The sequence below is a fragment of the Streptomyces sp. NPDC002669 genome, from assembly GCF_042889165.1.
Taxonomy (GTDB): Bacteria; Actinomycetota; Actinomycetes; order Streptomycetales; family Streptomycetaceae; genus Streptomyces.
Window position 1 is genome coordinate 1 of sequence record NZ_JBIAQQ010000010.1, and the last position, 54353, is coordinate 54353.

The window sequence follows — 54353 nt, forward strand, 5'->3', positions numbered from 1 at the left end:
GGGGGGGGCGCGCCGCCCCGCCCCGCCCCCCCCGCGGGGGGCGGGCGCCCGGGGGGGGGCGCCCCCCCCCCCCCCCCCCCCCCCCCCCCCCCCCCCCCCCGGGCGGGCCGTGTGGGCTCGTCGATCACGGCCGGGAGACCAGCAGGTGGACGGCGAGCCCGACGATCACCGCGCTGGACACCAGCGCGGTGGACAAACGGCCGCGAGGCCCCGTCAGCACGCGGCCGAGCAGGGCCCCGCCACCGGCGAGCAGCAGTTGCCAACTGACGGAGGCCGCGAAGGCCGCCAGGACGAACACGGCCTCGCCCCAGTGATCCGGTGCGGTGGCGCCCCGGTCGGCGAGCACCAGGGCCGCGAAGTAGATCACGGTGATCGGGTTCATCAGGGTGATGCCCAGAAATCCGAGATACGCCCGCACCGGACTCATCGGTTCGCGGTCCACCCCGTCCACGTCCTGCCGCCTGCGGTACATGGCGACGGCCGTCACCGCGCTCCGGCACGCCAGCGCGAGGAGCACCACGGCCGAGGCCCGGCGCAGGGGCAGCGCGATCGGCTCGATGACGGGCGCGAGTGCCGAGCCCCCGACCATCGAGATCAGCGCGTACAGGCCGTCGGCGGTCGCGACGCCCAGAGCGGCACAGGCACCGACCCGCAACGACGTCCGCGCGGTGAGGGCCACGAGATACGTCGCGACCGCTCCCACCGGCATGGCGATGCCATAACCGGCCAGGAGCCCGGCGACCAGGGCCGCGCTCATGTGCGGTGCGGAGCCGGCCTTCCCGGACGGCCGGACTGCTGTCGGCCCGGTCCCGCAACGGCGGCGGAGGGCATCGGCAGCAGGCAAGCAGTCGTCGTGGTCATGGGCGGATTCTCGGGAGCGTCCGGTCGGCAGGGCAACCCGATAAACGGCTGTCCCGGCCGGGAAGGAGGCTCTCGCGCCGCTCACCGCCCACTACCCTCGACCGGGGGAAGCCACAACAGGGGCGGGCGATGGACAACAAGATTCAGCTGATCAGCGACGGCGACGGACTCGCGGTCATCGGGAGCCCGACGGACGTCGAGCACTTCCTCGCCTCGGAGCGACTGCTGTCGCTGTCGAAGAACCTCGGACTGCGCCGCCTCGGATCCTTCCTGCGCGCCGGGGCCGGAGCGGCGCAGGCCGCCTCCGGGATCGCCGCCCATTCGGGCCGCTGGGTGAAACTGACCGAGGAGTCCGCTCGACTCGTCGAGAAGTTCGGGCTGATGGAGAGCAGGACGCCGGGCATCAGCCACGCGATGGTGGGAAGACCGGGGGCGATCGATTCGTGGCTCCAGATCGTGCAGGGGCCCGGCTCGTTCCTGACCAGCCCGGCGGTGCTCACCGGTGCCGCGGGAATCATGGCGCAGCTCGCGCGGCAGCACGAGATGGGCGAGATCAGGAACTGTCTCGCGGCGATCGACAAGAAGGTCGACGACGTGATCCGCGCCCAGAAGGACGCCGAGTTGGGGAAGGTGTCCGGAGCGGGCCTCGACATCGAGTCCGCCATGACCGTCCTGGAGGTGGAGGGCCGGGTCGACGACGACACCTGGTCGACCGTCCAGGCCAGGACCCACACGATCACGGACGCCCTGGGGTGGGCGCTGCGCCGGTTCGACGCGCTCGCGGAGAGGGTGGAGGGCACGACCGGGAGCGGTGATCTCGTCCGGACGGTCAGGAAGGCGGAGTCCGAGGTCCAGGAACTGCTCGTCGTCGTGGCACGCTGCTTCGAACTGCAATCCGCGCTCGACGCGTTGCGACTGGCGAGGGCGATGGAAGAGTCTCCGAAGGTGCTGGAGGGACGTCGGCGCGCGCTGAACGTCGACCGGCGCAGGAGGCGGGAACTCGTCGCGGGGAGGACCGAGCACCTGATGGCGCGCATGGACGCAGCGGCCGGCAGGGCCAACTCGAATGTGCTGCTGCATCTGTCCGCGCACCGGGCGGTGGTGGGCTCGGTCAACCAGGTCGGCATCACCGTCGATGAATTCCACCGACCGCTCGGGATCGAGTCCGCCCGGCCCGTCCTGGAGACGACACGCTGGTGGGACGCGGCCCGGGACCCGGCGCAATTGAGGAACGCGACCGCGGAGGTGGGACGCAAAGCGGTCGTGGGAGTGGTGGTCGTGGGAGCCGCGGGGGCCCTGGCGAAGGGGGCGCACAGCGGCCGGGACCTGATCGGCAGAGGGAAGTGGGGGTGACGGACACCGGGTGCGGGAACGCCGTCGGGCGAGGCATGAAACCCTCGGCCGGGAGCGCCGGACCCCAGGGTTTCGGCCGTTGTTACGGTGGGCGGATGCCGATGCGAGAACTTGAGGACGAAGCCCTTGCCGAGGCATGGGAGGCCCTCACCCGGTGGCTGGCGGAACACGCTCCCACGTCGTACGCCTCCCTGCTGCCGCCGGTGCCGGAGGGGGACCTCGCCGCGGCGGACGACTGGCTGGGGCGACACCTGGGGTACGGGCTGCCCACCGAGCTGAAGGCGTTGTGGCGGCTCTGCGGCGGGGTGGAGCACCAGGAGATCGAGGGCGATGAGGAGGGAGAGGTCGGCTCGGGGGCCTTCCTGCCCGGCGGGATCATCCTCACCCCGGAGCAGGCCATGTCCGCGGTGCTCCTCGGCGGCAGCAGGGGGTGGGGCGCGCCGGTCGTTCCCTGGCTCACGCGGGACGAGGCCGGTCCTGAGAGCGGCCGCTACGTGGGCCCCGACGGCGTCGGCTCCTGGGAGCTCCCCGAGGGGATCGAAGCTCCGAGGTACCCGTCGATCGCCGCGTACCTGGAGGCCGTTCACCGCACCCTGACGGAGGGGCCCGCGGACCTGATGGGCTCGTCCGGTGTGCCCGGCGTCATCCATCACTGCCTGATCTGGGACGACCCGCAGGACTCGTGGCTGATGGACGCCGCCGAGCACTGGGTACCGGTTCACTGAACGCGGCCGCTCGGAAGCGAGGCATGGGGGACGAACAGCGCGGTCGGCCTGCGGAGTTGCGGCGAGCCGTGCGGCGGCACGGTCCTGTTGCGGCCGGCCGCTGCCGGGCTACTTGGCGCAGGTGCGGTCACGGGCGGGCAGGCGGCCGGTGGCGAGGTAGGAGTTGACGGCGGAGTCGACGCAGGCGCTGCCGTGGACGCCGTAGTTGGCGTGCTGGTTGGCTCCGGCGAGGGTGAGGAGCCGGGAGCCGGGCAGACGGTCGTGCAGGGCGACGCTGTCGGTGTAGGGGACGCGGGGGTCACCGGTGGAGGCGACGATCAGGGCCCGGGTGTCGTGGCGGACCCGGACGGGTGCCTCGCGCGGGCGGTCCCAGAAGGCGCACGGGGTGATGCTCTCGGTCAGCGGGGCGAACAACGGGTGGGCGGCGCGGCCCTGTTCGATGTCGCGCCAGTACGTCTCGGGGTCGCGCGGGGCGGCGACGTCGCCGCACAGGATCGCGGTCTGGGCGCTGGCGACGGAGGAACCGGCGGGGGTGAACACGCTGCGCAGCAGGTCGGCGAAGGCGGGCGGCAGGGTGGTGGGGCGGCCTTCGGCGGCCCGGGCGAGCAGGGTCATGTGTTCGGCCAGGGCGGCCCGCGCCGGGTCGGTGTCGTCGGCGAGTTCGGTGAACAGCAGGGCGGGGACCTGGCTGCCGTCGAGGCGGAAGGCGTCGGGGGCGGTGCCGACGGTGAGCGGTTCGCGGGCGGAGGCGGTGATCACGTCGTCGAGGGTGGCGCGTACCTGTTCGGGGGTGCGGCCGAGGCCGTAGGCGCCGTGGCGGGCGGCCGTCCAGGCGGCCCAGTCGTCGTACGCCTTCTCGTTCTCGGCGTCGGCGCCCTTCAGGAGGCGGGGGTTGTAGCGGTCGGGGTCCAGGGCGCTGTCGAGGACCACCCGGTCGTGGCGGGTGGGGAACATCTGGGTGTAGGCGGTGCCGAGGTACGTGCCGTAGGAGTAGCCCAGGTAGGAGATCTTCCGCTCGCCGAGGACGCTGCGGACGACGTCGATGTCGCGGGCGGTGTTGCGTGTCGTGACGTACGGCAGGAGCGGGCCGTTGGTGGCCCGGCACCGCTCCGCGATGCTTCTGGCGTGGGCCGTTCGGCGGTCGAAGCCGGCCCGGTCGGGGCCGGCCGAGAGCAGGCCGGGGCCGGAGGGCAGGCCGCAGTCCAGGGGGGTGCTGCGGCCGGTGAAGCGCGGGTCCATGCCGATCAGGTCGTAGCGGGCACCGGTCTCCCTCATCACGGGGCGCACGGCGAGCCCCGTGCCGAGGCCCGGACCGCCCGGGCCTCCGGGGTTGATCAGGAGGGAGCCGATCCGGTGGCGGGTGTCGGTGGCCTTCAGGCGGGATATGGCGACGGTGATGGTCCGGCCGCGGGGCCTGCCGTAGTCGAGCGGCACGGTCACGTCCGCGCAGCGCGCGCCCGCGGTGTCGAGGGCGAGGCCCGTCCCGTCGTCCGCACCCCGGGCGCAGCGGTGCCAGTGGGGGCGCTGCTGGTAGTAGCGGCCGAGCCCGGCCGCAGGGGCCGCGTCGGCGGCCGCGGGCGTCGTGGCGGCGGTGGCGGCGGGCGGGATGGCCAGGCCGGTGGTGAGGGCGGCGGCGAGGACGAGTCCTGCGGCCGAGGCGCGCCGTGCGGCGGTGCCGGGGGTGATCATGGTGCTTCTCCTGACGGTGACGGACACGGCCGGTCCGGGGAGCGTCCGGGCCGGGCAGGCCGAGCCTTCCAGCGCACCCCGCCCGCGCACATCGCCGTACGACACGAACCGCCGGTACGTCAGGCACAGTAGGCCGGGCCGCCGACCTGCACCCTGCGCACTACCTCCGCCACCGGCCCGCGAGACGACGAGGGCACCGGCCCGGACCGCCGGGAGTCGGGTGAGCCCTGTACGTTCGCTCCGTACACCCCCTCGTCCGGAAGGAACTGCTCGTGTCCAGTCCCACGCGCATGCTCGCGGGCACCACCCCGGCGGTCGGTGCTGCCGGATGCGCCGCCACCGAGTACCCCGATGCCACCACGGCCGGGCCCGCCGGTCCGGCCGCGTCACCGCGCCCCTGCGCGGCTCCGGCGGGAGGCGATCCGACTGCCAGGCTCGTACGCCGCTCCCGCGCCACCATCGCGGAGGTACAGCGGTGAGCGAGCAGGACGCGATCGCCGCGACGTGGAACCGTATCGAGACGTGGCTCCGGGAGCATGCGCCGCGGACGCTGGGGACGCTGAACGGCCCGGTCGACGAGCACGAGATCCATGAGGCGGAGCAGGCGCTCGGAGTACGCCTTCCGCCCGGTCTGGTGACGTCGTTGCGACGACATGACGGAGCGTGCGGACAGTCGGCGGACGAGGAAGTGGACCCGGCCGCGTTCTGTCTCCCTTCCGAACACCGTCTGCTGCCGCTGTCGGAGATCGTGGCCCGGACGCTCCTGCTGCGCTCCGTGGAGGGCGATGGCGGGGACGGGGAGTGGTGGCACGCGGGTTATCTCCAGGTCGCCTCGTACGACGTCACGACCGACGGCACGGTCCTCGACTGCCGGGAAGGAGCGACGTACGGCCGGGTGGGGGACTTCTCCCGTACGAGCGGCACGTCCTTCACCGGCCCCGCGGATTTCGGCGCTCTCCTGGAGGCCACCGCAGTGGCGCTGGAGGAGGGCCGCGGCGTGCTGATCGACCTGGACGAGGAAGAGGTCGACGAGGACGACCCGAATGCCGCGCCGCTCCGGGAGCGGGCGGTGATCTGGGACTGATCCCCGGGACACGGACGACGGGGAAGGGGCGGCACGGAGTGATTCCGGGCCGCCCCTCCTCATGCCGTCGGGTTTCTAGGGCTTGAGGGTGCACTTGACGGTGGCGCCGGAGGCGTCACAGTCGTCCAGGCCCTTGATGTCGACCCAGTAGTAGTCCTTGTCGAGCATCCGGAATTCCGGCACGAACGTCGAGCCGAACCGGTTCATCGCACCGGAGTTGACCCAACCGGACATCGAGGACCGGCCGCACACCTCCGACCACGTCGGGTCCGCGTAGCGGAGGTCGTTGAGGAGTTGGGTCCTGGTGGCGTAGGTCTGCACGCACTCGGCGCCGCGCAGCTCCCCGACGGGGTTGGTGCCGCCCAGGTTCGCCGGCATGCCGCCGGACTGGTAGGTGGCGTTGAACGCGTACTCGTCGCAGGACTTCGTGTCGTTGCCGCCGGTGCTGATCAGCTCGGGGAACTCTCCGGTCTGCGGGTGCTTGACGAACTTGCCCTTGCCGGTGCGCGGGCAGATCACCTTGCGGTTGGACTTGTCCGGAATGATGTTCGGTGCGTTGCGGGCCTGGTTGGGCAGATAGCGCAGCGGGGAGAGCGGGTCACGGCCGTAGTGGCCGGGCATCTTCTGCTGCATCAGCCAGGCGTGCGCGGCCGCGGCCGGGGCCTTGGCGCTGTTGATGGCGTATCCGGGGACGTAGTACGGGAACACGCAGCCCGGAGCCTTCGTCGCGGACAGCTTCGCCTTGTCGCAGCGGGCGGTGAACGCCGGAGTCGACAGGTGCGGTTGCGTCGGCACCGAGATGCCGGGCAGCTGCGAGCTGAAGTAGCCGTACACGCTCAGCGGCAGCTCCTTGGACAGGTCCGCGTCCTTGGTGGACGCGGCGTCGGGCACGCTGCCGTTCCACTTCACCGTGGCGTTGCCCTGCGCGAGGTCGCTGTCGAGGGACCCGGCCCATGACGGGTTGCGGCCGGACTCCCAGTCGAAGCCGGTGTCGCCGTCGGCCTCCGTGCACGCGGTGCCGGGGCACTTGGTGCTCATGGCGATGTTGATCGCGCCGGGCTGCGCCGGGAACGGAAGGTAGGGGGCGGACGATCCGAAGATCGGCGTCATCTGCACCCACTGCTTGATCTCGTCCCCCTCGCGGTCGAGCTTGATCTGCCACATCAGCTCGTACTCCTGGTGGTAGATCTTCGGGGGGCTGGTCGCGTTGTCGAGGACCTCGACCTCCCACTTGTACAGCAGGCATGCCTCGTCGCGGGTGACGAACGACTTCTGTGCCGTCAGGGTCGGGTCGCACCACGAGCCGGTGATGACGGGCCCGGTGTAGCCCGCCGCAGCGGTCGCGGCAAGGCTGCTCCGGCCCTTGCGCAGAACGCCGTCCTCGGCGTCGATCCTCTTCAGCGAATCGGCCGCGGCCTTCGTGCGCTGTCTCAGCGGCGTCACCTTCAGCGTGGTGCCGTCCTTGGAATACGTCCGCGGCTCGGTGAGTCCGGTGTCGCGGGCTGCGGCGGCGAGGGGGGAGTTCTCCCAGCCGCCCCATCCGAACGCGGGCATGGGGTCGTTGCTGTACGTCGGCTCGGGGGCGTTCGCGATCGGGGTCGGGAGGTTGATCTCGACCTTGTGCGGGCGGGTCACATCCGCACCACCGGCGATGAACCCGTACGGCAGCACCGGCCCGACGTTGGCCGCGCGGTCGACCGCCTGCACCTCCAGCTCGTGGGCGCCGTCCTCCGCGGGCGTCACGGCGACGGCCGCGGTCGTTCCCGTCCCGGCCGGGGTCGTGTTGACCGTGGTGTACGCGCCGGAGTCCGGTACGTCGTCGTCGTCGGTGTCGGTCCCGTCGAGACGGACCCGGACGGTGTTCGCGTCATTGGAGGCCGTCACATCGAACGTACCGGCGATTCCCGCACCGCCGCCGACCCAGTCCTCCGCGTAGGTCGACGACGTCACCGACGACGGCACGGCCGGCGCGGTGGTGTCGACGACGAACTGGGTCCAGGGGGACCAGCTGAGGTTGTAGTGGGTTCCGTCGTAGGCGTTCGTACGGAACTTGTACGTCTTGCCGTCCTTCAACTGTCCGGCCGGAACAGTGACGGAGGCCGGCTTGCCCGAGTCGACGAAGTCGGACACGATCAGGCCCTCGCCCGCGGGTGTGGTGATCGGGGTGTTGGTGGCGGCGTCGTAGACCTGGAAGGTGCCGTTGACCTTGTCCCCGTCGGGGTCGGTGAACGTGTCCCGCAGGGTCGGGGTGGTGGTGTTGACCGCCCACACTCCCGCGTACGACTTGAACGGCGCGCCGGCCTGCCGGTTCGTGCCGTCCGAGGGACGGTAGTTGTAGGTGACCGACAGCTTGGGCTGGTTGGCCGTGTTGTTCGCGGAGTTGACCCGCTTCCAGGCCTTGATGTCGTCGGTCGCCGCGCGCAGACCCATGTGGCCGCGGGTGGCCTTGGCCGAGGCCCAGGACTGGACGAGGGTGTCGACGTCGGCGTTGATCCATCCGTCGGGCTGGGTGGCGGCGCAGTCCGGGTTGCCCTTGGTCTGGGTGGAGGAGTGGTACTCCTGCTTCCAGTCGGGCTGCGAGGCCCAGCGCGAGGACGTGGAGGGGGCACCGGTGTCCCAGACGGTCCACTTCTGCGCGACGCAGTCGGTGTTGCCGGAGTGGAAGTTCCACAGTGCCAGGTTGGTGTCGACGATCAGCGCGTCCTGGATCGGCGTGGTGTTCCAGGTGATGAACGAGCGTGCGGTGCGCGGGGTGCCGTCGGGGTTCTTCGTTCCCGGGTTGCCGAAGTCGAGTTCGGTGTCGTTGGACCAGTCGACGGTCTCGCCCTGCTGCACGTAGGTGTCGAAGGTGTTCGACAGCGCGGAGGTGGAGGGGTCGACGGTGACCGGGTACTTCGTCCTCGGGTCGGCGAGGAACTCCGCCGAGGGGGTGACGACCAGGTCGACCTCGCCGGCACCCCTGTCGACGACCTCCATGTCGACGCGCACCCTGTTGGTGTGTTCGCCGGAGCGCTCGTCGACGGAGGCGTCCCACATGACCGGGGCGGGCATGGTGGCGCGCCGGGCACCGGTTCCGGCATCGGTGAAGGTGACCGAACCGTCCTTGTTCGCCTTCGCCTTCAGGCCCTTCGCCCTGACCGGCAGGGTGTAGGAGTAGGCGCCGGTGGGCCGTTCGCCGATCTCGACGAACTGCTCGAAGCCGGTGCGGGTGGCCTCGACGACGACGTCGGCGCCGGGCACGGCGTTCCTGTACCGGGCGCGGGTGCCGTCCAGTTCGGGCTTCGGCAGACCGCCCTTCCAGCGGAGGGTCACCTCGCTGTCGCCGCTGCCCAGGGTGACCAGGTCACGGGCGGGGGCGTCCTGGGCGGCGCGCAGCGACTTCGGAGGAGTGCCGCTCCCGCCGCCCAGTCGCAGACCGCCCGGGTGGGCCTTGGGGACGACGCTGCCGTCGGCGGCCTCGGTGAGAGTGGCGTCGGCCTTCCGCCACGCGCCGTTCTTCCAGACCCGTTCGGGGCCGGCGGTCAGCTCGGTGGTGAGGGTGCCGTCCGGGTTGGCGACGGTGTAGGTGGTGGGGGTCGTCTCGTCGGTGGCGACGACCTTCTTCCCGGTCTTCTTCGCCCGGGCGACGGCCCAGGCCGTCGAGCCCTTCGCATGCTCGGCCGCCCACGCCAGATCCGACTCCCATATCTCCTTCTGGGAGGGGGACTTGGCGGAGACGGCGGCGGTCGGTGCGCTCGGTTCGTCCGGCGCGGCCACGGCCGTCTGGCCGGATATGAAGGCGGCCTCGGCCGCCAGCACCAGGGCGGAGGCCAGGGCGAGGCGCGCTCTTCGGCGCCGTGGGCCGGGACGTCCGGCCGTATGTCTGGACATGGGTGAGTCGTCCTTTCCGGACCCTGCCGCTCGGCAAGATCACAGAGGGACGCTAACGGCGGTCCAGACAAATCCTGTGGGCGGAATGAAACATTCCGCGTGACCACCGACATGGTTGCCCGACGGAAGTGCGAATTCCATGGAGGTTTTCTGACGGCCGTGCAGGTCCTGTGGCAACCGGTGGGCAGTGGGTTTGCCCCCGGGAGAAAGGGAGTGGGGGCCGGGGGCCTGTCGCGCCCTCCCCGGCAGGGTCCGCAGTGCGCCCCCGGCGGGGCCGTTCCCGCCGGGGGCAGCGGCTACCTCGGCGGGGGCAGGGCCTCGAAGGCGCCCATCAGGACCGGGTCCAGGGTGCCGGAGCGGCGGATCGAGCGGGGCGGGCGGGCCTGGAGGGTGGGGCCGACGGCCCGTAACAGGTTCAGGTACGCCGCCTGGGTCTCGGCCGCCGGGTCGATGCCGAGCTCCTCGGCCAGCACCTCGCGCAACTGCTGGTACGCGCGCAGGGCGTCCGCCCGGTTGCCGGCCGAGGCGTACGCCGCCATTTGGCAGCGGTAGGCGCTCTCCCGGAACGGCGCACGGCGCACCGCCTCGTCCGCGTACCGCACCCCGTGGTGCTCGTCGCCCAGGGCCGAGGCGGAGAGACTCGCCAACTCCAGTGCGTTCAGGCGTAGTTCCTCCACCCGTTCCCGGATGCTGCTGACCCACTCGCCGTCGTGCGCCGGCAGGAACGAGCCGCGCAGATTGGACACCGCCCCGGCGGCGAGCTGTTGTGCCACGGGATAGGCGCGCTCCGCGAACGCCTCCTGCGCCTCGGTGACCGCCGCGTCGGCCGCCTCCAGGTCGACCGCCGCGTCGCCGGGCAGCCGCAGCAGGTAGCGCCCGCTGTGGGCGACCAGAGGGGTCTCACCCGGCTTCTGGGACGGATCGCTGACATAGGCGCGCACCCGGCTGACGACGCTGCGCAGGGCCGATGCCCAGGTGTCGGGCAGTCCGTCCGGCCATACGGTGTCGGCGAGCTGGTCGCGGCCGGTCCCCGAGAAACGTTCCAGGACCAGCCGGGCGAAGGCCACCTGGGCCTGGGCGCTCGACAGGTGCTGGGGCGGGGTTCCGTCGTGTTCGATGGTGACGAGTCCTACGAGTCTGATCAGCAAATCTGGCTCCCCAAGACATCGGCGGCTCCCCTGGCCGAAAGCGCGTGGGTGCGGCACGGAATGGATCGTGGACCATTTCGGGGACGACCACAGGATCGTCACCCCTTTTACATTCTCTTTCCCGTGAGTTCGACCGTACCGGCGGTCAGTCGGCCTGTTCAACCGTGGCCGTAAACATACCCGGGCGAATAGTCGGAACCGTCCCTTCCGGTATTTGGCGGATTTCCGCTCGACCTTTTCACGAATGAAATTCGAGCCACCCGTGCCCGTATTGCGCGCGTCTTGCGGCCACCCCATAGAAATGACGTCGCGTTGGGACAAGGGCAGAAGCCGAACGAAGTCGTGGAAGAGGAGACGCACGTGAACGCACCCGGAGCATGGGAACGCCTCGAACCGAAACTGGCGGCCACCCGGCGGCGGGTGCGGGCGCTCGAATCGGAGCCCGAACGCCGCAACAGTTTCGTCGCCTACACCGTCGAACGCGACAGCGCCTACGCCGATCTCGACGGACGCCGACTGCTGATGATGTCCGGATACAGCTATCTCGGACTCGCCGGTGACGAACGCGTCGTCGCCGCCGCCAAGGCCGCCGTCGATCTCTACGGGACCGGCAACCACGGCGTGCGCGCGCTGGCCGGATCCATTCCGCTGCACGAGGAACTGGAGGCCGAGGTCGCCCGGTTCGCCGGACGCGAGACGGCCATGGTCTTCGGCTCCGGCTACGCGGCCAACGTCGGCACCGTGGGTGGCCTCGTCGGCGCGGGCGACACCGTCTTCATCGACAAGTACGACCACGCCTCGATCGTCGACGGCTGCCGCCTCTCCGGCGCCACCGTCACCCGCTTCCGCCACAACGACGTCGACCACCTCGACCGCAGGCTGCGGGCCGCCGGACCCGACGGCGTACGCCTCGTCGTCGTCGACAGCGTCTACTCCATGGACGGCGACATCGCCCCCCTGCCCGAACTGCGCAAGGTGTGCGACGAACACAACGCCCTCCTGATGGTCGACGAGGCACACGCGCTCGGCGTCATCGGCGCCACCGGCCGCGGCATCGAGGAACACTTCGACCACGCCGTCGAGGTCGACATCAAACTCGGCACGCTCTCCAAGGCCATCCCCTCCATGGGCGGCTGGGTCGCGGGACCCGAGCGGCTGATCGGCCATCTGCGGTACGCGGCACGGCCGTTCCTGTTCTCCGCCGCCCTCGGTCCCGCCCAGGCCGCCGCCGCCCTGGAATCGCTGCGCATCCTGCAACGCGAACCCGAACGGGTCGCGCACATCCAGCACCAGTCCGAACGGCTGCGCGCCCTCATCAACGCCGAGGGACTGCGCACCCAGGACAGCGAGACCGCGGTCCTGCCGCTGATCGCCGGCTCGGACGAGGCGGCGTACGACCTCGCCACCGCCTGCCGCCGCAACGGCGTCATCGGACTGCCCGTGGTCACCCCGGCCGTCCCCAACGACCTCGCCCGGCTCCGGATCGCCGTCACGGCCCGCCACACGGAGGCCGACATCGACTTCGCCGCCGAGGTCTTCCTCAAGTCCGCCCGAGAGTGCGGCATCCTCCCCGCCCGATAGGACGTGCCCCCATGGCGACCTCCACCGCACCAGCGGTCGTGATCACCGGCATCGGCGTGGTCACCCCCGCGGGCTGCACCCCCGACGAGCTGTGGGCCGGACTGCGCGCCGGCCGGTCCACCGCGGCCGAACTCACCCACCTCGACCTGACCCGCCACCGGGTGCGCATCGGCTGCCGGGTCCGCGGCCTCGACACCATGAACCTGGTGCCCGCGAAGGACGCCCGCCGGATGGACCCGTTCGCGCTGTACGGGACGACCGCCGCACTGGCGGCCCACCGGGACGCCGGCTCCCCGGCCCCGGACCCGGGCCGCACCGCGGTCGTCGTCGGCAACGCGGTCGGCGGACGGGCCACCAGCGACCGGGAGTCCGCGCTGTTCACCGCGGACGGCCCGCACCGGGTCAACCCGCTGATGCCGCTGATGACCATGCCCAACGCGGCCGCCGCGCAGATCGCCATGCGACTGGGCTGGACGGGACCCGCCACCACCATCGCCACCACCTGCGCCAGCGGCGCCGACGCCATCGGCCAGGCGGCGCTGCTGCTGCGGACCCACCGGGCCGACGTGGTCGTCGCGGGCGGCTGCGAATCCACCCTGACCCCGGTCACCCTGGCCGGCTTCGGCAATCTGAACGCCGTCTCGCTGCGCAACGACGAGCCGGACCGGGCCTCGCGGCCGTTCGACGCCGACCGCGACGGGTTCGTCATGGGGGAGGGGGCCGGCTTCGTCGTCCTGGAACGGGCCGACGACGCCCGGGCGCGCGGCGCGCACGCCTACGCCGAGGTCGCCGGGTACGGCGCCACCTCCGACGCCCACCACCTGTCGATGCCGCTGCCGGACGGCGCGGGCGCGGCGGGTGCGATGGCCGCCGCCCTCGCCGAAGCGGGCCTCGCCCCGTCCGACATCGCCCATGTCAACGCCCACGGCACGTCGACCCCGCACAACGACCGGGCCGAGGCCACCGCCCTGACGAAGGTGTTCGGCACCACCGGCCCACCGGTCACCGCCCCCAAGGGCGTCATCGGACATCTGATCGGCGCCGCGGGCGCCGTCGAAACGATCGCGGCCGTGCTGGCGATGCGGGCCCGCGAGGTGCCGCCCACCGCCAACCACGAACGCCTCGAACCAGGAATGGACATCGACGTGGTCCACGGAGAACCCCGCCCCATCGCCTCGGGTCCCGCCCTGTCGAACTCCTTCGGCTTCGGCGGACACAACGCCTCGCTGGTGGTGGTGCCGGCATGACGACGACGGCCGAGACCCCGCGCACCACCGAACACACCGTCACCACCGAGGAGATCGCCGCCTACCGGGCCGCCGCCCGCGCCGGGATGCCCCCGGCCGCGAACGAGCAGGCATCCCCCGTGCACGCCTTCGTGCTCGCCCACGCGGAGGCCGACCGCACCGTGCGGTCACTGATCGTGGACCAGGAGGCATCGGTCGTCCACCTCGGACAGGACATCCGGCTGCGACGGCCGGTACGGCCCGGCGAGAGCGTCGGCATCACGCTCGACGTGCTCGGTGCCCGGCGCGAACCGCGCGGCACCCGGGTCGCCGTACGCACCCGGCTCACCGGCCACGACGGCACCGAATTCGCCGAACTGGTCACCGGAGCCCTCCTCGTGGGCGCGCACGGCATCGAACCGTTCGGCGAGATCCCCCAGGGGAGCGCCCCGCCGCCCGCCGGACCGCCCGGCGAACCGGCCACCGTCACCCACGAGTTGACCCCGGGCGGCATCCGCGCCTACGCCCACGCCTCCGGCGACCTCAACCCCATCCACCTCGACGCCGATGCCGCCCGCGCTGCCGGCTTCGAGAACGTCATCGCCCACGGCATGAGCGTCGTCGCCCTGGTCTGCGAGGAGGTCGCCGACCGGTACGCGGACGGCGACATCGCCCGCGTCCGCGCCGTCAGCGGCCGGTTCTCCGCCCCCGTCCCCCCGGACGAACCGCTCGACATCACCCTCCAGCCCGACGCCGACCGCACCGTCGTGCGGTTCACCTGCCGCACCGCCGGAGGAATCGCGGTCAAGGCGGGCCGGGCCGAGATCGCCCCCGCGCCGGAAGGAGACGGCCCCCATGACTGACACGCCGAGGCCCCCGGCCACCGAACTCCTCACCGGCTTCCTCAGCCACGTCCGCGAGCGCCCCGACGCACCCGCGCTCCTCCAGCACGGCGAGGAGACGACGTACCGCACGCTGTACGAGACGGCCGGCCGCGAACGCGAACGCCTCGCCCACCTCTCCCTCGCCCCCGGCGAACCCGTCGGCGTGCTCGCCCCCAAGTCACCCGGCGCCATCGCCCTCGTCCTGGCCTGTCTGCTCACCGGACGGCCCTTCCTGCTGCCGTCCCCGGCGCTCGCCGACGCCCAGCTCGCCGAACTGTTCGCCCAGGCCGGCTGCCGGCACGTCCTCGCCCCCCGCGGCGAACCGGAACGCATCCTGCCGACGGGCACCGCCGAACCGCTCCCGCTGCCCGCCGGCACCACCTTCATGCTCACCACCTCCGGCTCCACCGGACTGCCCAAGATCGTCCCGCTGGGCCGCGGCGCCGTGGACCGGTTCACCGCCTGGGCCGGCCCGGCCTTCGGCATCGGCCCCGGCACCACCGTCCTCAACCACGCCCCGCTCAACTTCGACCTGTGCCTGCTCGACGTCTGGACGACACTCGCGCACGGCGGCCGGGTCGTCCTCGTCGACCCGGCCATCGCCGCCGACGGACGCCGCGTCCTGGACCTGGTGGCCCGGCACGAGGCGGACATCGTCCAGGCCGTACCGATGCTGTACGGGCTGCTCGCCGACGCCGCCCGCCGGACCGGGGCCGCCCTGCCCTCCGTACGGCACGTCCTGTTCACCGGCGACGCCGTGCCCGACCGCACCCTCGCCGAACTGCCCCGGCTCTTCCCGAACGCGCGGCTGTACAACGTCTACGGGTGCACCGAGACCAACGACAGCTTCATCCACGAGGTCGACACCGGCACCACCGTGTTCCCGCCCGTCCCCGTCGGCCTCCCGCTGCCCGGCGTCCGGGCCCTCGTGCTCGACGACCGCGGCGCCCCCGTCGAGGGCGCCGGCTCCGGCGAGCTGTACGTCTCCACCCCCTTCCAGGCGCCCGGCTACCTCGACCCCACCCGCCACCGCGGCAAGTTCACCGGCCACCCGCTCGGCCTCGACGACCGGCCCTGGTTCCGTACCGGCGACCTGGTGCGCCGCGACGCCGACGGCCGGCTCCACCTCACCGGCCGCGCCGACTTCCAGGTCAAGGTGCGCGGCGTCGCCGTCAACACGGCCGAGATCGAACAGGTGCTGCTGCGCCACCCCGCCGTCCTCGAAGCGGGCGTCGTGGCCCGGCCCGACCCGCTCACCGGCCGCACCCTCGTCGCCGGGGTCCGCCGCGCCCCCGGCACCGGGCTCAACAGCCTCCAGCTCAAGGAGCACTGCGCCCGCGGCCTGCCCGGGGCGGCCGTCCCCACCGTCCTGCGGATCACCGACGAACCGCTCCCCAAGACCTCCACGGGAAAGGTCGACCGCAACGCGCTCGACCGCCCCGCCGAGCGGCGCCCAGCAGTCACGAACGAAGGAAGGACGTCATGAGTCACACCACCACCATCAAGAGGTTCGTCATCGACGAGTTCCTGCCCGACCTCGGCACCCACGAGCTCGCCGACGACCACGACCTCCTCTCGGACGGCGTCATCGACAGCCTCGGCGTACTGAAACTGATCGCCTGGGTCGAGGACCACTTCGAACTCGCCGTCGGCGACGCCGACCTCGATCCCAACAACTTCCGCAGCGTGGCGGCGATCGACGCGTTCATCGCGGACTCCCGCCAGGGGGTGACCGGCTAGCCATGCACGACGCGCTCACCGGGCTGCTCGCACGGCGTCCGGTGGCCGGGCGCGAGACCTGGCGGTCACTGTGGGACCGGCTCGGCGACGGCTCGCTGGACAAGGAGCAGGCCGTCGCCCTGCTGGCCTCACTGACCACCCGGCTCCCCGGCCCCGAAACCCTGTACGCCCTGCGGGAATCCCTCCTCGAACGGCGGCCCGCCGTCCCCGCCGGCCCCTGGCACGGCACCGTCAACGTCGTCGGCACCGGCGGCGGCCCCGCCACCTTCAACATCTCCACGGCGTCCGCGTTCGTCGCGGCGGCCATGGGCGTACGGGTCGTCAAGTCCGGTTCGCGCGCCCACACCTCCGGCCTCGGCTCGGTCGACCTGCTCGACCGCCTCGGCGTACGGCCGACCGCCTCGTACGAACAGACCGAACGGGCCCTGGAACAGCACGGGATCGCCTTCACCGGACCCTTCGTCTACCCGGTCGAACTGGCCCGGCTGGCCCGCACCATCGCACCGACCGGCATGAAACCCTTCGGCCGCTTCCTCAACGCGCTCGGCCCCTTCCTCGCGGACCTGCCCACCACCGCCCAGGTCACCGGCGTCTCGCACACCATGCCCCACGCCGCGCTGCGGGCCCTGGCGGACCGGGTGACGGACCGGAGGATCTGGCTGACCACCAACCCCGAGGGGGCCGACGAACTCCTGCCCTTCACCGACAACACCATCCACACCAACGACCCAGCCGACCGGGAGATCCTGCTCAAGACGGGTCAACTGACCGAACCGGAAGGGTCGTTCGACGACCTGCGCCCCGTCGAACCCACCGCCGCCGCCGGCCACTTCCTGGACGCGCTCGGCGGCGACACCACCGCCACCGTCACCCGGACCCTCTGCCTCAACGCCGCCGCGCTCGCGGTGGCGAGCGGCCACAGCACCGGCTGGCGCCCCGCACTCGCGGCCGCCGAACGCGCCGTCGCCGACGGCACGGCCCGCGAACTGGCCGAACGGATGCGAACCCGGACCACGTCGGCCGGAGCCGGAATCGGAGCCGGAACGGGGGCACGCCGTGGCTGACTTCTTCGTACGCGACCGCGACGCCACCGCCCCCGGCCTCGCCCTGTTCCTCAACGCGGGCGACCCTCCCCTCGACGTCCTGGAGGACCTCGTCCTCATGCTCGACGAGGAGGGCATCGACTGCCTGGAACTCGCCGTCCCCTTCCCCGACTCCGTCACCGACGGGCCGGTCGTCCGGCGCTCCGCGCGCCGCGCCCTGGACCGGGGCACCGACCTCGAAGGCGTACTGGAGTTCATCGCCCGCGTCCGCCCCCGGCTGCACCGGCTGCGCATCGCCCTGCTCACCGACTGGAGCCACTCCCTCAAACGCCGGGACCTGGCGGATGCCACCCGCGACATCGCCGCGAGCGGCGCGGACGGACTCCTCGTCCACGCCCTGCCGCCGCGGCTGGGCACCGCGTACCATGCGGCGGCCCGCGACGCCGCACTGCCCGTCGTGACCACCTGCTACCGGAACAGCTCCGCGGCGACCATGGACCGGGCCGCGGCCCACGCCTCCGCCTATCTCTACCTCGTGGCCCACTACGGACGCAGCGGCATCGCCCCCGCTGCGGGACACACCGCGCTGGCCGACACCGTCGCCGCGCTCCGGGCCCGTACGACGTCCCCGATAGCCGTCGGCTTCGGGGTCAGGACCCGCGACGACGTGGCGGCCGTCCACGCCTGCGGGGCCGATGCCGTGATCATCGGCTCCGCCGGTGTCGAACGGATCGAGCGTGCCCTCGACGAGGGCGGCGATCCGGTCACCGGCTTTCGCGACTTCGTCCGGTCCGTCCAGCCCGTGCGGCAGGCCGTCGGCGCCACCGCACCCGACAGAAACAGGAGTTGAGCAATGATCATTCGTGACATCGAGGACGTGAAGACCGTCGAGTGGGGCAACGGTCTGAGCCGCCGCTTCCTGCTGGCCTCGGACGGCGTCGGCTACTCCCTCACGGACACGGTGGTCCGGGCCGGCACCAAGTCCCGCCTGGAGTACCGCAACCACCTCGAATCCTGCTACTGCATCGCGGGCTCCGGCGAGGTGGTCGAACTCGACGGCACCTCGCACCCGATCACCCCCGGCGTCCTGTACGCGCTCGACAAGCACGACGCCCACTACCTGGTGGCGAGCCCGCACGAGGACCTCAGACTCGTCTGCGTCTTCAGCCCGGCGCTCCGGGGCGACGAGGTGCACAGCCTCGACGCGCATGTGTCCTCCGCGTACTGAAGAAAGCACCGATGAAGGCGGTTCCCAGTGATCCGATGGAACACCGACCAGGCCGACCTGCGGGAAGGCCTGGCGCGGTGGGGTGAGGCGCTCAGCGCCGACCACCTGGAACAGGACGAGCGCGCCGCGTTCTCCTGGGACAAGTGGAAGCTCGTGCAGAAGACGGGCATCCTCGCCCTGCCCTTCGAGGAGCGGTACGGCGGCCTCGGCCAGTCGCTCCTCACCACCATGTACGTGCTCGAAGGACTCGGCGAGCACTGCCGCGACGCCGGACTGAGCTTCTCGGTGACGACCACCCTGGCCAGCACCGGCGTCCCCCTGGAGAAGTTCGGCACCCCCGAACAGAAAGAGAGGTATCTGCCCCTGATCTGCTCCGGCGAGATGATCGGCGCCCACGCCATCACCGAGGCGGAAGGCGGCTCCGACGCGATGGCGATGACCACGCGCGCGGAGCGGGACGGCGATCACTACGTCCTGACCGGCGGCAAGACCTTCGTCAGCAACGGCCCCGTCGCCGACGTGTTCGTGGTGTACGCCCGGACCCGTCCCGACGGCGGGGCGCTCGGTGTCACCGCGTTCCTGGTGGACCGCGGCACCCCGGGCCTGACGGTCGGCGAACCGGTCAAGAAGATGGGTCTGCGCACCTCGCCGCTGAGCGAGCTGTACTTCGACGGGTGCCGGGTGCCCCGGGACCGGGTCCTGGGGCGGGTGGGGGGCGGATTCATCGTCCTCGACCACGTGATGAAGCGGGAGATCCTGTTCTCCTTCATCGTCAACGCCGGCGAGATGCGACACCGCCTGGAACGCATCGTGGAGTACGCGAAGACCCGCAAGTCCTTCGGACAGCCGATCGGTTCGTACCAGTCGATCGCCAACAAGATCGTCGACACCAAGATCGGCCTGGAGACGGCACGGAAATGGCTCTACGACACCGCGGAACGGCTCGTCGCCGGCGAGAACGTCACCACGGACCTGGCCATCGCCAAGCTGCTCACCAGTGAGTCCAATCTGGCCAGCAGCATCACCGCCGTCCAGATCTTCGGAGGACACGGCTACATGACCGAGTACGGGCTCGAACAGGACGTCCGCAACGCGGTGGGCGGCACGATCTACTCGGGCACCAACGAGATCCAGTACAACCGGATCGCCTCGATGCTCGGACTGGGCAAATGACCGAGGCACCCGCACCGGTGCTCAAGGTCTGCGGGGCCACGGCCCCGCAGGACATCGAGGTACTGGCGGCCGCCGGTGCCGACCGTGTCGGACTCTGGCACGGCGTCCCCGGCGGCCCGGCAGATCTGCCGGAGCGCGAGCTGACCGCCCTCGCGGCGGCGGCCCGCGCCACCGGCGTACTCGAACCCGTCCTGGTCACCTTCCTCGACGACCCCGACGCCCTGGCCGGTGCCGCGCGCCGCGCCGGGGTGTCCCGGCTGCAACTGCACGCCTACCAACCACCCGCGTTCGTACGGGCGTTGCGCACGGCACTGCCCGACGCCGTACTGATCAAGGTCCTGCACGTACGGGACGGCAACTGCCTGGAGCGCCCGCTGATCGGCGCGTACGAACGGGCGGGCACCGATCTGTTCCTGCTGGACGCGACGGCCGGGGACGGCCGGGTCGGCAGCACCGGACTGCGCCTGGCCGAGTCCGATGTGCTCGCCCTGGCCGAACGGTTCACACTGCCGTTCTGGCTGGCCGGCGGCATCACCCCGCACAGCAGGACCGACTGCGCCGCCGTCGCGGACCATCCGCGCTTCCACGGGATCGACGTGGACACCGCGGCCCGTGACGGACGGGGCCGTTTCGACGCGGAAGCGGTGACCGCCCTGGCCCGTGCCTGGCGGACCGCCCGGCACCCCGTCCCGTACCCGAAGGAGCACCCATGACCTCCCGCTTCATCGAGGCCCTGCTGACCGCCGAGCGCCCGCTGATCATGGAGGTGAAGCGCCGGGACGCCCACGGCATCGACCTCATCGCGGGCCGCACCCCCGCGGACATCGTCGCCGCCTACGAGGCGGCGGGCGCACCGTGCATCTCGGTGGTGACCGGCCGCTGGTTCGCGGGCACGACCGAACTGCTCAGGGACGTCGCCCGGCTCACCGAACTACCCCTGCTCCAGAAGGACTTCATCACCCGACGCGACCAGATCACCGCAGCCGGGGAACTCGGCGCCTCGGCCGTCCTGCTCACCGCCGCCCTGCTGCCCGCGTCGAGCATGCGCACCCTGGTCGAGACCGCGCTGCGCACCGGACTGACCCCGTTCGTGGAGATCACCGACGAGGCGGAACTGGAGATGGTCCCGCACGCCGACGCATGCGTGATCGCCGTCAACAACAAGGACATCACCGCGCGCGAACGGGACGCCGGCGACATCGGCCGCAGCCTCGACCTGCTGCCCGCGCTGCGGGCCGCGGGCACCCCCTGCCCGGTCAGCGCCAGCGCCATCGACAGCCCGGAGAAGGCCGCCCGGCTGCTGGCCGCCGGCTACCGGGGCCTGCTGATCGGCACCGCACTGCTGCGCGCCACCGACCTGCACGCCTGGCCGACGTCCCCGCACCGCCTGCCCACGGGGTGAGGGGCGGGGACGGTGGTGCGACGGTCCGCCCCGGACCACGAACCCCTCGGGGCCCGGTGGAGGCCCGGCAGGGGCCTGGTGGAGCCCTCCGCGCCCCGTGCCCGTTCCCGGCCCTCTCGATCGAGGGATCCGGGAGGAATGCTCGACGACCGCTCGGGAACGGGTCGAAACCACCTGGCCGCGTTCCGTGCGCGACGCCTATGCTCTCTCCCGCTCGCGCGCCGAGCGATCGGCCGAAGTCCACAGTGAGGACGCTTCGATGACCGCCAATCCGTACTATCCCCACAGCGCTCCCGGCCCCGGTGCGCCGCTTCCGCCGCAGACGCCGCCGGCCCGGCAGGGCAGGGCCGCGGGCATCCTGCTGATGGTGTCCGTCATCACCGTCGGGTTGATGGCCGGTCTGTTCTTCGCCTACGACGTGTCGGTCATGCCCGGTCTCGCCCGCACCGACGACCGGGTGTACGCGCAGGCCATGCAGAACTTCAACGAGGTGATCGACACCAGCGGCCTGTTCGTGCTCGTCTTCCTCGGCGCGCTCGCCGTGACGGTGGCCGTCGCCGTACTCGAATACCGCAAGGGGAACCGCAAGGTCGCCCTGTGGGCGGGCATCGCCACCGGACTCTACGTGGTGGCGCTGCTGGTGACGTTCTCCGTCAACATCCCCCTGAACAACGAACTCGCCGCGATCGGCAACCCGGTGAAGGCCACGGACCTGTCCGTCGTCGACAAGTTCAAGGGGACCTGGGAGGCGACCAACATCATGCGCACCCTGCTGTGCACCGCGGCCCTGGGCTGCCTGGCGCACGGACTGAAGCTCCACGGCCGCGCCACCCCCGCGGTCTGAACGGAACTCCGGGCCGAAGGCCCCGTACGACGACGAACGGCGTGGCCTCCGGGCCACGCCGTTCGTCGTCGTACTCTTCGGCCCCGTCCGTACCGGGGCCACCGGCCGAGGCGGTCATCGACCTGCCCCCGTCACCGTCGGGTGCCGGGCTTGGGGAGCGGGCGGGGACGGGGGACGGACCGGGGCTTCAGCGGCTGGGGGTTGCGCCCGCCGCGGTTGAACTCGGTGAAGGTGCTGGAACCACGCCGGGCGGTCGTGCGAGCTCGCATGTTGACTCCCTTGTGTCGTTGCGATGTACTCCCTGTGGAGTGCTTTGAATGTAGTACTTCACTTGAAGTGGTGTCAACGTCCTTGGGAGGTTTCCATGCGTCAGAACCCGGCGCGCAGGGCCGCATTGCTCGACGCGGCCATCGAAGTACTGGCCCGGGAGGGGTCGCGCGGACTGACCCTGCGGGCCGTGGACGCCGGGGCCGGCGTACCGGTCGGCACCTCCTCCAACTACTTCGCCAACCGCGCCGAGCTGCTGCGGCAGATCATGGAACGCACCACCGAGCGGCTGACGCCGGATCCGGAGGCGCTCGCCGAGACCATGAAGGCCCCGAAGTCCCCCGAGCTGGTCGCCCTCCTGCTGCGCCAGGTCCACGAGCGCATGGAGGCGGACCGCAGCAGCTACCTGGCCATGATGGAACTGCGCATGGAGGGCGTCCGCCGGCCCGAACTGGGCGCCGAACTCAACAAGCGCCTCCGCTCGACGCTGGAGGACAACATCCGCTTCCACGAGGAGGCGGGCCTGCCCGGCGACCGCGTCGCGGTGATCCTGATGTACCTCGCGGTGCACGGCATGATCGTGGACGACCTCATGGTGCCCGACGTCCTCGCGGGCTCGGCGGGCGAGCTGATCGACGAGCTGTGCAAGCGGCTGCTCACGTACGGGGCGCGGGAGACCGCCTGAGCGACGGCCGTTCCCGCGTTGCGGGCGCGGCAGGCGAGGCGGGTGCGGCGGGGCCGACGCCCCGCCCGGACTCCTGTCCGGACACCCGCCCTGCCCCTGCCCGGATCTGTGCTCGGGTCCTCAGCCGGGGATCTCCGTGCGCTCCCACCACTCGTAGACGGGCAGCGGCCCCTCGGCGGTCTCCCGATGGCGCGTCGTGGCCCTGAAGTGTTCGTATCCGCCGCGGAACGGGACCTTGACGTCGGGCCCGGGGCCGGTGAGGGGGACGATGCGGTCGGGAAGGTCGTCGGGGCCGCCCTCAAGGACTGCTTTCAGTGCTTCGGTCATGGTCAGAGTGTCCCCAGCGGGTGGTCCGGCTCCTTCGAGACGCGCCGATGGGGGCACCGCCGCACGCCCCGTCCCACTCCGACGGCGCGCATGCGCCCCGCAGGCGTTGGGGTTCAGGGCTGGGAGGTGGCGACCTTGATCCCGAATCCGATCAGAACGACACCTGTGATGCGGTCCATGACGCGTCGTACCGCAGGCTTCTCGAAGAAGGACCGGGCCTTGGTCAGCACGAGCACGTACCCGCCGAGCCAGACGAGCGTCAGCACCGCGTGGATGAGGACCAGCAGGGCCATCCCGCCGTGCGGCGAGAAACCGGACGGCGCGAGCGTGGGCAGCAGACCCGTGTAGAAGACGGCGATCTTCGGGTTGAACACGTTGCTGATCAGTCCTGTGCTCCACGGGTTGCCGACCGGGGCCGGGACACCCGGCGCCGGGGCCGTCGAACGGCCGCGCCGACTCTGCGACAGCGCCTGGATGCCGAGGAAGCCGAGGTAGACGGCACCGGCGAGCTTGACGACCGTGTAGGCCGTGGCGGACGCCGCCAGGACGGCGGCCAGACCCACGACGGTGAGCGCACCCCATATGAGCAGTCCCGTCGTGATGCCCCCGACCGTGCGCAGGCCGTCCCGCCGGCCGGACGCGATGGCTCGCTTCGTCACCACCGCCATGTCCGGGCCGGGAACCATGGTCAGGACGGCGAGGACACCGGTGGCCGCGAGGAGCTGAACGAACATGGCCTCAGTCTCGCACCCGGACCGACGGGGAAGCGGCGTCCCCCGATGGCCGCGGACTCTGCCGGGGGCGTGGGGCGGGGGTTGTCACCGGCGGCTGGGATGATCCCGGTGGCCGGTGCGAGCGTGCCGGCATCACGACTCCGGGGTGGCTCGAATGGATACGTGGCAGGAGCTGTCGAAGCTGGTGGAGGAGCGGCTGAAGTCGGTGTCGTCCGGCGAGCGCCGTGTCTTCGCCGCCGGTGTCGCGGAACGGCTCATGGGCCGGCACGAGGCATTGCCCGAGGACGAGCGGGCGCCGTTCACCCTGAGCCTGCGGCCGCTGCTGAACTCCGTGTGGGAGGGCCTTCTCGGGGACCCGGCGGCCTTCTCGGCGGTCAACCGCGGTGTCGCCGAGTACATGCTCAGCGAGTACTGCCACAACGACGGCCAGGACGGCCCGGACGATGCGGACGAGTCCGCCGCAGCGGCAACGCTGCACGCCGCGCATGCCTACCTGTTCGGGTGCCAGGACTTCGCGCTCTGGACCGGCGGGCGGGCGGTGGAGGCCGTTGACCAGCATCTTCAGTACCTGGACGAGACGGAGGAGGAACCCCCGGTCGACCTGGACGAGGCACTGGTCTCCGAACTGCGGCGGCAGCTCCGGGACCTCGATCTCATCGCGAACTTCTCGGAGGAACTGCGTTACTCCGGCGCGGGAATGCCCATCGACACGTCGGCCCGACTCCGCGTCGGGCTACGGGCTCCGCTGTCCGGCCGGGAGTGAGCGCCCGAGCTGCTCCCCGGCACCGACAGCGGGCCGGTTGCGGGAGGTGTTCGCCGGACCACGGCTGCTTCCTGCGGATGCCGAGCGGGCCGGGGCAGGCCGGCGGTGCCGTCGTGCTCCACCACCTGCTCCGGGTGCGCGGATCGGTGGCGGACCTGGCCCGGTCAGGTTTGTTGCGGGGGCGGCCGGATGCTAACTTCGCAACAAGTTGAACAGTATCTTCATCTTCGAAATCCCCTGGCCCTTGCACCCCTCGGAGACGGACGGATGCTGCAGATCCGGATCGGCGCCGAACGCGCCGCGGACGCGGACGACCGCCTGATGCGGACGACCCTCGGGTGGCGCCGGGGCATGAGCGAGGACGAGGCGTGGGAGGCCGGCCGCGGCATCTGGAAGTTCAACGCGGACCGGGCCCTGTCGCAGGACGAGGCGCAGATCATCAACGCCGAGGGCACCGTCCTCGCGGTCGCGAGGATCATCGGCATCTCCAAGCACGGCGACCGCTACGCTCTCGAGGGCGAGCTGCTGCGGGACGACCCCCGCGTCGGCCGCCCCACCGGGAGCCCGCACCTGTCCCGCAACCCCGTCACCTACATCTGACGCGGCCCCATGACGCTCCCGCTCCAGGCACCACCGCACGACGAAAAGAGGCCCATGGCCATGGCCGACACCGGAACGGGCACCCGCTCCTCCCACCCGGCCGCCGGGCGCGTCCCCCGGGAAAGGACCGGGGCGACGGCGCGGAAGGGGCGACTCCGGTGAGCGACTTCGACGCGATCGACGCACTGCTCGCGGCCGTCGGCCCCCAGGTCGAGCTCCCGCCGCCGGACGTACGGCGGGAACTGCGGGAGCGGGCCAGGCTCTCCAAGGCACAGGTGGCCCGCACGCTCGGCGTGAGCCCGAGCACGGTCGGCGGCTGGGAGAGCGGCCGGGACCCGGTGGACGAGACCCGGAAGAGGTACGCGTACCTGCTGGACGGACTGGCCGCCAAGTTCCCGGCCGTACCCGACACCGCCCCCCCGACCCCGGCCTCACCCTCACCCTCACCCTCACCTTCACTCTCGACCTCACCCGCACCTTTGGCCGAGGACGAGGAAGGGGGCGAGGACGAGTCCGGGGACGACGTGGAGTCCCTGGCCATCGCCGAGCCGTGCGTGCTGTGCGGTGCACCGGCGGGGCACCGCGTGGCGGGCTTCGCCCAGCACCTGGACCCGGCCGACTGCCGACCCGCCCCCGCCCCCAGGACACGGCCCGCCCCCGCGCAAGAACCCTCGCCGGCCGCCACTCCCGTACCGTCCGCACCGGCTCCGGAACCGTCCGCACCGGCTCCGGAACCGTCCGCACCGGCTCCGGTCCCGGGGGCAGCGGCTTCGCAGGGGCGGAGCGGGGCGCGCCGTTCCGGGCGTCCCGCAGGGCCGGCCGGGCGCGCGTTCCAGGAACCCCACGGGCCCGGCGACCTGATCGGCGAGGCGGTCCGGGCCGCGCTCGACGAACACCGGGGTGACATCGACGCGGCCCTCGCCGCGCTGCTGAAGCGGGCGATCCCGGACGCGATGCGGCTGCTGGACGAGACCCGCAAGGGCGCCCGGTACGACATCGTCGCGCACCCGTGGATTCCGGACATCCTGCGCAAGCAGACCTCCCGCGGCGCCGACCAGGTGTGGGAGGCCCGTCCGAAGTGGACCCGCCGCGAACTGCCGCCGGGCCGCCACGAGGTGACCGCGCTCGACATCAACGGCGCCTACCTCTCCGCCCTCAAGACGCACCTGCCGCTCGGGCAGCTGGAGCACACCGCCGGACTGCCCCACGACCGCCGCCGCGCCGGTGTCCACCTGATCACCCCGCCCGAGTGGGAGCACGAAGCGGTGCTCCCCAACCCGATCGGCAACCGGGACGAGCCCGGCCCGCTGTGGGTCACCGAACCGACCCTGCGCCTCCTGCTGCGCCTCTCCGGCCCGAAGCACGCCCTGTGCGCGCCCCCCGAGATCCACGAGTCCTACACGTCCGGCGCGACGGAGAACCTGCTGGAGAAGTTCCGCGTCGTCCTCAAGGACGCCCGGGACGCGGCGATCGCCGCCGATGACGAGGTGACGCTGGAGTACGTGAAGGCGATGTACTCGAAGTTCGTCTCCACGATGGGGGAGTCGAACTACAACCGGGAGCTCTACCGCCCCGACTGGATGCACATCATCCGCAGCCAGGCGTTCTCCAACCTCTGGCTGAAGGCCCTCAGGGCCCACGACGAGGGCCTCACGGTCGTACGCGCGATGGGCACGGACGAACTCCACGTCATCGGCGACTGGCACCGGGTCTTCCCCGAGGGCCGAGGCGTCACCGAGGTCAAGACGAAGGACGTCTACACCGCGGGCAGCGGCGAGCCCGGGGACACTGGCAGGATCGGGGACACGGGTGCCACCGGGGATTTGTCGGGAGAGGGGGAGTAGATGCCCGAGAGGACCATCGACTTCGGGAAGTTCGGCGCCCGGGGCATCAAGGGCAGCGAAGCCGTCGCGCGCAAACTGGACGAGCTGTCGGGCGGCATCGTCACCCCCGTGACCGTGAAGCGCGGCCTGATGGCCCGCCTGCACTACCTCACGAGGACCGACCACAGCCGCAGGGCGGCCAGGGACGCCGGTCTGACCGTCACCGACCGCACCCTCAACGCCTGGCTCGACGAGAAGCGCCGGCCGACGCGCGCCAACCTCGAACGCATCGACCTCGCCTACCGCCGGGTGCGCCGCCAGAACGTCGCCCGGCACCTCCTCGCCCGTCTCAACGCGGGCGGCGGCACCCGGGTGGAGATCCACCCCCTCAACCAGTCACAGGTCGCCAGGCCGCTCCAGCGGATGGTGGAGTACCGCACGATGAACGTACGCCGCTGGGACCGCATCGTCGGCTCCTGGGCGTCCGGCGACCACCAGGGCCTCGACGAGGCGTGGGGGGACACGATCGTCGACCTGGGGTCGCAGTGGGGACAGTACGAGTACGTCACCAACATCGGCTTCGCCGCGTAGACCGGTGCAGGGTCCCGGATTTCGCGGCACGGTCTCGTCTCCGAGGGCACACCGGCGACACCTGCGCCGTCTTCGTGAGACTCGCCGGCCGGGATCCTCACCCTTTCGGAGGGCGAGGTCCCGGCTCGCTCCGCCCGTCAGCGCCCGGCCGACATCGAGTCGCGTGACGGGTGCTCAGCGCCTCGTCTCGTACCTGGTCAGGGTCACGCCGCAGGGAAGCGTCCGGGTCTCCACCAGGTTCAGGTTCACCCAGTTGTCCAGCGCGGTGAAGAACGGCGTGCCGCCGCCCACCAGGACGGGCGCGGTGGCCAGCACGTACTCGTCGATCAGGCCGGCCCGCATGGCCGCCCCGGCGAGCGTCGCGCCGCCGATGTCCATCGGGCCGCCGTCCTCGGCCTTGAGCCGGGTGATCTCGGCGACCGCGTCGCCGGTGACCAGGCGGGTGTTCCAGTCGACCTTCTCGATCGTCGAGGAGAACACCACCTTCGACATGTCCCGCCAGCGGCGCGCGAACTCGGCCTCCGCCGGGGTGGCGTCGGGCCGCTGGTCACCGGTCGGCCAGTAGGAGCTCATCGTCTGCCACAGCTTGCGCCCGTACAGCGTCAGGTCGGTCGCCTGCAACTGGTCGGACCAGAACTGGAACAGTTCGTCGCTCGGCACGCTCCAGCCGATGTCGTCGCCGGGCGCGGCGATGTAGCCGTCCAGGGTCAGGTTCATGCCGTAGATCAGTTTCCGCATGGAGCCAGCTTTCCGTGAGTCGGGCACACGCGTACAGACCGGCGCGGCGCGGGAAACTCATCGGTGCGCGATCCGAGCCCGCATGGAGGGCTGGTGCTCGGTGGCCCGGCCGCAGACTCATCGTTCCGCCGGGGAAATGACATCGATCCGGGACTGATCTCGGGTGACATCGCGGTGGGACGACAGAGAACCAGCGGGTCACAGAAGGCCGACAGGTCATCGGCGGCGAGACCCCGCGACCGAGCCGCAGCGTCTCAAATTCCGTCGGCAGGCTTGTTGTCACCGGCGGGGCCGGGCGCCGGACCCGGGGTGTCGGCCGGCCGGGGCCACGACCACGACAAGTACCGTCGTCTCGTCCGGGCCCAGGGCATCGAACCGGTCATCGCCCGACGCGGTGTCCCGCACGGCTCCGGCCTCGGCCTCCACCGCTGGGCCGTCGAGCGAACCACCGCCTGGCCGCACGGCTTCCGCCGACTACGCCTCCGCCGGCAACGACGCGACGACATCCACGAAGCCTTCCCCGGCCTCGCCACCTGCCTCATCACCCACCGACACGTCCAACGCCTTTGTCAGGACCTCTGACACCGCACGACGGGTTCGGGAGGAGGCCGTCGGGAAAAGGAACAGCTCCGCTGTCACCTCGCCCGACGGCCCACCTCACGCTGGCCACGGTTTCGTAGCCTCAAGCCTTCGAGAACTCTTGCTGAAATTAGTTTCAGTTGGTGGCTGTTCGTTCCCGTGGGGTGCGACCGGCCCGGGAGGGGGCCCGCATGCCGTGCAGCAGTCCTGCGGCAGCCGCAAGAATCTGTACCAGGCCCGTCGCGACGAGAACCGGCCCGGCTCCGGCCCAGCCGATGACGGCTCCACCGGCAAGCAGGCCGAGGGAGGTCCCGCCGGAGTGCAGGACGGCCTCGGCGGTGAAGGCCGTCCGCCGCTGGGCGCCGGAGGTCTGCTCACTGATCAGCGCGTTCAGGGCTGCGATTCCCCAGGGCATCGCAGCACCTCCCAGGGCCGCCACTGCCGCAATCAGCGCCAGGTTCGGAGCGGCCACCGGAATCAGCGCGAACGCCAGGCCGAGCACGGCCCAGGAGACCACCATCGTCCTCATCCGAGGCAGCCGGTCGATCACCACGGGCACCAGGAACGAGGCCAGCACGGAAGCCGAGCCGTACCCACTCATCCCTGCGGCGATCAGCGCACCCGGCATTTCGAGCTCGACGCCGAGGACAGCCAGCCCCAGGCTGAACCCGAACCAGCACACTCCGCCGACCCCGGCCATCAGGATGCCTGCGGCGAGCTGGGGGAAGGCGCGCAGGACTGCCGTCATCGAGGCGGCTCCAGCGGCTCGGCCGGTTTCGTTGTCGGCCGGGCTGTTGAACGCGGGCCGAGCGCCGTCGCCGGGCCCGGTGCCCGTGGCCGCCGCGGGCACTGCGAGTACAGCGGCTGCCCCGAGCACGACCGCGACCGTCTCGCACCACAGCAGTGGCACGGCACCCCAGGCGACCACGAGCCACGCCCCGAGCGGAGGCACGAAGACCATGGAGACCCGGTGGGCCAGGTCCTGCCACGCCAGCCACCGCGGAGCCGACGACGGAGCATCGGCAGGTTTCTCCACATCGGCGAGGTCTGCCACCAGGGCCCGCTGTGCCGGATGGAGCAAGGCTCCCGCAACACCGGTGACCAGCCCGGAGACACACAGCGCGACTGCCCCGACCTGCCCGGCCAATGCGGCTCCCGGGACCACCGCCAGGCCGACCGCCTGAAGCAGCATCACGGCCATGAGGGCCCGCCCGGAGGTCAGCCGGTCGCGCAGGCGCCTGCCCCACCAGCCCACGGTCAGCAGCGGCAGCCCGGCCACGCCGCCGACGAGCCCGGTGGTCCAGGCCTCCCCGGTCTCGGCGAGTGCCACCAGGGGGAGGGCTATGGCTGCCAGGCGGGTTCCGATCCAGGTGAGGAAGGTGATGGCCGTCAGGACGAGCAGTGATCTGTGCATGCACCGATCGTTGATCGACGGCGGCTGTGCCGGTAGGGAGCGGTGCAGCCGTCCCGCTCATACGCTGAGGGCATGACCTCACGCTTCTCGGTGGACGACCTGCAGCTGGTGGAGGCGGTTGCCCGGCACGGCTCGGTCGGTGCCGCCGCCCGGGAACTGCTGGTTTCCCAGCCTTCGGCGAGCCGTCGCCTGATCGCGCTGGAGCGCCGTCTCGGCACCGGTTTGTTCGACCGGGACACCACGGGCGCCCGCCCCACGGCCGCAGGCCGGGAACTGGCCCGCCAGAGCGCACAGTTGCTGGCGCACCTGGACGCCCTGCCCGACCGGGCCCTGGCCGCGGTCGATGCTCCGACCCTGGCCGTGGGCACGATCCAGGCGCTGAGCCCGATGGTGTTCACCGCGCTCGACGTCGAACTGGACGGCGTGACCGTGCACCCCGAGGTCGATCACGGACCGACCCTGCTGCGGCAGGTGCACGAAGGGCTGCTGGACGCCGCGTTCGTCACCATTGCCGAGCAGACCGTCGTACCGCGTGGGCTGCAGCGGTCCGTCGTCGGGGACTGCCCCCTCGTGGTCGTACTGCCCGATGGCGCCCCGGACCTGGCAGCGGGCACCCGCCCGTTCGCCGGCCGCATCGTCGTATACAGCACGATCGACCTGGCTGGCGAGGTGGTGCGCCAACGGCTCTCCTCGCTCGGAGCGGTTCCGCGGCCGGGCGCAACCCTTGAGACGACACTGCGAGTGGCACGTCACCGCCGTTGCCCGGCCCTGGTGCCCGAACTCGCAGCCCACTGGTACGCGGCCCCCGGCGACCGGATCGTCCGTTCTCCTGTCCCCGGGCGGACGACACTGTCCGTGGTCAACCGGCTGCCCCAGCCGGCCACTCTCGCCACGGCCCTGCCCCGGCTCGCGCGGCGCATTCTCGGCAAGCCCTGAGCCGTCGTCTTCTTCACCGTCACCGAGTACCGCCTGCGATTCCCCACCCACGACTGGCACTCCGGCGACCGGTTCTACGCCCGCCCGTCCTGCCGGACCTGCGTAGACACATCCGACTGGTCAGGACTGATCCGCTACGCCGACCTGGACCTCCTCGGGGAGCAGGCGGTCGCCGGATTCCGCGACCACCACACCCCCGGCGCCATCTCCTTCACCCCCGGGCACAAACAAGGCTTCGCGGATGTCGTCGCGTCGTTGCCGACGGAGGCGTAGTCGGCGGAAGCCGTGCGGCCAGGCGGTGGTTCGCTCGACGGCCCAGTGGTGGACGCCGAGGCCGGAGCCGTGCGGGACACCGCGTCGGGCGATCGCAGTTTCTTGAGCAGGACCAGGTGCAGCCGGTCCCACACGCCGGCCTCGTTCCACCCGGCAAGCCGTCGCCGGCACGTCATGCCGGAGCCGAAGCTGAGCTCCTGGGACAGGTACTCCCACTGGATCTTGGTGTGCAGCACGAACAGGATCCCGCACAGAGCCCGCCGGTCAGGCACCCGAGGCCGCCCTGCCACCAGCTTCGGCGCCGGGACCGGCAACAACGGCTCGATCAGCGACCACAGTTCGTCCGAGACGACCCACGGCCGGGAGTTCCTCCTCGCCACGAACAGACCAACGAGCAACCGAACCGACAGCACATGATCAACAGCTTCTGTCAGGACCTCTTAGGCTCACCTCCATGTCCGAACCGGCTCCCGACCCCCGCATGCAGTCCTTGATCAACCGCCTCCGGCCGGGGGCCGTGAGAAGGGTGAAGGTCACCGGGTTCGACGGGGCGGACGTCCTGGTGCAGCTCGTGGACGTGGAAGGAGGGGCGGCCGAGACCGGTCGGATTCCTCGGCAGGAAGCGTCGATGCGTCGGACGGAGCACCCGTCCGAGCTGTTCGAGGTCGGCCAGGAGATCGATGCCGAGGAGATCGGGCGGTGGCGCGAGGGCCGGCTTCACCTCTCCGCCAGGGCGTGCGAGATTCCGGCCCTGCGGTCCTTCCTCCTCGGGCTCGAAAGGGGGCAGGTTGTCACCGGGACGGTCTCCGCGGTTCACAACTTCGGGGTCTTCGTCCACGTCGACGGCGAACCGGACGGCCTGTGCACCGGCTTCATCCGGGTGCCGGACCTGACGTGGGGCTGGATCAGTCACCCCTCCGAAGCAGTCGAGGCCGGCCGCCGGATCACCGCGGAGGTGATCATCGCCGAGACGCGCTCCGGTCAGGTCACGCTCTCGTTGAAGGCTCTGCGGGAGGACCCGCTCATTCGGTTTGCGGATCAGGTCGGCCGAGTCCTCACCGGGCCGATCGTCAAGATCGTTCCTTTCGGTGTGTTCGTGCAGCTCGCTCCCGAGGTCGTGGGGTTCCTCCACCTCTCGGAACTGACCGACGAGCCGACCGGGACTCCGGATCAGTTTGTCGACGAAGGCGAGCTGATCACGGTGAAGGTCGCCGAGGTCGACCTCCGGCTTCACCGGGTGCGTCTGGGCGCCGCCGACGGGGCGGACAGAACCCGGTGAAGGGGCACGCCGGTGCCACGGCCCCCGCGGTCTCTTCGACTTGAGGACGTGGGGGAGACGGGTGTGCATGTGCTCGATCCCGGCGTCCCGCCCCGGGCCACGGATGCGTATGCCGGTGAGGCGGGCCAAACCGCAGGCTCTTTCCGGACCATGACGTGGCAACGGCAGAATGTGCGCTCATGGATGCTGGACTGGCCGCAGTTCTCGGTGCCGCTGTTGGCTGCCTCGCCACGCTTGGCGCGGCAGTCGTGAGTGGGCGTGTGGCGGCGCGCGCACAGTTCAACCAGTGGCGCAGGCAGCATCGCAGGGATGCCTACGCGAGTTACCTCGGTGCTCTGCACGATCGCGACATAGCCATGGACGCCATTCTCGATGCGCTCCGGCCGGACGACCCTGACCTGCGGAGTGTCGACGAGAAGGTGCAACGCTTCATCACTTTGGCGCGCGAGGTGCACCGTGCGGCGGAAGTCGTCGTCATCGAAGGGCCGTCCTCCATGGCGAGGGCGGCCGACGACGTGGCCCGAGCATCCGGGGGCCTTTCCGACGTGATGCAGCGGATGGTGAAGAACGCCCATGCGGGAGACACCGCTCGCAGGGCGGCGGACACGGCCCTTGCCACCGACCGGGAGCACGACCTCTACCAGGCGGTGAAGAGCTTCCGCTCGGCAGCCCGAGACGTCCTTGGCCGCCCGGACTGACCGCTCCGCACGGACAACGCCTCGGTGCCGGACCAGGGAGTCGGTCATGAGGCGGATTTCTTCAGTGCGTGGATTTCTTCAGTGCGCGGGGGCGACGGGCCGGCCGCATCCGAGCACCGCTGCGGAAGCCCGGCATGTTCTCGCTCGGCCTCATCCGTTGGCCCCGGCCGGAGTTCCGTCCGGGGCGAACGAGTGGGGGAAGGTGAAGGCGTGCGGTGCGGAGCCGTGGTCGTGGAGGTGCTCCAGCCTGGAAACCCCGTCCTGCCAGGTGGGTACCACGCCTTCGGGGACCCACCAGAACACGTAACCCGGGTGCCCCGTCCTCTCGAACCAGTCGTAACGCCGGTTCAGCGCCTCACGGTGCGATCCGGTGAAGATGGCGTCGAAGGCGGGGCGCAGGTCGGTCCAGAGCGAGAGGGACGCTGCCAGGGCGAGGGTTTCCGGCGTACGCCCCTTGCCGTACCAGGCCGGTACGGCGAACTCTCCCCACGCACCCCAGTCCGAGTCGAAGTGCGTGTTCCGTTCGCCTTCCGCCGCTTCGGCACGAGCGAGGTACCCGGGGTGCTCGCCGATTTTCCGGTAGATCGCTCCGGCGCGGTCGTGGAACTCGCGCGGGAGAGGCGCGGGATCGGCGAGCGGTGACTTCAGGACGCCGAAGGTGTACAGAGCAAGATGGGACATGCTTCTCTTCCTGGTCGGGGTTTCCTGGTGCGGACTCGGCCGGCGGTCTGCGCATGGGCGAGGATTCGTGCGACGGGCCGACTCGTCCCGTCGCGGATGGCCCGGCCCGGAGGAGCCCCTGTGCGAACGTGGGCGACCACCGGAGGCCGGCTGAAGTTAGCCGCCTCGACGGGCCCATGTCGAAGTTGCGTTCTCCCTGGCCACGTGGCTTCCCGCACAGGTCTCCGCAGGAGCCGGGGCGTCGGCGCCGCCCGTTGTCGTGGAATCCCGGCAGAAGCTCGGGGCGGACATCGTGATGTCGCTGCCGTGGTGAATCCTTTGACGGTGGTCGTGCCTCTTGTCCCTGTGCGGACAACAGCGTCGGCACAGGAACCGGAGGTTTGTCGTGATCATTGGTGCCGTCATTGTCGGGGCCGTGCTCATCTGCGCGTGCAGTGTCGCCGTGCGGCGTCGGCGGGGGCGCTCGCATGGCTGACTTCACCTGGCCCGGCGAGCAGTTGATCGTCGCGGCGAAGGAGGGCGACGTCGAGGCCGCGGCCGCTCTGGTGTCGGGCTCGCACCCGCACGTGCAGCGGTTCGCGTACTCCCTGTGCGCCTCGCCCCAGGACGCCGAGGACGCCGCGCAGGAAGCGCTGATCATCCTGTACCGCAAGATCGGCATGCTGCGGGCCTCCGGTGCGCTGGCGTCGTGGATGTTCCGGATCGTGCGCAACGAGTGCCTGCGGCGGGCGCGGTTGAGGCTGCGCAGTCATGGACCGGTCCCGGACGCCGCCGTGCCCTCGTTCGAGGACGAGGTGGTGCAGCGCCTGGAAGCGGAACGGGTGGCGGCGGCGATCGCCGATCTGCCCGCCGACCAGCGACGCGTGCTGATCATGCGGGACATCCAGGGCCACAGCGGACGGATGGTCGCCGACGCGCTCGGCCTCAGCACCGCCGCGATGAAGTCGCGGCTGCACCGCGCCCGTACGACGGTTCGCCGGGCGTTGCAGGAGACACCTGATTCCGTCCGGGGAGCAATTCATGACTGATCGTCAGGATTTCGCCAGTGCTTCGCTGCCCCGGCACCTTGCACGCGGTGGGCTGGGGTTCGGCGCCCTGGCCGGTTCGGTCCTGCTCATCCCGGTGGTCGGACCGGCCTCACTCCTGCTCGTGCCGGTGGGGCTGCTTGCACTGCGCGGGTGCCCCACGTGCTGGACGATCGGGTTGTTGCAGACCGTCTCGAAGGGTCGGTTGCGACGTTCGTGCGTGGACGGCCGCTGCGAACTGTCCGTCGCCCGGCCCGTCAAGTCCGGCAGGTCTGCCGGGTCCGCCGGGCCCGTTCGGTCGTACGGGGGCGGCATCGTGCGATTCCGGGCAGGGGAACCGGACGGCGCCCCGCCTCGCGAGCCCGTCGCACCGGTCCGGTAGGCGACGAACCGCCGCCCCGCCATACGACTCCGCTCGCGGCGCGGGGCCACCCGCTCGGGCCTCCCGCGCGGTGCCGCGCCGGAAACCCTCGGCCCTTCCGACCCGGTTCGGAAGGGCCGGAGCGCCGACGTGCGCCCGCCGGAATCACGGGACGGCTCTCCCTCAGGCCGCGGCCCAGGGAACGCGGCAGAGATGGGGCGCCGTGCCCTCCGGACACAACGTCCTGATCACCGTCTTGCGGATCGCCCGCCGGGTCCGCAGGGAACACACCAGGCGGACACGCAGCTCGACCGCCTCCCGCGCGCCGCTGTCCAGACCGGGGTTCTCCCAGGCCCACTGCTCCGTCAGATGGTCGTAGGCGTCGGCGGTGGTCATCCCGCTCCCGGGAAACTCATGAACCACCGCCCTGTCCACGATCCGGGCGCTCCGGGAACCCACGGCCGCGTCGACGAGCCCCTGGACCCACGCCAGCCCCCGCTCGTCCGCGTACAGTCCGAATCTCAGGGAGCGCGTCCTCATCGCCTCGACATCCTCGTCCTTGTCCTCATCCGTGCTCGCGTTCTCGTTCCCGTCGTGCCGGGCGTCCTTCCTGATGCGTACGGTAACCGGTGGGGCCCGAGGAGGAACGCGGGGAATGGTCCGTACGGACTTGGTCGTTGAACCGTTCGGCCACGATTCATCTTTCATGTCCGTACGGGGGATTCCATGTCGAACGGTTCGCGGAGGCCGGGTACGTGGCCGTGGCACCGGACTTCTACTGGCGCCGGGCACGGCGGGCGGAACTCGGCTACGACGACGCGGGCCGTCAGGAAGGCTTTCGGCTGCTGGGCGGAGTGACCCGGGAGCCACCACGCCGCAGCGGCCGTGACCGCCCGGGACCAGGTCCTGGGCGCACTGGCCCGGCTGTCCCGCCGGGACTGGGCGCGCACGCCGGAGCCCGTTCTGCGGACTTTCCGACAGGGCGCTCGCCGACGGGAGGAGGAAGGATCTAGTGTCCTCGCTCGTGACCGAACTCTCCTCTTACCTGAACACGACCGCGGACGCCTACGACGCCGTGGCCGTCCTCTATGCCGACCTCGTCCGTGATTCGCTCGCCGGCCTCCCGCTGGACCGCTCGATCCTCGCCACGTTCGCCGAACTCGTGACGACCACGGGCGGCGGACCCGTCGCCGAGCTGGGGTGCGGCCCCGGGTACCTCACCGCGCACCTGCGGGACTCGGGGCTGGACGTCTTCGGCATCGACCTGGCGCCGGTGATGATCGACCTCGCTCGCGAGGCATACCCGGACCTGCGGTTCGAGGTCGGTTCCATGGACGCCCTGGACCTGGCCGACGGAGCGTTGAACGGTGTCGTGTCCTGGTACTCGCTCATCCACACCCCGCCGCAGGACGTGCCCCCGTACTTCGCCGAATTCCGCCGGGTGCTCGCGCCCGGCGGCCACCTCCTGCTGGGCTTCTTCGAGTCGGAGGGCGAACCGGTCACGGCGTTCGACCACAAGGTGACGACGGCGTACCGGTGGCCGCTCGACGACCTCGCGGCCCTGGCCCGCGAAGCCGGATTCGTGGAGATCGGCCGGATGCTGCGCGAGCCGCAGGAAGGGGAGCGGTTCCGCCGGGGCCACCTGCTGATGCGCCGGGCCGCGGACGCCTGAGACCGCTCGCACCCGGCCCGACGGGAAGGGCCGTCGGGCCGGGTGCGAGGCGGGGGCCTGTGCGGGGCCGGGGGCACCGGACAGGGCGGGGCCCGGCAGGTCGTCTGCCGGGCCCCCGGAGCTGTCCGCCGGACGTCCTTTCGGGAAAACATTGAGCCAACGGTGTGACCTGATTAAGACATTTTCTGCCGTAAGGTGCTGCGCATGTTTCCTGACTCCGTGCCCCCTCGACTCGGCGGACTGTGGCGATCGACGGCGACGGGCCTCGCCCACGCCCCGCAGTCACCGTCGGAATTCCGAGGGGCGCGCCGTCGGGCCGTGCTGTTCACCGTGCTGGTGTGTCTGCTGCTGACGGGCGCGGTCGTGATGTGCGGGGTCGCGCTGGCACATTGGGGCGACACGTACGTGTGGCTGTCGAACCGCACCGGGGAACCCGGGCGGTACCGGCCGGGCACCGTTCTCGCGATCGGCCTGCTCCTGCTGGTGCCGGCCCTCCTCGCCGCGATGACCGCACGCTCCCTGCGCAGGCCCCGGAAACCGACGGTCGAGCTCACCCCGACGGCGGTGCGGTCGAACATGTACGGCGTCGTCGAGGTGCCGTGGGAGGACGTGGCCGGGGCTCGTGTGACGAACGGGCTGCACCTCGATCTCGCCGCCCCCGCCGCCTCCTACCGGACCGAGGGCCGCTCCCGCCGCGAGGACGGGACGGCCGTACTCCGGCTGTACGCCCCCCACGGCGACCTGCTCCCGTTCCTGACGTGGCTGCGGGAGCACCCCGAGTCGCGAGCGACGGTCCTGGCGCCATGGTCGGACCGGGTGGCCGTCAGGAGCGGCGAGGAGGAACAGTGAGGACGAGAGACGAGGGCGCGCGGCGAGGACGAGCGGTGAGCGGACCGCATGCCCGGCCCCGGGCGTGCGCCTGACCGCCCGTCATGCGGGAACGGCACCGATCGGACCGCCGTCGACGACGGGAACCGTTCTTCCGAGGTGACGCCTCATGCCGATGACCCCGTCAGGGCCTGCGCGATGTGGTCGGCGAGGCGGGGCAGCCAGTCGGGCCGTGCGTTCCCGAGCAGGTGGTCGCCGTGCGGGACGGACAGATGGGTGCCCCGCGGTGCCAGACGGGCCAGGGGCTCGCCGTCGGTCACGCCGGGGATGACGTCCCGGCCGCCGTCCACGACCAGGAGCGGGGCCGTGATGCGGGGTGCCAGGTCGGTGAGGTCGACCTGGTGGACGAACCGCCGGGCGGCATCGGTTCCCCCGGCGCGCCCGGCCATCATCTCCCGTATGGGCAGAGGAAGTTCCGCCCAGTCGAGGCGGAAGGGGCCGCTGACGGTGGCGACCGCCGCCACCCGCGGCTCCAGGGCGGCGGCCCGGGCCGCGAAGTATCCGCCCAGGCTCAGGCCGACGAGCCCGACGCGTGGGACGCCGAGGGCGTCGACGACCCGGCCCACGACCCGCTCGTAGTCCGGCACGAAGGTCGTGGTGGCCGCGAGCACGCCCTGCCCGGGACCGTCCATCGCGAACACCGCGAGCCCTCTCGCGAGGAGCATGGAGACCGGATCGAGGAACTCCTCCTTGGCCGAGTTCAGGCCGGGGACGACGACCACGGTCCCCGGCGCGTCGGAGGGGCCGCGCAGCCAGCCGGTGAACCCCTCGCCGCTCACCCGCCGCGCACCGGGCTCCAGTACGGCGAGAGCCTCGCCCAGGGCACGATCCGCCTCGGCTGCGGCACGGTGGGCCTCCGCGTACGGCGCCAGGGTGGCGAGGTGGAACCACCGGGCCGCCGTCAGCAGGTGCTCACCCGCCGAGCGGGAGGACCCCGCCTCCTGCGCGCGCCGGAGGTGGCCGTGTCCGGTGCGGACGAAGGCCGGACCCCAGTCGGCGACGGAGCCGAGGCCGCCGGTGACGTACCGGTACTCGTGCGGGTCCACGCCGGCGCCGATGGCGCGCGTCCACTGGTCGGCGGCGAACTCGGTGACGCTCATCGTGCTCCTCCGGTCAGCAGCCCCGGCCGGGGGCGTTCGAGAACGCACGTCCCGCCCCGGTCCGGCGCGAACGCCTCGGCCCCGACCAGCGCCTCACCGGGCCCGGGCCCGGGTCGGGGAGCTCCGGCGAAAGCCACCGGGCACGCCGCATCTCCCGTGGGAATCAGTCTTCGCATGGGGAGGATGCAACTCCCGCGACCGCCCGGCGGTCCAACAACGATCACGCAAGTCCGACAACTTTTGGTTGTCACCTATGGTGAGGGGCGTGGATCTCGACATGGCGCAGGTGCGGACCTTTGTGTGCGCCGCCGAGGAACTGCACTTCGGGCGGGCGGCCGGGACACTCGCCATCTCCCAGCAGGCACTGTCCAAGCGGATCGCCCGGCTGGAGTCCCTGCTCGGCACCGAGCTGTTCCGGCGCGGCGGCAACGGGATACATCTCACCGAGGCCGGGCAGCGCTTCCTCGCACCGGCCCGGCAGGCCCTGGCAGCCGCCGACGCCGCGGTCGCCGCAGCGGCCGGGAAGGGCCGTCCGCTGCGCGTCGACGTCTGGGGACACCTCTATGCGCCGATGCGGACACTGGCCCGGGTCGCCGGACGGGCCGGGGAACTGACACCGGGGCACGGACGTGATCTGCCGTCGGTGACGGCGGCACTGCTGCACGGCGACATCGACGCGGCCTTCGGCCGGGTCCACCCCCCGCTGCCCGCGGGGCTGAGCCACCGGCTCGTCCGCCTCGAACCGGTGGACGCCGTACTGAGCACGGACCATCCACTGGCGGCCGAACCGGCGCTGAGACCGGACAGGTTGCGCGGCAGCGTGCTGTGGACACCCGGCGCACTGGGCAGGCTCGACTTCCTCCGCCGGTTCGCCGACCGGTTCGGCATCCGCGCCAGCACGGCGGGCGCGAACCTGGGCCTCGCCCACTTCCTCACCGAGGTGGCGCGGGAACCGCACCGCTTCTCGCTGCTGCCCGCCGACGTGCCACTGCCGCGGATCCCCGGTCTGCGCTCAGTGCCGCTGGTCGACCCCACGCCGTTGTACGCCTGGTCGTTGCTGTGGCGCACCGGCGACCCGCACCCGGGGCTGGCCGGCCTCGTCGCCTCCTGCGCCGAGGAAGCGGGGCGGAGCCGATGGCTGGAGTACGACCCGGCCCGCGACTGGCTGCCCGAACCGCCCGCGCACCGGCTCCCGCCCGGGGCCGAGCGGCATGGAGCCGGGCCGGCCGGCCGTTCCAACCGCACCCGCGGCCGCGGCGGCCGTCCCGGCTCCGGTCACTCCTCGGGGAACGAGAAGTAGAGCGCGTCGCTGTAGAAAGAGGCGAAGTGGTCCCGCCAGTCCTTCCGCACGGAGGCGAGCCACGCGTCGTCGTTCCCGGCGATGGCGGCCTCGGCGCGGGCAACGGCATCGGGTATCTCGCGGGTGACCAGGTACTCCACCGCCTCCTCGGGGTCCTCGTCCTCCTGGAGCGAGACGATCTCCCCCGTCTCCAGGACGAAGAACCGGTCCCGCTGCTTCTCCAGGTGGGCCGTGGTCCTGGCGACGCACTCGGCGAACTCGCTGTCGCCATCGAGCCCCTGCCCGACCACGCGCAGGAGGTCGCCGAGCAGGGCGGCGCCGCCGTCGAAGTCCGCGGCGATGCCGATGCGCAGGTTCCAGATCATGGACGGGACCCTGGTCGTCCCACGCCCGACGAGCAGTTGGTGCGCCAGCGGAATGCTCCAGTTGTGCTCGGAGACACACCGGATCTTCTTCGGGTTCGAGTCCGAGTCCGGCGGCGTGCTCGTGGAGTAGAGGTAAGAACGGTTAGCCATGGTGGTGACCATAACCTCCGGGTCCGACATCGATGCCCCGGGGCGAAACACATCCCCTCGGCGCGGCCCGACCGCTCCGGAAGCGGATTCACTCATAGACGGTGGCGGCTTGAAGGGCTCTGGCCAGGAAGGTCCAGTCCCCCTCCTCGGGGAGCCGCTTCCCGGAGTTCCGATACCAGCCCGGCGAATCGTCCATCCACGCCGCGAGGGCCCCGAGGAAGTGGTCGAGGCTCTGGTTCTCCCATTCGTGCCCCCGGCGGAGGTAGTCCCGGTGCAGTTCTCGGACGAAGGCGACCAGTTCGTCGCGGCTGCGGACCTCGCCATCGGGAGCAAGTGACATGGAGCGAAGGTACCTCGCTCCTAGGGGAGCCCGGGAGGGCGCGCGGACGAACCGGGGCCGGTGTTCGGGTAGTTGAGGCGGGTGTGCGGGGAGCCGGGGCGCACGTCCGGTCGTCCGGTCGCGTCCGTCTGCCCCGGCCCCGTGCCCGGCTCGGTCTGCTCCGGCCCCGTGCCCGGCTCCGTACGTCCCGTCCGCCGTCTCTCCCTCCCGCGACAGGAAGCAGCCGTTCAGCCGACGGGAACCAGCGTGAGGTAGGCCATGCCGAGCACACCCCGATAGCCCTTCAACCAGCTCGCCCGGTGCCGGTCGACGCGCTCGCGGGTCTCCTTCGCCAGCGGGTGGTCCGGGTGGGCGGCCAGCCACTCCTCCACGTCCGACTGGTAGCCGGACTCGAAGTCCTCCCACTCGCCGGCGTCGGCCGTCTCGATCCAGGAGGGCCGGAATCCGGCGGACACCGTGAGGTCGACGAGTCCGGCCAGATCGTGTTGCTCGTCGGCGCGGGCGCCCGGCCACATCGCGTCCAGTTCGGCGCTGGTGGGGGGACGCTCCCAGAAGCTCTCGCCGAGCAGGACCCGGCCTCCCGGCGCGACCGCCCGGCGCAGCGCATCGAGCGCCTCGGCGGTGTGTCGCGGGGGGTCCGCCCGGCTCAGGGCATGACTGGCCCCGAGGCACAGGACGAGGTCGGCGGGCCCGTGGTCCGTCTCCGTCGCGGACCCCTCGACGAACTCCACGCGCCCGCCCAGCCCGCGGGCCTCGGCGTTCGCACGCCCCCGGGCGAGGCTCTCGGTGTCGAGATCGACCCCGACCCCGGTCGCCCCCGGCACCGCGTCGAGGACCCTGAGCATCAACTCCCCCCAGCCACAACCGATGTCCAGGACCCGGGCGGGCGCCGTCCGGCCGAGCCTGTCGACCGTCCGAGCGGCGCGGGCCTCGGAAAATGGGCCGTGAAAGACGAGCCGCGTCAGGCGCGGGGGAAGATCCGTGTCAGTCATACGGCGCACGCTAACGCCGACCGGACCGTCCTGGACATCGAGTTTCGTTCCGGCACCCTCGGAGCCGACCGATCGGCCGCTCATGGTGACGGATCGTCATGACCTGTCATCACGGCCTGTCGTCACGAATTGTTGTCACGACTTGTCGTCACGGCCGAGCGTGTGCAGGATCCTGTCGAGCCGGGCCTTTCGGGTGTTCGGGGTGAGTGCTTGCAGCAACGGCAGGATCAGCTGGTACCGCGCGGTCCTGTCGAGGGCCTCGAACGCCTTGCGGGCCCGGGGGGCCGCGTCGAGCGCCGCCACCATCTCGGGCGGTACCGTCGCCGTCCGCTGCGACGCGTAGGCCGCCGCCCACCGGCCGTCCTCCTGGGCCCTGCGGACCTCGGCCAGTCCGGCCTCGCGCATCCGGCCCGCTGCCGTCAGCTCCGCCACCTTGTCCACGTTCACCTGCGACCACAGGCTCCTGGGGCGGCGCGGCACGTATTTCTGCAGGTAGTGCTGCTCGTCGAACGACCGGCGCTGGCCGGAGATCCAGCCGTGGCACAGCCCGACGTCGACCATCTCGTCGTCGGTGACCGACGGGATGCCGGACTTCTTCCGGGCCACCTTGATCCATACGCCCTCACGGCGCGTGCCGTGCTCGGTCAGCCAGCTCTCGAACGCCTCCGCGTCCGCGAACGCGACGACTTCCACCCCACCGATCTCGTCCATGCGGCCGAGGCTATCGCCCGACGACGAAAGCAACGTCCCGGGTGGAAGCGCGAAAGGAGCTCCTCGGACGGAAGCGACGCCCCCGAGGGAAGTGGCGTTCCGGAGGGAAGTGGCGGCTCCCCACTCTTCCGTTGTGGCCGGTCGCCGGACAACGGCTCTGGCAGGAAGCTGCCAGGGTGGAAGGCGGTACGCCACGGGGCAGCCGTCAGCTTCGTGCCAACCTTCCCGCTGTCGACGCGGATTCCAACAGGCGTGGCTACGCTCCGTCCGAACTTCTAGGAAAGGCAAGGCAATTGCGTAACCGAATGACACTCGCCATCGCGGCGGCGGCCGGTCTGTTCATGCTGTCGGCCGCTCCCGCCACGGCCGCCCCGCTCGGTGAGGCCTCGACGGGTGCCCGGGCCGGACAGGCGTGCACGGACGTCAAGCTGTCCGGCTCGCTGCCCGTGCCTCCGGCCGGTACGGCCGTGAAGCAGCAGATCACCATCGGCCCCGACTGCAAGCCGCAGCTGGGCCCGGTGCAGCGGGTGACGAAGGACGGCGCGGGAGCGGCCGAGGTCTCGGCGAGGACCATCGGTGCCGCCGTCGCAGCGGGCACCCGGCAGGTGAACAGCGCGTCCGAGATGTACGACTGCTGCAACATCCGGATGACCGGTCTCTACACCACCTCCACCTGGACCACCGACGGCGCCAGGATCACCACTGCCTCCACCGACGCCACCCAGCAGTGGAACCGTGAGCCGTGGAACGCCGGCTGGTCGCTGGTGTCGTCGAGCAAGAACGCCGACTGCCTCGCCGACTGCGCGGTCTCCAACAACGAGGCGCACGCCGCGTTCTCCTACAAGGGGATCTTCGACACCTCCGGCGACCGGTACGCCAACACGCACCACTCGTACGTGGAGCTGAAGGCCGACGGCACCGCGAGCTGCCGCTTCGACGTCGAGCTCAAGAACACCTTCATCGGCTGGAACTGGCAGCGCAGCTGCCAGTGACCCCGTTCGGAACGGGGCCGTGCGGCAGAACTGCCGCACGGCCCCGTCATGTCCCTGTACCCGCGCGCCGGAGCACCGATGCCACGGGCGGCGGGTCGGCTCAGAACTCGTCGGCGCCGTTGCGCAGCTCGTACGTCCAGTAGCCGGTCTTCGCGACCGCGTCGTCGACCGCGATGCCGCCCTTGGGCGCGATGACGGTTTCGCTGCCCTCGGCAGGACCGTCGGCGGCGAAGAGGTTCACGTAGAAGGAGCGGACCGTGTGGGTCTTCTCGTCGACACCACCGTTGTTGATCCGCACGGCCGCGTAGGCCGGGGTGCCGGCGTTCAGCACGATGGGGGTGCCGGGCTTGCTCTTGGCGACGGGCGGAACGTCCTTGGAGGTCTGGGGGAGCTCACCGAACGCGAGCAGCGGGTACTGGAGCAGCGTGCAGGAGCGGCCCGACACGTTGGTCGCGGTCAGCGTGATGTGCGTGGTGGGCACGCCCGGCTGCTTGGCCGCGGAGATCTTCACGTCGCCGACGGTGCAGGCGGGGGCCTTGGCACGGGCCTTGGAGGCAGCCTTGGCGACGGCATTGGAGGAGGTCTTGGAAGAGGTCCTGGAGGGGGCCTTCTTCTTGACGCCGACCTGAGTGGTGGTGACGACGCCCGAGGTGCCGGAACCGGAGGCGCCCGAGGCGGCGGTGGCCGAGCCCGAGGTGCCCGCGTCCGTCGAGGCGGCGACGGTCGCTGCGACAGTGGCGGCGGGAGTGGCGGCCCCGTTGTCCTTCGTTCCCTCGTCGCCGCCGCAGGCGGTGAGCGTCAGGCTGAGGGCGGCGACGGCGGTCGCGGCGAGTACGGCAGGGCGGCGGATGGAGGTACGCATGGGGGCTCCCCGTGAGGTGCGGTCGGTGTGGTTCGCCGCCGGGTGCGGCGGCTGGTCTGCTCATAGCCTCGGCTTCCATCCTGCCGTTGTGCTGACGTCCGACTGACGTTCCGCTGACGCCCTGAAACCCGCCTTCCCAGCCAGTTCACGCGACCTCCATCCCACCCGTGAGACTGTTCCGGTTGAGTGCCCGGCCACTCCGGACGACCACGATGCGAAGGGCCGACCGGGCCTCAGGCATCGCGTCGGCGCAGGACCAGGTAGCCGCCGATCAACGCGGCCGCCGTCCAGGCCAGGAGGATGCCGAGGGCCGCTCCGGGGCCGTAGCCGGGACCGAAGCGGCTGTCGCCGGACGGCGCGGCGATGTGCATCAGCACCAGGCCGGCCTGGTCGGGCAGGTATCGCAGGACCGGCTTCAGGGCGGGTACGTTGCCGAGCCCCTGGGAGCCGAGGAACAGCACCGGGAGCAGGATTCCCATCGAGATCGCCGCACTGCGCACCATGGCCGTGACCCCCATCGCGATGACGCAGATCGACGTCAGGTGGACCACGGCCCCGGCGAGCGCGGCCGGGATCCCGTCCGCACCGAGCGTGGTGCCGTACGGTCCGAGCGCCGCCTGCGTCGTGAGGAACGTGACGACGACGATCACCGTCGACGCGGCGAGGGCCGTCAGGGCACCGGCCAGTAGCTTGCCGCCGTAGAACAGACCACGCCCCGGCACCGCGGCCAGTGAGGTCCGGATCGAGCCGGAGGAGTACTCGGAGCCGACGAGCAGGGCGCCGAGGACGACGAGGGCGAGCTGCCCGAGGGTCACGCTGTACAGGGCGGCGGCCAGCGGGTCGAAATTGACGACACGCTCGATGTCGGCACGCCAGGAGAGCGAGACGAGAGTGCCGATGCCGGTGCTGAGCGCGAAGGACAGCAACAGGGTGAGGCCGGTCGAGCGCACGGTCCACACCTTGATCCACTCGGCGGCGAACACCGCCCGGGGCGAGTTGCCGGTCACTTGCTCACCCTCCCAGGCCGTTCCGCCTCTCCCGGCCGTTCAGTTCCTCCTGGCCCTTCCGCTCCTTCCGGCCGTTCCGCCTTTTCTGGCCGTTCCGCCCGGTACTCGACCGCGTCGGCGGTCAGCCGCATGAACGCCTCCTCCAGGGACGCGGTGTTCCGGGTCACCTCGTGCACCGGAACCGCGTGTGCCGCGACGAGTTCGCCGATCCGTTCCGGGTCGGTCGCCGCGCTCAGACTGCCGTCGGCACGGTCGGTGACCGCGATGCCCGCGCCGTTCAGCACGGCGCGCAGCCGCCGCGGTTCCGGCGTGCGCACCCGTACGCCCGCGTCCGCGTACCTGTCGACGAACTCGGTCACGCCGGTGTCCGCGAGGAGCCGGCCGCGGCCGATGACGACGAGGCGGTCCACGGTGAGTGCCGTCTCGCTCATCAGGTGGCTGGACATCAGGACGGTGCGTCCTCGGGCCGCCAGGTCCCGCACGAGGTTCCTGATCCACCGGACGCCTTCCGGGTCGAGCCCGTTGACCGGTTCGTCGAGCACCAGGACGGCGGGGTCGCCGAGCAACGCCGCCGCGATGCCCAGCCGTTGGCCCATGCCCAACGAGAACGTCCCCGCCCGCCGGTTCGCCACGCCCGACAGCCCGGCCAGCTCGATCACCTCATGGACCCGGCGCATCGGGATCCGGTTGCTCCGGGCCAGACACCGCAGGTGGTTCAGCGCGGTCCGGCCGGGGTGCACGGCCCCGGCGTCGAGCAGCGCGCCCACCGTGCGCAGCGGGTCGCGCAGCCGTCGGTACGGTGCGCCGTCGATGCGCACCTCGCCGGCCGTCGGCCGGTCCAGGCCCAGCATCATGCGCAACGTGGTTGTTTTTCCCGCACCGTTGGGACCCAGGAACCCGGTCACCAGACCGGGCCGCACTTGGAAGGTGAGCCCCTCCACGGCGGTGATTCCCCCGTAGCGCTTGGTCAGTTCGGTCGCTTCGATCATGCCGGTGATGGTCCGCGAACCGGGTCCTCCGCCGCGTCCGGCCCGGGACCGACCGGCTTCGCTCCACCCGCGGGTGGAGGTAGGGCCGTGTTCCGGGCAGCGCGTCCGACCACGGGTGGAGGGCCGGAACCAACCGTCGGGCCGAGGCGGTGCGCCGTGCCCCCTGGATAGGGTCGAGCGGTGCGAGCAGGTACTGAGGTGAACCCGGACGACCATCCGATCCTGGCCCGGCGACTGAGCCGGCGCCAGCACATCGCCCTGGACTGCGTGTTCGTCTTCCTCTACGTGGCGGCGCTGCTGCTGACCGGACCGGCTCCCGGTGCGTCGTCGGCCGCGCCGTCCGGGGCGGACCCCGTGCCGTGGGAGCGACTCGCGCTCGTGGCCGCGGCCACCGTGCCCGTCGCCGTACGGAGGATCTGGCCGTTGCCCGTGTTCGCGGCCGTGCTGGTGGCGACGGCCGTGGCCCTCGCGTGCGGGGTCACGTGGGACCCGTTCCTGTCGGTGGCGTTCGCCCTCTACACCGTCGCCCTCACCCTGCCGTCGCACCACCGGTGGCAACGCCGGCTGCCCGTCCTGGCGACGGCGGTCCTCGTCGCGGCCGGCGCCGTCGGAGCGGTGCGCGCCGGTGACGCGTACTGGTGGCAGGCCGGTCCGGGACTGCCGCTGCTCGGTTGCGCCGTACTGCTCGGTACCTGGGAGCTGGGGCGGGCCGTGCGACAGAGACGCGCGTTCGCCGTCCGGGCGGCGGAACAGCTGGCGCGGCGAGCCGTCACGGAGGAACGCCTGCGGGTCGCCCGCGAACTGCACGACGTGGTCACGCACAGCATGGGCCTGATCGCGGTCAAGGCCGGTGTCGCCAACCACGTGCTGCACGTCAGACCGCAGGAGGCGCACGACGCGCTGCGGGTCATCGAGCACACGAGCCGTACCGCGCTGAACGACATGCGTCGGATGCTCGGAGTGCTGCGCACCCCCGAGGGCGGGGCCCGGTCCGCCTCCCTCGACCCGGTGCCCGGCCTCGACGCGCTCCCCGAACTCGTCGGGCGGGCCGGGGCACGGCTGACGATGCACGGTGCCGAGAACCTCCCCGACGGAGTCGCCCCGGCCGTCTACCGCATCGTGCAGGAATCGCTCACCAACGTCGCCAAGCACGCCGGTCCGGGATCCCGCTGTCAGGTGGTGATCGACGCGGACGACCGCGAGGTCCGGATCGAGATCACCGACGACGGGGGCGCCCGGACACCCCGAATACCCCGGACGTCCCGGACACCCCCGGCCACGGCACCCGGCGGCCATGGCATCGTCGGCATGCGCGAACGCGTCGCCCTGTACGGCGGCACCTTCACCGCCGGACCGCTCCCGGCGGGCGGCTTCGCGGTGCACGCGACCCTGCCGTACGAGGAGATCCCATGACCCGCCCCATCGAACCGGTAACCGGTCCGCCCCGGCCCGCCGAGCTGCCCGACGACGCCGAGCTGTCCGACGACGCCGAGCCGCCCCGTGGCGCCGAGTCGTCCGGCGGCCCGGTCCGGGTCCTGATCGCCGACGACCAGACGCTGCTGCGCGGCAGCCTGCGGGTGCTCGTCGACGCCGAACCCGGCCTGGTGGCCACCTCGGAGGCGGCGAACGGGACGGAGGCGGTGCGATGCGCCCGACGGGACCTGCCGGACGTGGTCCTGATGGACGTACGGATGCCCGGCATGGACGGCATCGAGGCGACCCGGCAGATCTGCGGTTCTCCCCGAACCGCGGACGTCAAGGTGCTGATGCTGACGATGTTCGACCTGGACGAGTACGTCTACGCCGCGCTGCGGGCCGGTGCCAGCGGCTTCCTGCTCAAGGACACCCCGCCCGGCGAGCTGATCGCGGCGATACGGGTGATCGCCGCCGGGGACGCACTGCTGGCACCGGCCGTGACGCGACGCCTGATCGCGGAGTTCGCCCGCCGCCCGCAACCCTCGCGACCGCTGCCGGGCACCCTGGACGGTGTGACCGGACGCGAGCGGGAAGTCCTCGTCCTCGTCGCCCGCGGCCTGTCCAACACCGAGATCGCCGAACGGCTGTACCTCGGCCTCGCCACCGTGAAGACCCACATCGGCCGGCTGCTCACCAAACTGGACTGCCGCGACCGCGCCCAGCTGGTGATCGTCGCCTACGAGAGCGGCCTGGTCGCAGCGGCCCGGCCCCCGAGCGGCCTCTGAGCGAGCGTTTTGTCCTGGCGGGAGTGTTTGGTAATGCAGTGCTGCCGTGGATGATTACGGGATGTTGGTGCAGGTAGAAGCAGTGCAAAAGGCCCCCGGGGGTCCTGTTGCGGTCCGGGTGCGCTCGGGAGTGGGCACCGCCACGGCGTTCTGGTGCGGGGACCCGACGGTAGTGGGCCGGGAGCATCATGTGGAGTGGACTGTCGATGAAAGCGTGGTCTGGGAGGGCAACACGCGGCCGGCCGCTTTGTCCTCAGCCGCGTTGGGCGAGGACGGCGGTCAGCTTGTCTTCCGGGGCCGGTTGAGTCTCACGGGCGATGGTGGGGCCCTGCTGGAAGTGGCCGACACCCAGATCCTGTTCGACCTCGCCGACCCGCCGCCACCGATTGCAAGTGATGGAACGTGGGTCGAGGTCCGTGTGGAGCGGAACAGCGTCAGCCTGTGGCCCCACCTGCTGTGATTCACCGGAGTGCGACTCTGCCGCCGTTCAGCTGTCCCGCCGGTTGCGGGTTGCTTCGCGGCTGAGTCTGCGGCTCATGAGGTCGATCATCGCGCCGCTGATCATGGCTTCGACGAGGGTGGGCGGGACTCGGCGCCTCGGGGCGGGCGGCGGTGGTGCATGAACCAGCCGGTTGAGCCGGCCGCGCGGTGAGGTGCCCGCTGTGAGCGAGTCCTGTTCCGCGCGGCCTCCCGCCGAACCGGACATGACGGTTTCCCGGTCATCCGGCTCACTATCTGGTTCATATGGATCTGTGAACCCGCGCCCAGTCCGCCGAATACCTCCGCACATGCCCTGCCCAGGTCGGCCGTCGCCACATACCCGGGCATCATGCAGCACTCACAGACCTGCCCAAGCGACCTGTCCGACGCCTGCTGGGAACTCATCCGCCCCACTGACCGGCCAAGGGATCGACCCGGCCGAGAGAACCATCGGGTGCAAAAGGCACATCGCCACCGACACTCTCGGCTTCTGCTGACCGTCGCCGTCACCGCCGCAAGTGTCCACGACTCCGCGGCCGGCACCCAGTTCATGCACCGCCGCCGCCCGGTTCGCGACTACGAAACCCACCCCCACCGGTCAGTCGCCATGCTCCAACTGGCCGCCATCAACCTCCTGGCCCGCCGCCTCGCCCCCCAGACCGCCCTCAACTGGCGCGACAGCTGGACCAAACGAAACGGACATCGGAAAATCAAACGCTCGCTGGGTGTCAGCCGGCTTCGGTGGGCCGAGGAGGGGCTGGTTCCGTGCAGCTCAGCTGTGGTTGTCGCTGGACGCGACTGCGCGGATCATGCGTAGGTTGGGCGCTTTCCTTGCAGAGCTCTGGCCGGCCCGTGAACTTGAATCTGTGGCGTTGGCGGAAGCGGGCCGCGCTGTCGTGGTAGGCAGTGACCCGATGGCAACGATCCTCGTCGATGATCGCGCCGTTGAAGGTGAGCCGGTCGACGATTGCCGCGCAAAGACGGGGACCAAGGCGGTGGGGGTGGTCGACGAGGGCCTTGCCGGTGACTTCGGCGGCTTCTGCGGTGGCGGCCCGGCGGCGCACTTTGCGCAGGAGGGCCGGGTTCTGTCCGGCGGGCTTCGACTCGATGAAGGGTCCGGCCCCTGGACGGGGGCCGGACCCTTCGCCTGCGGTGTGTGGGCCGCTCGCTCGGCCGGGTGCGAGCCTTCGGGCACGTGGGCGGGCCGGTCCCGGCGCACTGGCCGGAAGGCCCGGGCGCCGTGGTTTTCGGCGGCATGTGCGAGCTGCCGACGCCGCTGTCCGGAAGCTGGGAGTTACCGGCTGCGCTCGGGAGCACGGGCCGTCACCACTCGTCGTGGCCGATCACCCGGAAGCTGCCCACGACGCCGTTGTCGATGAACCCACCGCCCTTGACATCGGGTGTCGCGACGCCGTAGGTGCTGCCATAGGGGCCGACCGTGGCAACCGGGGAACCGCCGTCGCAGGCGAACCCCCGAAAGACCTCGACCGCATTCCGGCTGTTGTTGTAGATGCTGAAGCTGCTCGATCCCAGCCCGCTGGCCGCGGAGACGCATCCCCCCGAATGGGCGGGGTACGCCCGTTCGTTGAAGTAGATCCTCTCCTCCCGCTTCCCGTCGTAGCCGCGGTCGCGCCCGCCGCCCTCGTCGTCGCGCCCTTCCCGACCGGAGCCTTCGCCATCGCGTCCTTCGCGACCGGAGCCTTCGTGGTCGCCGTCCTTGGCGCCCTTGCTCTCCGTTCCGCCTTCGCTGCCGAGGGGGGCCGGTGCGGGGGCGGCCGGCCGGTCGGGCGGGGCGGCCCGGTGAGCGGGCTGCCCGGCCCGCTCGGCGGCCGGTTCGGCCCGGCTGAATCCGTCAGTCGAGGCATAGGTGATGCCGGTGGCGAGGATGGCTGCGCTGACTACGGCGGCAGCCACGGTGAAGGTACGCGAGGACATGTCACTTCTCTCCGTCTCAGAGACGCCGACCGGGCGGCCGACTTGCGGCGAACGTACCGATAGGCCCGATACCTGTCATTTCGGGCGGGCCCAGGGCGTGACGCCGCAGGACTGGTCGGGTACAAAGAAGGAATTCTTTGCATATCCGCACAGGTATCGCTCTGTCAGGAGCTGCGCGCTCCGGTCCCGGACCGGGTGTCAGCGATTGTGGCGAGGACGTGCCGGTCAGGCCCTGGGTTCTGCCCGGTGGATCATGTGGCCGTCGGGCCGGGGGAGGCTGTGCTCGGCATGGGGCGGGGCCATCCGGCGAATGCGGAGTGGGTGCGGCTGGAGCCGCCTCTGCCGTCTGCCGGGTGACGCGGCAGTCGCCGGGGCGACCGCTGAAGGGTGGTCGACGGGATCCTCCTCCGCGTGCGGGCCGGCGTGGGGTGGTGGGGCCTTCCTGGGCGTTTCGGTAGTCGGAAGACCGTTTGCGAACGTCATTGCCGCGCTGGTTGGCGGACGGTGCTTGGGGCCGGATCCTGTGTCATCCGGACCGACACCGGCCTGCTGGTCGACTCGGCCGGAGCATGGTCGACTGGCCACCCCGAGAGTCACAGTCGGCTGGGGACGGCGACAGATTCGGGTATTTGATGGCGGTCCGATTCGCGTCTGCCAAAGGGTTCGGACACCGAACAGGCCCCGGTCCAACCCCAGCAGTCCGCGCTTCGTCATGTAGTGGACAGGCTCCACGCTCCGACCGAGCGCACCTGGTAGTAGCCGGGGCCAGGCCATGGGAACGTATGCTCCCCGGCGCGGCCCTCGGCCACCGTCACCCAATAGGCGAGGCGGTCGTCCAGCGCCTCCAACTGGATCAGGCCCGGCCCCGCGTAGTGCAGGACGCCGGGGCCCGGTTCCCCTCGGTAGTGCACGACATCCGATCCGGTCCCGTTGATCTCGTCGTGGAAGCGCGGGACTTCCCGCAGCGGGGCCGCAGTCGCCGTCCACGCCTCCTGCTCACCGGCGGAGAACACGTGGAAGGCGATGGTCTTTTTCCCTTCCGGCAGCGGAATCCGGGCGGTGACGGGGGTGCCGTCACCGGACAGCCGGTACTGGCGTGAGGAGCGCCCTTTCCTGACGCCCTCGAAGCGCACGTGGACCCGTGCCTGCCCGCTGGTCGAGAAGACCATCACGGCCGGACGGTACGACGGCATTTTCAGCCGATGGGTCTGCTCACCGTTGTCTTCCTTCCCCCTGACCTGCGGCTGGGGGACACTCCTCGGCGTCCTCGGACGAAGCTCGGCCTCGCCCGGCTGTGTGCGGCCTCTGCTGCCCCGGCCCGGATGTCCCGGAGTGCTCGGACGCGGGTTCTCGGTCAGGCGGACCGCGTCCGCTGCGCATACGGCGATGTTGCGGGTGGCACCCGCGGGAGGCGCCCAGCCGACCTGGCGGGCGGCCCGACTGTGCCGGGCGTCGAAAAAGCACAGCGGCATGTGATCCGGCAGGGGCCGGCCGGCGATCAAGGCATCCAGGCAAGCCAGCGCGTGCCTGCCCTCGTCCAGTGTGCGCAGGACATCGAGTGTGTCCTCCCGTATCCGGTCACCGACGGCGTCCCGCTTCGCCTGGTCGTATGCGTCGAGAGCACGTGCCAGCTCGGCTCGCATCTCATCGGTGGCGCCGGGCCGGCCGGGGCTGAAGGGATGGGCGTTCAGAGCCTCACCGAAGGCGGTGATCTCGGCCTCGATCTCGGCAAGCGCCGACTCGTCGCGTCTGTGCCATGGCCACAAGCGGCAGAGACCCCCGCCCACCCCTCTGCGCATGATCGGGATCATGCCGCACGGCCCGGCAGGCATGTCCTGAGGCCGGCGGCTGAGCACGGAGCGGCCGACCGAAACACTCGATGGCCGGCCGAGGTGCTCGGTCACAGTGAGCTGGACATGCCTGCGCCACGGCGAAGCTCCTGGTGGACGGGGTCTCGACCAAGGTCACCCGTGTCCGCCAGGAGCTTCGTGCGCTTGTCTGCCCGTCCTCGATCGACCTGTCCAACCGCACCTTGCGGTTCCTGAACGGGCGGTTGAAGACCGGGCGAGAGGAGACCCGGACGCGTCGGCGGTGCCTTTCCGCCCCGCGACAGCCCCTGCCCGCCCTGGCCCACCTGCGGTGCGGTGACATCTGCGCCCGGTCGGCCGCCGGGATCGGCACCGGGGGCCGTGACGGTCTGTCGCTGCATACGGGAAGCCGTCGAGGCCCCGGCCGCCGTCGCCCCGTCCCCGGCCGAGGCGATGCGGACGATCCGGGGGAAGGTGTTCGTCATCCGGGGCGGCGCCCTGCTGCCGATCGACCGCCGCATCGCCGTCGGCACCCCTTGCTGCGCCGGGAAGTACAAGCGCCACGGCATGAACGTGCAGGTCCTCACCGATCCGTTCGGACGGCCGCTCCGGGCCTCGCCGGCTCTGCCCGGCCGCTGGCGCGTGCTGCCCCGGTGGCTGTGTCTGTCGTACTCGCGGCTGTCGCGGTCGGAGGTCTCACACCGTTGCGGGGCACAGTTCGCGGAGGACGCGGGAGAGGTCGTCCGGGGCGGCCGCGAGGCGGACCGGCTCGCCCGCGTCGTCGAGTTCGGCGATGTGCCAGTTGCCGGGGACGATGTCGCCGTCGCCGCCCCGGACCCGCCGGACGGTCTTGAGGGTGAGCCGTTGCACCGGGATCGGCTTCGCCGCGAAGCGTCCGGGGCCGGGGTGGGGTGTCACCGCGGGCGGCCCGTCACC

55 protein-coding genes and 1 pseudogene (1 of these 56 running past the window's edge) are annotated in these 54353 nt (G+C 71.4%); 33 read left to right on the top strand and 23 right to left on the bottom strand.

Annotated features, from left to right (window positions below; translation table 11 throughout):
• Window positions 1-124: 124 nt before the first annotated feature.
• On the bottom strand, window positions 125-757 hold the full coding sequence (locus ACFYW1_RS17025; RefSeq protein ID WP_388992794.1) for a LysE family transporter: 633 nt from the start codon (window positions 755-757) through the stop codon (window positions 125-127).
• A gap of 233 nt (window positions 758-990) precedes the next feature.
• Between ACFYW1_RS17025 and ACFYW1_RS17030 the strand changes: the two genes are divergently transcribed.
• Both ACFYW1_RS17030 and ACFYW1_RS17035 read left to right on the top strand, forming a co-directional pair.
• Window positions 991-2214, top strand: coding sequence for a hypothetical protein (locus tag ACFYW1_RS17030; protein WP_388992798.1), 1224 nt, complete (start codon window positions 991-993; stop codon window positions 2212-2214).
• 95 nt (window positions 2215-2309) lie between these two features.
• Complete coding sequence (locus ACFYW1_RS17035) at window positions 2310-2939, top strand: hypothetical protein (RefSeq protein ID WP_388992801.1); 630 nt, start codon at window positions 2310-2312, stop codon at window positions 2937-2939.
• 108 nt (window positions 2940-3047) lie between these two features.
• Here ACFYW1_RS17035 and ACFYW1_RS17040 read toward each other — a convergent pair whose 3' ends face one another.
• Window positions 3048-4628, bottom strand: coding sequence for an alpha/beta fold hydrolase (locus tag ACFYW1_RS17040; RefSeq protein ID WP_388992805.1), 1581 nt, complete (start codon window positions 4626-4628; stop codon window positions 3048-3050).
• 272 nt (window positions 4629-4900) lie between these two features.
• Here ACFYW1_RS17040 and ACFYW1_RS17045 point away from each other — a divergent pair, with 272 nt between their 5' ends.
• Both ACFYW1_RS17045 and ACFYW1_RS17050 read left to right on the top strand, forming a co-directional pair.
• Window positions 4901-5107 (top strand): hypothetical protein, encoded by a 207-nt coding sequence (locus ACFYW1_RS17045; RefSeq protein ID WP_388992808.1) that lies wholly within the window; start codon window positions 4901-4903, stop codon window positions 5105-5107.
• Complete coding sequence (locus ACFYW1_RS17050) at window positions 5104-5712, top strand: SMI1/KNR4 family protein (protein ID WP_388992811.1); 609 nt, start codon at window positions 5104-5106, stop codon at window positions 5710-5712. Before ACFYW1_RS17045 ends, ACFYW1_RS17050 begins: the two co-directional genes overlap by 4 nt.
• 75 nt (window positions 5713-5787) lie before the next feature.
• On the opposite strand, the gene ACFYW1_RS17055 is transcribed toward ACFYW1_RS17050, so the two are convergent.
• Together ACFYW1_RS17055 and ACFYW1_RS17060 are read right to left on the bottom strand one after the other, a co-directional pair.
• Window positions 5788-9582 (bottom strand): DNRLRE domain-containing protein, encoded by a 3795-nt coding sequence (locus ACFYW1_RS17055; protein ID WP_388992814.1) that lies wholly within the window; start codon window positions 9580-9582, stop codon window positions 5788-5790.
• A gap of 296 nt (window positions 9583-9878) precedes the next feature.
• On the bottom strand, window positions 9879-10730 hold the full coding sequence (locus ACFYW1_RS17060) for a BTAD domain-containing putative transcriptional regulator (RefSeq protein ID WP_388992817.1): 852 nt from the start codon (window positions 10728-10730) through the stop codon (window positions 9879-9881).
• A 360-nt stretch (window positions 10731-11090) separates the two neighbouring features.
• Between ACFYW1_RS17060 and ACFYW1_RS17065 the strand changes: the two genes are divergently transcribed.
• The 12 genes from ACFYW1_RS17065 (at window position 11091) to ACFYW1_RS17120 (ending at window position 21851) form a co-directional block, all read left to right on the top strand.
• Window positions 11091-12311, top strand: a complete 1221-nt coding sequence (locus ACFYW1_RS17065; RefSeq protein ID WP_388992820.1) for an aminotransferase class I/II-fold pyridoxal phosphate-dependent enzyme — start codon at window positions 11091-11093, stop codon at window positions 12309-12311.
• 11 nt (window positions 12312-12322) lie between these two features.
• On the top strand, window positions 12323-13558 hold the full coding sequence (locus ACFYW1_RS17070) for a beta-ketoacyl-[acyl-carrier-protein] synthase family protein (RefSeq protein ID WP_388992823.1): 1236 nt from the start codon (window positions 12323-12325) through the stop codon (window positions 13556-13558).
• Entirely contained in the window at window positions 13555-14400 is an 846-nt protein-coding gene (locus ACFYW1_RS17075) for a MaoC/PaaZ C-terminal domain-containing protein (RefSeq protein WP_388992826.1), read from the top strand. The genes ACFYW1_RS17070 and ACFYW1_RS17075 overlap by 4 nt, the downstream gene beginning before the upstream one ends.
• Window positions 14393-15907 (top strand): AMP-binding protein, encoded by a 1515-nt coding sequence (locus ACFYW1_RS17080; protein ID WP_388992829.1) that lies wholly within the window; start codon window positions 14393-14395, stop codon window positions 15905-15907. Before ACFYW1_RS17075 ends, ACFYW1_RS17080 begins: the two co-directional genes overlap by 8 nt.
• The gene (locus ACFYW1_RS17085) at window positions 15904-16161 is read left to right on the top strand and encodes a phosphopantetheine-binding protein (protein ID WP_148838540.1); all 258 of its coding nucleotides are present in this window, start codon (window positions 15904-15906) and stop codon (window positions 16159-16161) included. Before ACFYW1_RS17080 ends, ACFYW1_RS17085 begins: the two co-directional genes overlap by 4 nt.
• A 2-nt stretch (window positions 16162-16163) precedes the next feature.
• Window positions 16164-17225: an anthranilate phosphoribosyltransferase gene (locus tag ACFYW1_RS17090; protein ID WP_388992832.1), complete on the top strand. Its 1062-nt coding sequence runs from the start codon at window positions 16164-16166 to the stop codon at window positions 17223-17225.
• Window positions 17218-18054, top strand: a complete 837-nt coding sequence (trpA, locus tag ACFYW1_RS17095) for a tryptophan synthase subunit alpha (RefSeq protein WP_388992836.1) — start codon at window positions 17218-17220, stop codon at window positions 18052-18054. The genes ACFYW1_RS17090 and trpA overlap by 8 nt, the downstream gene beginning before the upstream one ends.
• Before the next feature lie 3 nt (window positions 18055-18057).
• Entirely contained in the window at window positions 18058-18432 is a 375-nt protein-coding gene (locus ACFYW1_RS17100; protein WP_388992839.1) for an ectoine synthase, read from the top strand.
• 27 nt (window positions 18433-18459) lie between these two features.
• The gene (locus tag ACFYW1_RS17105) at window positions 18460-19605 is read left to right on the top strand and encodes an acyl-CoA dehydrogenase family protein (RefSeq protein WP_388992842.1); all 1146 of its coding nucleotides are present in this window, start codon (window positions 18460-18462) and stop codon (window positions 19603-19605) included.
• Window positions 19602-20318, top strand: coding sequence for an N-(5'-phosphoribosyl)anthranilate isomerase (locus tag ACFYW1_RS17110; RefSeq protein WP_388992845.1), 717 nt, complete (start codon window positions 19602-19604; stop codon window positions 20316-20318). Before ACFYW1_RS17105 ends, ACFYW1_RS17110 begins: the two co-directional genes overlap by 4 nt.
• Window positions 20315-21007, top strand: a complete 693-nt coding sequence (locus tag ACFYW1_RS17115) for an indole-3-glycerol-phosphate synthase (protein ID WP_388992848.1) — start codon at window positions 20315-20317, stop codon at window positions 21005-21007. Before ACFYW1_RS17110 ends, ACFYW1_RS17115 begins: the two co-directional genes overlap by 4 nt.
• A gap of 259 nt (window positions 21008-21266) precedes the next feature.
• Window positions 21267-21851, top strand: a complete 585-nt coding sequence (locus ACFYW1_RS17120) for a DUF1772 domain-containing protein (protein WP_388992851.1) — start codon at window positions 21267-21269, stop codon at window positions 21849-21851.
• A 131-nt stretch (window positions 21852-21982) separates the two neighbouring features.
• Here the strand turns inward: ACFYW1_RS17120 and ACFYW1_RS17125 are convergent, their stop codons facing one another.
• The gene (locus ACFYW1_RS17125) at window positions 21983-22120 is read right to left on the bottom strand and encodes a hypothetical protein (RefSeq protein ID WP_388992854.1); all 138 of its coding nucleotides are present in this window, start codon (window positions 22118-22120) and stop codon (window positions 21983-21985) included.
• A 95-nt stretch (window positions 22121-22215) separates the two neighbouring features.
• On the opposite strand from ACFYW1_RS17125, the gene ACFYW1_RS17130 reads away from it, so the two are divergent.
• Window positions 22216-22803 (top strand): TetR/AcrR family transcriptional regulator, encoded by a 588-nt coding sequence (locus tag ACFYW1_RS17130; RefSeq protein WP_388992857.1) that lies wholly within the window; start codon window positions 22216-22218, stop codon window positions 22801-22803.
• Between the two features lie 120 nt (window positions 22804-22923).
• Here ACFYW1_RS17130 and ACFYW1_RS17135 read toward each other — a convergent pair whose 3' ends face one another.
• Together ACFYW1_RS17135 and ACFYW1_RS17140 are read right to left on the bottom strand one after the other, a co-directional pair.
• Window positions 22924-23130 carry a DUF5988 family protein gene (locus tag ACFYW1_RS17135; RefSeq protein ID WP_388992860.1) on the bottom strand — a complete coding sequence of 69 codons (207 nt, stop codon included), beginning with the start codon at window positions 23128-23130 and terminating at the stop codon, window positions 22924-22926.
• Between the two features lie 113 nt (window positions 23131-23243).
• Complete coding sequence (locus ACFYW1_RS17140) at window positions 23244-23864, bottom strand: LysE family translocator (RefSeq protein ID WP_388992863.1); 621 nt, start codon at window positions 23862-23864, stop codon at window positions 23244-23246.
• A gap of 154 nt (window positions 23865-24018) precedes the next feature.
• Between ACFYW1_RS17140 and ACFYW1_RS17145 the strand changes: the two genes are divergently transcribed.
• The 4 genes from ACFYW1_RS17145 to ACFYW1_RS17160 all read left to right on the top strand — a co-directional run bounded on the left by ACFYW1_RS17145 (window position 24019) and on the right by ACFYW1_RS17160 (window position 27641).
• Window positions 24019-24627: a hypothetical protein gene (locus ACFYW1_RS17145; protein ID WP_388992867.1), complete on the top strand. Its 609-nt coding sequence runs from the start codon at window positions 24019-24021 to the stop codon at window positions 24625-24627.
• 267 nt (window positions 24628-24894) lie between these two features.
• Window positions 24895-25227, top strand: a complete 333-nt coding sequence (locus ACFYW1_RS17150; protein WP_356933376.1) for a hypothetical protein — start codon at window positions 24895-24897, stop codon at window positions 25225-25227.
• Between the two features lie 158 nt (window positions 25228-25385).
• Window positions 25386-27071 (top strand): helix-turn-helix domain-containing protein, encoded by a 1686-nt coding sequence (locus tag ACFYW1_RS17155; RefSeq protein ID WP_388992871.1) that lies wholly within the window; start codon window positions 25386-25388, stop codon window positions 27069-27071.
• Window positions 27072-27641 (top strand): transcriptional regulator, encoded by a 570-nt coding sequence (locus tag ACFYW1_RS17160; RefSeq protein ID WP_388992874.1) that lies wholly within the window; start codon window positions 27072-27074, stop codon window positions 27639-27641.
• Window positions 27642-27815: 174 nt separating this feature from the next.
• Here ACFYW1_RS17160 and ACFYW1_RS17165 read toward each other — a convergent pair whose 3' ends face one another.
• The gene (locus tag ACFYW1_RS17165) at window positions 27816-28379 is read right to left on the bottom strand and encodes a dihydrofolate reductase family protein (RefSeq protein ID WP_388992877.1); all 564 of its coding nucleotides are present in this window, start codon (window positions 28377-28379) and stop codon (window positions 27816-27818) included.
• Between the two features lie 309 nt (window positions 28380-28688).
• Between ACFYW1_RS17165 and ACFYW1_RS17170 the strand changes: the two genes are divergently transcribed.
• Window positions 28689-28961, top strand: coding sequence for a hypothetical protein (locus tag ACFYW1_RS17170; protein WP_388992880.1), 273 nt, complete (start codon window positions 28689-28691; stop codon window positions 28959-28961).
• Window positions 28962-29094: 133 nt separating this feature from the next.
• Here the strand turns inward: ACFYW1_RS17170 and ACFYW1_RS17175 are convergent, their stop codons facing one another.
• Entirely contained in the window at window positions 29095-30372 is a 1278-nt protein-coding gene (locus ACFYW1_RS17175; protein ID WP_388992882.1) for an MFS transporter, read from the bottom strand.
• A gap of 72 nt (window positions 30373-30444) precedes the next feature.
• Between ACFYW1_RS17175 and ACFYW1_RS17180 the strand changes: the two genes are divergently transcribed.
• Window positions 30445-31308 (top strand): LysR family transcriptional regulator, encoded by an 864-nt coding sequence (locus ACFYW1_RS17180; protein WP_388992885.1) that lies wholly within the window; start codon window positions 30445-30447, stop codon window positions 31306-31308.
• A gap of 120 nt (window positions 31309-31428) precedes the next feature.
• On the opposite strand, the pseudogene ACFYW1_RS17185 reads toward ACFYW1_RS17180, so the two are convergent.
• A pseudogene (locus ACFYW1_RS17185) lies at window positions 31429-31991 on the bottom strand (transposase).
• A 44-nt stretch (window positions 31992-32035) separates the two neighbouring features.
• On the opposite strand from ACFYW1_RS17185, the gene ACFYW1_RS17190 reads away from it, so the two are divergent.
• Window positions 32036-32860, top strand: a complete 825-nt coding sequence (locus ACFYW1_RS17190) for a S1 RNA-binding domain-containing protein (protein ID WP_388992888.1) — start codon at window positions 32036-32038, stop codon at window positions 32858-32860.
• A 179-nt stretch (window positions 32861-33039) separates the two neighbouring features.
• Entirely contained in the window at window positions 33040-33558 is a 519-nt protein-coding gene (locus ACFYW1_RS17195; RefSeq protein ID WP_388992891.1) for a proline dehydrogenase, read from the top strand.
• Window positions 33559-33708: 150 nt separating this feature from the next.
• Here ACFYW1_RS17195 and ACFYW1_RS17200 read toward each other — a convergent pair whose 3' ends face one another.
• Complete coding sequence (locus tag ACFYW1_RS17200; RefSeq protein WP_388992893.1) at window positions 33709-34239, bottom strand: DUF3291 domain-containing protein; 531 nt, start codon at window positions 34237-34239, stop codon at window positions 33709-33711.
• A 467-nt stretch (window positions 34240-34706) separates the two neighbouring features.
• On the opposite strand from ACFYW1_RS17200, the gene ACFYW1_RS17205 reads away from it, so the two are divergent.
• Entirely contained in the window at window positions 34707-35267 is a 561-nt protein-coding gene (locus ACFYW1_RS17205; protein WP_388992895.1) for an RNA polymerase sigma factor, read from the top strand.
• Window positions 35268-35808: 541 nt separating this feature from the next.
• Here ACFYW1_RS17205 and ACFYW1_RS17210 read toward each other — a convergent pair.
• The gene (locus tag ACFYW1_RS17210; RefSeq protein ID WP_388992898.1) at window positions 35809-36165 is read right to left on the bottom strand and encodes a hypothetical protein; all 357 of its coding nucleotides are present in this window, start codon (window positions 36163-36165) and stop codon (window positions 35809-35811) included.
• Window positions 36166-36649: 484 nt separating this feature from the next.
• On the opposite strand from ACFYW1_RS17210, the gene ACFYW1_RS17215 reads away from it, so the two are divergent.
• Both ACFYW1_RS17215 and ACFYW1_RS17220 read left to right on the top strand, forming a co-directional pair.
• On the top strand, window positions 36650-37297 hold the full coding sequence (locus tag ACFYW1_RS17215; protein WP_388993381.1) for a class I SAM-dependent methyltransferase: 648 nt from the start codon (window positions 36650-36652) through the stop codon (window positions 37295-37297).
• 204 nt (window positions 37298-37501) lie between these two features.
• Complete coding sequence (locus tag ACFYW1_RS17220) at window positions 37502-38146, top strand: hypothetical protein (RefSeq protein WP_388992901.1); 645 nt, start codon at window positions 37502-37504, stop codon at window positions 38144-38146.
• Window positions 38147-38292: 146 nt separating this feature from the next.
• Here the strand turns inward: ACFYW1_RS17220 and ACFYW1_RS17225 are convergent, their stop codons facing one another.
• On the bottom strand, window positions 38293-39285 hold the full coding sequence (locus ACFYW1_RS17225) for an alpha/beta hydrolase family protein (protein ID WP_388992904.1): 993 nt from the start codon (window positions 39283-39285) through the stop codon (window positions 38293-38295).
• Between the two features lie 265 nt (window positions 39286-39550).
• Here ACFYW1_RS17225 and ACFYW1_RS17230 point away from each other — a divergent pair, with 265 nt between their 5' ends.
• Window positions 39551-40585, top strand: a complete 1035-nt coding sequence (locus ACFYW1_RS17230) for a LysR family transcriptional regulator (RefSeq protein WP_388992907.1) — start codon at window positions 39551-39553, stop codon at window positions 40583-40585.
• On the opposite strand, the gene ACFYW1_RS17235 is transcribed toward ACFYW1_RS17230, so the two are convergent.
• The 4 genes from ACFYW1_RS17235 to ACFYW1_RS17250 all read right to left on the bottom strand — a co-directional run bounded on the left by ACFYW1_RS17235 (window position 40561) and on the right by ACFYW1_RS17250 (window position 43143).
• Complete coding sequence (locus tag ACFYW1_RS17235) at window positions 40561-41100, bottom strand: hypothetical protein (RefSeq protein WP_388992910.1); 540 nt, start codon at window positions 41098-41100, stop codon at window positions 40561-40563. The genes ACFYW1_RS17230 and ACFYW1_RS17235 overlap by 25 nt on opposite strands.
• 88 nt (window positions 41101-41188) lie before the next feature.
• A complete protein-coding gene (locus ACFYW1_RS17240; RefSeq protein ID WP_388992913.1) occupies window positions 41189-41440 on the bottom strand; it encodes a hypothetical protein in 252 nt (83 codons plus the stop codon).
• A 227-nt stretch (window positions 41441-41667) separates the two neighbouring features.
• Window positions 41668-42432 (bottom strand): SAM-dependent methyltransferase, encoded by a 765-nt coding sequence (locus ACFYW1_RS17245; protein WP_388992916.1) that lies wholly within the window; start codon window positions 42430-42432, stop codon window positions 41668-41670.
• A 135-nt stretch (window positions 42433-42567) separates the two neighbouring features.
• Window positions 42568-43143 carry a YdeI family protein gene (locus ACFYW1_RS17250; protein ID WP_388992920.1) on the bottom strand — a complete coding sequence of 192 codons (576 nt, stop codon included), beginning with the start codon at window positions 43141-43143 and terminating at the stop codon, window positions 42568-42570.
• 305 nt (window positions 43144-43448) lie between these two features.
• Here ACFYW1_RS17250 and ACFYW1_RS17255 point away from each other — a divergent pair, with 305 nt between their 5' ends.
• The gene (locus ACFYW1_RS17255) at window positions 43449-44135 is read left to right on the top strand and encodes a hypothetical protein (protein WP_388992923.1); all 687 of its coding nucleotides are present in this window, start codon (window positions 43449-43451) and stop codon (window positions 44133-44135) included.
• Between the two features lie 100 nt (window positions 44136-44235).
• Here ACFYW1_RS17255 and ACFYW1_RS17260 read toward each other — a convergent pair whose 3' ends face one another.
• The 3 genes from ACFYW1_RS17260 to ACFYW1_RS17270 all read right to left on the bottom strand — a co-directional run bounded on the left by ACFYW1_RS17260 (window position 44236) and on the right by ACFYW1_RS17270 (window position 46993).
• Window positions 44236-44997, bottom strand: coding sequence for a DUF4232 domain-containing protein (locus tag ACFYW1_RS17260; RefSeq protein WP_388992926.1), 762 nt, complete (start codon window positions 44995-44997; stop codon window positions 44236-44238).
• Window positions 44998-45230: 233 nt separating this feature from the next.
• Complete coding sequence (locus tag ACFYW1_RS17265) at window positions 45231-46004, bottom strand: ABC transporter permease subunit (protein ID WP_388992929.1); 774 nt, start codon at window positions 46002-46004, stop codon at window positions 45231-45233.
• Complete coding sequence (locus ACFYW1_RS17270) at window positions 46001-46993, bottom strand: ABC transporter ATP-binding protein (protein ID WP_388992932.1); 993 nt, start codon at window positions 46991-46993, stop codon at window positions 46001-46003. Before ACFYW1_RS17270 ends, ACFYW1_RS17265 begins: the two co-directional genes overlap by 4 nt.
• A gap of 180 nt (window positions 46994-47173) precedes the next feature.
• Between ACFYW1_RS17270 and ACFYW1_RS17275 the strand changes: the two genes are divergently transcribed.
• The 3 genes from ACFYW1_RS17275 to ACFYW1_RS17285 all read left to right on the top strand — a co-directional run bounded on the left by ACFYW1_RS17275 (window position 47174) and on the right by ACFYW1_RS17285 (window position 49654).
• On the top strand, window positions 47174-48406 hold the full coding sequence (locus ACFYW1_RS17275; RefSeq protein ID WP_388992935.1) for a sensor histidine kinase: 1233 nt from the start codon (window positions 47174-47176) through the stop codon (window positions 48404-48406).
• Window positions 48403-49194, top strand: coding sequence for a response regulator (locus ACFYW1_RS17280; RefSeq protein WP_388992938.1), 792 nt, complete (start codon window positions 48403-48405; stop codon window positions 49192-49194). The genes ACFYW1_RS17275 and ACFYW1_RS17280 overlap by 4 nt, the downstream gene beginning before the upstream one ends.
• A gap of 61 nt (window positions 49195-49255) precedes the next feature.
• Window positions 49256-49654, top strand: a complete 399-nt coding sequence (locus tag ACFYW1_RS17285; protein WP_388992941.1) for a hypothetical protein — start codon at window positions 49256-49258, stop codon at window positions 49652-49654.
• Between the two features lie 1343 nt (window positions 49655-50997).
• Here the strand turns inward: ACFYW1_RS17285 and ACFYW1_RS17290 are convergent.
• The 3 genes from ACFYW1_RS17290 to ACFYW1_RS17300 all read right to left on the bottom strand — a co-directional run.
• Window positions 50998-51609, bottom strand: a complete 612-nt coding sequence (locus ACFYW1_RS17290; protein WP_388992943.1) for a hypothetical protein — start codon at window positions 51607-51609, stop codon at window positions 50998-51000.
• A 710-nt stretch (window positions 51610-52319) separates the two neighbouring features.
• Complete coding sequence (locus ACFYW1_RS17295) at window positions 52320-53513, bottom strand: hypothetical protein (protein ID WP_388992946.1); 1194 nt, start codon at window positions 53511-53513, stop codon at window positions 52320-52322.
• Between the two features lie 600 nt (window positions 53514-54113).
• Window positions 54114-54353, bottom strand: the 3' end of a protein-coding gene (locus ACFYW1_RS17300) for a PH domain-containing protein (protein ID WP_388992950.1). 1305 nt of this gene lie beyond the right edge of the window; the window shows 240 of its 1545 coding nt (coding positions 1306-1545); its start codon lies beyond the right edge, outside the window; the stop codon is at window positions 54114-54116.

Excerpts from the sequence above, each read along its gene's own strand:
- ACFYW1_RS17025 (WP_388992794.1), bottom strand. The coding sequence starts at position 757 with ATGAGCGCGGCCCTGGTCGCCGGGCTCCTGGCCGGTTATGGCATCGCC.
- ACFYW1_RS17030 (WP_388992798.1), top strand. The coding sequence starts at position 991 with ATGGACAACAAGATTCAGCTGATCAGCGACGGCGACGGACTCGCGGTC.
- ACFYW1_RS17035 (WP_388992801.1), top strand. The coding sequence starts at position 2,310 with ATGCCGATGCGAGAACTTGAGGACGAAGCCCTTGCCGAGGCATGGGAG.
- ACFYW1_RS17040 (WP_388992805.1), bottom strand. The coding sequence starts at position 4,628 with ATGATCACCCCCGGCACCGCCGCACGGCGCGCCTCGGCCGCAGGACTC.
- ACFYW1_RS17055 (WP_388992814.1), bottom strand. The coding sequence starts at position 9,582 with ATGTCCAGACATACGGCCGGACGTCCCGGCCCACGGCGCCGAAGAGCG.
- ACFYW1_RS17070 (WP_388992823.1), top strand. The coding sequence starts at position 12,323 with ATGGCGACCTCCACCGCACCAGCGGTCGTGATCACCGGCATCGGCGTG.
- ACFYW1_RS17075 (WP_388992826.1), top strand. The coding sequence starts at position 13,555 with ATGACGACGACGGCCGAGACCCCGCGCACCACCGAACACACCGTCACC.
- ACFYW1_RS17080 (WP_388992829.1), top strand. The coding sequence starts at position 14,393 with ATGACTGACACGCCGAGGCCCCCGGCCACCGAACTCCTCACCGGCTTC.
- ACFYW1_RS17085 (WP_148838540.1), top strand. The coding sequence starts at position 15,904 with ATGAGTCACACCACCACCATCAAGAGGTTCGTCATCGACGAGTTCCTG.
- ACFYW1_RS17090 (WP_388992832.1), top strand. The coding sequence starts at position 16,164 with ATGCACGACGCGCTCACCGGGCTGCTCGCACGGCGTCCGGTGGCCGGG.
- ACFYW1_RS17100 (WP_388992839.1), top strand. The coding sequence starts at position 18,058 with ATGATCATTCGTGACATCGAGGACGTGAAGACCGTCGAGTGGGGCAAC.
- ACFYW1_RS17110 (WP_388992845.1), top strand. The coding sequence starts at position 19,602 with ATGACCGAGGCACCCGCACCGGTGCTCAAGGTCTGCGGGGCCACGGCC.
- ACFYW1_RS17115 (WP_388992848.1), top strand. The coding sequence starts at position 20,315 with ATGACCTCCCGCTTCATCGAGGCCCTGCTGACCGCCGAGCGCCCGCTG.
- ACFYW1_RS17120 (WP_388992851.1), top strand. The coding sequence starts at position 21,267 with ATGACCGCCAATCCGTACTATCCCCACAGCGCTCCCGGCCCCGGTGCG.
- ACFYW1_RS17125 (WP_388992854.1), bottom strand. The coding sequence starts at position 22,120 with ATGCGAGCTCGCACGACCGCCCGGCGTGGTTCCAGCACCTTCACCGAG.
- ACFYW1_RS17130 (WP_388992857.1), top strand. The coding sequence starts at position 22,216 with ATGCGTCAGAACCCGGCGCGCAGGGCCGCATTGCTCGACGCGGCCATC.
- ACFYW1_RS17135 (WP_388992860.1), bottom strand. The coding sequence starts at position 23,130 with ATGACCGAAGCACTGAAAGCAGTCCTTGAGGGCGGCCCCGACGACCTT.
- ACFYW1_RS17140 (WP_388992863.1), bottom strand. The coding sequence starts at position 23,864 with ATGTTCGTTCAGCTCCTCGCGGCCACCGGTGTCCTCGCCGTCCTGACC.
- ACFYW1_RS17145 (WP_388992867.1), top strand. The coding sequence starts at position 24,019 with ATGGATACGTGGCAGGAGCTGTCGAAGCTGGTGGAGGAGCGGCTGAAG.
- ACFYW1_RS17150 (WP_356933376.1), top strand. The coding sequence starts at position 24,895 with ATGCTGCAGATCCGGATCGGCGCCGAACGCGCCGCGGACGCGGACGAC.
- ACFYW1_RS17160 (WP_388992874.1), top strand. The coding sequence starts at position 27,072 with ATGCCCGAGAGGACCATCGACTTCGGGAAGTTCGGCGCCCGGGGCATC.
- ACFYW1_RS17165 (WP_388992877.1), bottom strand. The coding sequence starts at position 28,379 with ATGCGGAAACTGATCTACGGCATGAACCTGACCCTGGACGGCTACATC.
- ACFYW1_RS17175 (WP_388992882.1), bottom strand. The coding sequence starts at position 30,372 with ATGCACAGATCACTGCTCGTCCTGACGGCCATCACCTTCCTCACCTGG.
- ACFYW1_RS17180 (WP_388992885.1), top strand. The coding sequence starts at position 30,445 with ATGACCTCACGCTTCTCGGTGGACGACCTGCAGCTGGTGGAGGCGGTT.
- ACFYW1_RS17190 (WP_388992888.1), top strand. The coding sequence starts at position 32,036 with ATGTCCGAACCGGCTCCCGACCCCCGCATGCAGTCCTTGATCAACCGC.
- ACFYW1_RS17195 (WP_388992891.1), top strand. The coding sequence starts at position 33,040 with ATGGATGCTGGACTGGCCGCAGTTCTCGGTGCCGCTGTTGGCTGCCTC.
- ACFYW1_RS17200 (WP_388992893.1), bottom strand. The coding sequence starts at position 34,239 with ATGTCCCATCTTGCTCTGTACACCTTCGGCGTCCTGAAGTCACCGCTC.
- ACFYW1_RS17205 (WP_388992895.1), top strand. The coding sequence starts at position 34,707 with ATGGCTGACTTCACCTGGCCCGGCGAGCAGTTGATCGTCGCGGCGAAG.
- ACFYW1_RS17210 (WP_388992898.1), bottom strand. The coding sequence starts at position 36,165 with ATGAGGACGCGCTCCCTGAGATTCGGACTGTACGCGGACGAGCGGGGG.
- ACFYW1_RS17220 (WP_388992901.1), top strand. The coding sequence starts at position 37,502 with ATGTTTCCTGACTCCGTGCCCCCTCGACTCGGCGGACTGTGGCGATCG.
- ACFYW1_RS17225 (WP_388992904.1), bottom strand. The coding sequence starts at position 39,285 with ATGAGCGTCACCGAGTTCGCCGCCGACCAGTGGACGCGCGCCATCGGC.
- ACFYW1_RS17235 (WP_388992910.1), bottom strand. The coding sequence starts at position 41,100 with ATGGCTAACCGTTCTTACCTCTACTCCACGAGCACGCCGCCGGACTCG.
- ACFYW1_RS17240 (WP_388992913.1), bottom strand. The coding sequence starts at position 41,440 with ATGTCACTTGCTCCCGATGGCGAGGTCCGCAGCCGCGACGAACTGGTC.
- ACFYW1_RS17245 (WP_388992916.1), bottom strand. The coding sequence starts at position 42,432 with ATGACTGACACGGATCTTCCCCCGCGCCTGACGCGGCTCGTCTTTCAC.
- ACFYW1_RS17250 (WP_388992920.1), bottom strand. The coding sequence starts at position 43,143 with ATGGACGAGATCGGTGGGGTGGAAGTCGTCGCGTTCGCGGACGCGGAG.
- ACFYW1_RS17255 (WP_388992923.1), top strand. The coding sequence starts at position 43,449 with ATGACACTCGCCATCGCGGCGGCGGCCGGTCTGTTCATGCTGTCGGCC.
- ACFYW1_RS17260 (WP_388992926.1), bottom strand. The coding sequence starts at position 44,997 with ATGCGTACCTCCATCCGCCGCCCTGCCGTACTCGCCGCGACCGCCGTC.
- ACFYW1_RS17270 (WP_388992932.1), bottom strand. The coding sequence starts at position 46,993 with ATGATCGAAGCGACCGAACTGACCAAGCGCTACGGGGGAATCACCGCC.
- ACFYW1_RS17280 (WP_388992938.1), top strand. The coding sequence starts at position 48,403 with ATGACCCGCCCCATCGAACCGGTAACCGGTCCGCCCCGGCCCGCCGAG.
- ACFYW1_RS17285 (WP_388992941.1), top strand. The coding sequence starts at position 49,256 with ATGTTGGTGCAGGTAGAAGCAGTGCAAAAGGCCCCCGGGGGTCCTGTT.
- ACFYW1_RS17290 (WP_388992943.1), bottom strand. The coding sequence starts at position 51,609 with ATGTCCTCGCGTACCTTCACCGTGGCTGCCGCCGTAGTCAGCGCAGCC.